A 55,797-nucleotide genomic window follows, 5' to 3' on the forward strand; every position below is an offset into this window, starting at 1 on the left:
CTGGAAGCCCTGCGCGCAAGCCGCGCGGCGCGCCGGGAGGTGCAAGGCAGCGTCAACATGGACGTGGCGTCGGGCCAGAGCAGCGGCAAGATCGTGGCCGAGCTCGCCGAGGCGACCAAATCCTTCGGCGAAAAGACCGTGATCCGCAAGTTCACGGGCACCATCCTGCGCGGCGACAAGGTCGGCCTGCTGGGCCCGAACGGGGCGGGCAAGACCACGCTGCTCAAGCTGATCCTGGGCGAGCTCGAGCCGGACAGCGGCAAGATCCGCCGCGGCACCAACCTGCAGGTGGCGTATTTCGACCAGATGCGCGACAAGCTCGACCTCGATGCGACGCTGGAGGACTTCATCAGCCCGGGCAGCGAATGGATCGAGATTGGCAGCCAGCGCAAGCACGTGAAGAGCTACCTTTCGGACTTTCTCTTCTCCCCCGCGCGCGCCAATTCGCCGGTTCGCTCCCTGAGCGGCGGCGAGCGCAACCGGCTGCTGCTGGCGCGCCTGTTCGCGCGCCCCGCCAATGTGCTGGTGCTCGACGAACCGACCAACGACCTGGACATCGACACGCTCGAACTGCTCGAAGGCCTGCTGCAGGACTACGACGGCACCGTGTTCCTGGTCAGCCACGACCGCACCTTCCTGGACAACGTGGTGACCAGCACGATCGCCTTCGAGGGCGACGGCCACTGGCGCGAGTACGAGGGCAGCGTGCAGGACTGGCTGATCCAGTCGAAGCGCGCGCGCGAGATCGCGGAGCAAAGGCAGGCCGCCGGCGCCGCGCCTGCCTCCTCGCCGCCCGCACCGGCACCCGTCGCCACCGAGCCGGCGCCCGCGCGTCCGGCCGGCGCCGCGCGCAAGAAGCTCAGCTACAAGGAGCAGCGCGAGCTCGAGGCGCTCCCGGCGCAGCTCGAGGCGCTCGAGGCCGAGCAGAAGCGCATCGGCGAAATGCTCGAGCTCGACGGCGGCACCATCTACGCCACCGACGCTTCGCGCGCGGCCGAGCTGAGCCAGCGCCATGCCCAGATCGACGACGAGTTGCTGGCCGCGCTGGAACGCCAGGAAGAGCTGTCCGTCGGGCGCTAGTCCATTGGTTCTACGCCGGACTGTCCCGCCGTCCCACGCCGGGGCGGCGCCGACTGGGATATATATGCGGCTTCCAAGCTCCGGGAACGCCGCATGTCTTCTTTCTACGCGCTCTTTGGCCGATCCATTGCGCTTCTTGTCCTCGTCCTGCAGGGCGCCTGCGCACAACTGCCCGAGCACGTCGACCGGCCGGTTTCGACCGCGCTCTCCTCGCCCAACGGCACCGCGCTGGAGGCCTTGGTGCAGCAGCGGCGCAAAGCCGACGGAGCGCGCTTCGAATCCGGCTTCCTGCTGCTCGCGGGACCTCCGGCCGCCTACGGCAGCCGGCTCGCTCTGATCGAAGGCGCGCAGAAAACGCTCGACCTGCAGTACTACGCCATCCATGCCGACGCCAGCACCGGCCGGCTGGTGCGGGGAGTCCGGGCGGCGGCCGAGCGCGGCGTGCGGGTGCGGATTCTGCTCGACGATCTGCACAGCACCGGGCGCGATGCGCTGGTGCTGGGCCTGGCTTTCGTGCCCAACATCGAGATGCGCCTGTTCAACCCGCTGGCCGGCGCGCGCGGGTCTTCGTTCGCTCGCGCGCTCAACTCGATCGGCGATGCCTCGCGGATCCAGCAGCGGATGCACAACAAGCTCTTTCTCGCCGACAACGTGCTCGGCGTCACCGGCGGGCGCAACCTGGGCGATGCCTATTTCGGCAATGCGCTGAAGGGCAACTACATCGACGTCGACATCCTGGCGGCGGGGCCGATCGTGCGGGACCTGTCGCGCAGCTTCGACAGCTACTGGAACAACGAACGCGCCTATCCCGTCCAGTCGCTGGTCAAGCGCAGCGAACTGGAAGCCATCCGCGAGCGCGCGCAGCAGGCCGACCGGGAACTGGCCGACGAATCGGCCCGTGCGCAGAACTCACCGCCGCCGGCAACACCCGAGGCAGAACCGAAACCAGGCGCCGCCCCCACGCCGGCACAGCTCGCCCGCGCCTGGGACGAAAAACCGATGGACCTGCAAACCGCCCGCTTCGTCTGGGCGCCCGCGGTGATGCTCGCCGACCAGCCCGGAAAGATCCCGGCCGACAAGGGCGCCGGGACGACGAGGGCGCCGGGCCTGGTCGTGAGCCAGCCCGGGGACGCCGCCAGTTCGTCGCGGCGCGCGGCGGCGCTCGAAACCAGCTCCGACCTTGCCGCGGGCAGCGACACGGTGGTCGAAGGCCTGCTGCAGCTGATCGGCCAGGCGCGCACCGACCTGCTCATCATCTCGCCCTACTTTGTGCCCGGCCCGGACATGAAGCAGGCCTTCGCGGCGGCTCGCAGCCGGGGCGTGCGCATCCGCGTGCTGACCAACTCGCTGTCGTCGAACGACGCGCCGGTGGCGCACGTCGGCTACTCGCGCCATCGCGAGGACCTGCTCAGGATGGGCGTGGAACTCTACGAGCTGCGCAGCGAGCAGGCCAGCGTCGGCAACGCCTTCGGCTCGTCGGGCAGCGGCGGCAGCCTCGGCGAATCGCGCTCGATGCTGCATTCGAAGGTGCTGGTGATGGACGGCCGGCTGCTGGTGGTCGGCTCGATGAACCTGGACCTGCGCTCGCAGCTGCAGAACACCGAGATCGCGCTGCTCGTGCGCAGCGCCGAGCTCTCGCGCGCGGCGTCCGCCCAGATCGAGCGCGGCATGCGCGAGGGCTCATGGCGGGTCGAGCTGAACGATGGCTCGCTAGTCTGGCGGGCGCCCGAAGGCAGCGGGCTGAAGGACACCTCCACCGAGCCCGACGCCAGCCTGACCCTGCGCCTGCTGCTGCGGCTGTTCGGGCCGCTGGCGCCGGACCAGCTGCTGTAGGGCGCAGCCGTCAGTGCTTGTGCTGATGGGCCGGCGCGGCGGCGTCGGCCCCTTCGGGCGCGCCCACCGGCAGGTTCAGCTCGAGCGAGCTCTTCTGGCCCTTGGCATCCTCGAAACGCAGCGTCATCGGGACGGTCGAACCCTTGGCCAGCGCCTGCTTCAGGTCCATCATCATCACGTGGTAGCCGCCCGGCTTGAGCTCGACGGTCTGGCCGGCGGGCAGGTCGAGGCCGCCCGGCAGCTCGCGCATCTTCATGGTGTCGCCTTCCATCTTCATCTCGTGCACCTCGGCCACGCCGGCGGCCGGCGTCGTGATGCCGACTAGCCTGGCGCCGGTGGGCGCGGTGAGCTTCATGAAGGCCCCGGTGCCGCTCTGGCCCGGCACCGACTGGCGCACCCAGCCATCGCGCACGTCGACCGTGGCCACGCCCTGCGCCACCACATCGAGCCTGGCGGCAGGGCTCTTGAGCCCCGCGGTCGAACTGCCCGAGGCCGGCACTTCCGCCCAGTCGATGCTGCCCACGTCGCAGGTCTGCAGCACCTTGAACCACAGCGGGCCGGGGGTGCCGGGCACCTTGCCGCGCAGCACGAACTCGGCGCGCTCGCTGGCGGGCAGCGCGGCCTGGGGGCTTTCGGCGGTCCAGCGCACTTCGCCGTCGCCGGCGTTCTTCTGCACGTCGAGCTTCCAGCCCTTGCGCGCCTGCGCGTCGCTCAGCAGGAAACCCTTGGGCAGGCGCACGGCCAGGCCGGTGGTGGCCTTGGCGCCTTCGCAGGCGTGGCCGACACGGAAGGCCGCGCTGTAGTCGCTGCCGACGGTAACGCCGCCGCGAGGCAGGGTGACATGGGCGAACGCGGCGGCCGTGCCTGCCAGCAGTGCGCATGCGGCAGCGGTCTTCAGGATGAGGCGTGGGTGGTTCATTGCGGGAACTCCTTGAAAAAATCGGTGAAGAGAATCAGAGGTCGAACTTGAGTTCGGCCACATAGGTGCGTTGCGGATAGGGGTGGAAGGCCCAGTACTTGTTGTTGTTGAGGTTGTCGATGCCGAAGGCGGCGCTCCATTGCCGGTCGATCCGGTAGCGGATGCGCGCATCGACCACGAAGAATTTCGAGAAGCCCATGTAGGCCGCGCCGTTGCCGTCGATGTTGTCGAGCGTGCCGTACTGCTTGCCGCTGTAGCGTGCGCCGACGGTGTAGCTCCATCTCGCATCGGGCCGGTAGGTGGCGAGCAGCGTGGCCCGCAGCTTCGGCACGCGCGGCTGTTCGCGGCCGACGCTGGCGGGAAAACCGCTGTTGGCCGCGATCTTCGAGCGCGTCAGCGTGAGGCTGCCGCTCAGGTCCAGCCCCTTCACGCCCACGTCGACCGCGTTGAGCGCCACCTCCAGCCCGCGGGTGCGGATGGCATCGACGTTCTGCACCGTGCTCACGAGATTGGTGAGGGCCTGGCTGTAGAGCGCATCCTTGGTGTTCTCGAAAAAGAGCGTGGTGCGCAGCACGCCGTCGAGCCCCCAGCCTTTCAGATCGCGCTCTGCGCTGAGCTCCGTGGTCCACGAGCGCTCCGGACGCAGGTTGGGATCGGTGTTGACGATGCGGCTGCCGTCGATCGAGCCCTGGTAGAGCTCGCTCACGGTCGGCATGCGCACGGCCCGGCCGGTCGATGCCTTGAGCAGCCAGTCCGGCGTGGCCTGCCAGGCAAGCGCGGCCTTGGGCGAGTCGTAGCTGTTCCTGCGCGGTGCAAAGTCGAGCAGCCTCGTGGCGTTGCCGAGCTGGCCTCCATAGGCTTCCCAGCGTTCGTGGCGCAGGCCGAGCGTGGTCTTCCAGTCCTTGGCGAAGCGCCAGGTGTCCTGCACGTAGAGCGACTGCAATCGGGTGTTGCCGTTGAAGGCGGAGAACGGCGACACGGCCGGCCCCGCGATCCAGTCGAAGGTGTTGCCGACGCCGGTGCGCAGGCGGGCCGTGTCCTGCTGGAAGCCGAAGTCGACCACGTGCGCGCCCACGCCCTCGGTCGAGCCGGTGGGCCGCCATGTGCCGGCGGCCTTGAAGGTGTGCCAGCCGGAGCCGCCCATGTCGGTGGTGCGGCCCGGTCCGCCGTTGAAGGCACCGGGCAGCGGCGTGGTGGGCGTGCGCGAGGTGTCGCGCGCATAGTCGAACAGGCTCGCGGCCACTTCCCAGTCGAACACGCCCCCGGTGTGGCTCTTCGCCGAAAGGCCATGCATGTAATGGGTGAGCGCGGTCTCGGTCGGCGCCAGCGCGGCGCTCGGCGCATCGAGGTTGTAGCTTCGCCCGGCGATGTTCACGCGCCCCGAATACACCGGCCGGCCGAAGGCATCGCGCAGGTAGGTGTCGACGCCGCCGTGCGTGGTGTTGTTCCAGGCGCCGAGCGTGTAGGTGGCGCGCACCGTGGGAGAGAAGTCGTAGGCCAGCTTGAGCTTGGCCTGCTCCTGCGTGGTGTCGTAGATCGTCGAGCCGCCCACCAGCCACCAGGGCTGGTTCGACGGGTTCAGCCCCGGCACCGCGCCCGTGACCGGCGTGCCGGCGTTGCCCAGGGCGCCGGCGCTCGCGAGGCGGTTGCCGAACACCAGCGCCTGCCCTTTGCTGTGGGTGCGCGAGGCGCTGAGCCACCACGACCAGTCGCCGCTGCGGCTGCCCAGCGAGAGCTCGAGTTGCTGGCCGGCGGGTGAGGAATGGCTGCCGTACAGGTCGAAGTTCGAGGCGAAGCTGCTGAGCTTGGCGTGCGCTTCGAGTTTCGTGGGCATGCGCGTCACATAGTCGACCACGGCGCCGACCGAGTTGCCCGGGTAGGCCGCCGAGAACGGCCCGTACAGCACGTCGACCCGCTCGATCTCTTCGGGCGACACCATGCCCCAGCGCGGCGCGTAGGTCGCGCCGTTGCCCAGCGGGTTCGACAGCATGATGCCGTCGGCGTACACCATCGAGCGCGCGCTGTTGCCGGTGCCCGAGGCGCGTGTGGCAAGCACCGCATGGTTGAAATCGCCGATGTAGCGCTTGCGCACCACCAGGCTGGGCAGGTACTTGAGCGCGTCTTCGCCGTCGGTGGCGTTGACGGTTTCGGCGATCTGCTCGTGCGTCACGCCCTCGATGGTGGTCGGAATCTGGGTCGGCAGCGAGGTCGGGCGGCCGTCGCTGACCGTGACGGTGCTCAGGGTGCGCGCAGCGCTGCCGCCGGATGGATCAGGCGCGTCCTGCGCCCACGCGGGCGCGCCAAGGGGAAATGCCATGGCGATCGCCACGGCGCGGGAATGCTTTTTCACTGGAAACCTGCTCCACGAACTTCAAGCCGGACAGGCCGCATGCCCCCCTCGAATCGGGCGCAGTCGGCGACGGTTTTGACAGCTTCAGGAGAAGGCGGGAGGTCCGCGCGCCGGCAGCGGCGCGGCGGTGGCCGCGGCCAGGCGCGCGGCGGGAATGGACTGGACCACGCGGCCCAGCGGCAGGGGAAGGTCGAAAGCGGCGGCGGCCGGCGACGGCGGCGGTGCGCCGGTCAGCACGCACAGCGGGCAGTCCATGTGCGATGCGCCCATCTCCTGCACGCCGTCTTCGGTGTGGACCACCGCCTTGATCGAGCCGGCGCTCGAGCACACCAGTTCGACGGCCTGCGGATGCACGATCGGCGAGGCCACCGCCGCGCCGATCGAGAGCGCGAACCACAGCAGCACCCAACGGCCGACGAGGCCGAGGAAGCGGGGATGGTTTCGCAGCAGGTGCATGGCGCTGGCGATTATCGGCGTTGTTTGCTCTTTGGTGCCGGTGCGCGCTGGGCGGACCTGGCATTGCCCGTGCTCCGGGTTCCCGAGGCCTTGGCGCCGGAAGCTTTGGCGCCGCGATTGCTCCTGGCCCCTTGCGCGCCGCGGGCGCTCGCCTTTGGCGCGGGCGCCGTCGGCACCGCGACGGGCGGCTGCGCCACCAGCGGAACCGCCGCCACCTGGAATCCGCGCGCCGCCAGCAGCGCCGGCAGCCCCTGCGGGCCGACCATGTGCAGCGCGCCCACCGCAGCGAACACGCGCTGGCCGCCCGCGTGCATGCGCTCGATGCCGTCGGCCAGGCCGGGATTGCGCTCGTCCAGCAGGCGCTTCATGAGCCGCTGCTCGGCCGGCGTGTTGAGGCAGTTGCACCACTCGGGGTAGCGGCCGAGCCTGTCCGCGTCGCCGCGCGCCCAGATGTCGGCCAGCTCCTTCATCTGCGCGCGCAGCTGGCCCGATTCCAGTTCGGTCAGGGCCGCGTCGATCTGCTCGGCCTCTTCGGCCTCGGAACCGCCGGTCAGCGCCTTCAATTGCGCGGCGGCGTTTTCGAGGGCGAACACCGGCTTGCTGTTGTTGCGCGCGGAAACCGCCAGGGCCTCGTCGGCGCCGAATTCGGGGTACAGACCATCCGCGCGCGCCACCAGGCCCGCCAGCGACATGACCTGCAGGATGGGCTGCAGCCCCGCGGTCTGGCCGGGCGGCACGCAGGCCGCCTCGTTCTGGCGCGCCAGCCGCTGTGCGCGCTCGCCGCTGAGCAGCCGCGCGACCACGGCCGGGTCGGCCTGCTGCGTCAGGGGCTGCATCGCGACCGGGTCGCGCACGTCGAGTTCCAGCGCGAGCGCATCGCTCTGCTCCAGCGCCTTCTGCACCGTGGGCCCGGGCCGCACCCACTCGGCGCGCCCGAGATGAATGGTTCCATAGAGCCAGGATGTGCGCCCGTCGCGCTCGGCGCGCCACAGCAGGCCGCGGTCGGCCGCATTCCACTGGCCGACGGCGGCACCGGGCTTTCCGAGGCTGGCAATGGCGGACGGCGGGCAGGCGCCCTGCGCCGCCAGTGCGAAAACGCAGCAGGCGCCGGCCAGCGCGAGGCGCGGCAGGCGCAAGAGTACAGACGCCTGCATGCGCGCCTTCAAAAGGGTGTCGCGCCTCGGCGCAACCAGGATCCGGAGTATCCGCAAGGCTTGCTCCACGATGAAAGAAAGTCCGGCATTCTCACAGCACCGCTGCCCATAATCCGGAACATGCAGAGCATCTTCCATCTTGCCTTCCACGTCCGCGATCTCGATGCGGCCCGCCGCTTCTATGGCCAGGTTCTCGGCTGTGCCGAAGGCCGCAGCACCGACACGTGGGTCGATTTCGACTTCTTCGGCCACCAGATCTCGCTGCACCTGGGCGAACCCTTCGCCACCTCGCGCACCGGCCGCGTCGGCGACGCGATGGTGCCGATGCCGCACTTCGGCATCGTGCTTGCCCTGCCCGACTGGCAGGCACTTGCGCAGCGGCTGAAAGACGCAGGCACCGACTTCGTGCTCGAACCGCAGGTGCGTTTCGAGGGCCAGCCGGGCGAGCAGTGGACCATGTTCTTCTGCGACCCGTTCGGCAATCCGATCGAGGTCAAGGGCTTTCGCTCCCTGGCAGCGCTCTACGACAAATGAACCCTCCGCCCCGAGCCGCTCCCAGCCGGCTCGCAGCCACTGCGGGCAGCGGTACAAGCGCATTCCGGATCGCGGCCGCCGCACTCTGGCTCTTGGCGGCGGGCCCCGCCCACGCGGTCCTCGATTGCGAGCTCAACGACCGCAAGGTCAATCCCTCCGACGGCAGCAGCACCTCGGGCAAGACGGGGCTGATGCGCTGCAAGGAGCGCGAAACCGGCGAGCTCCAGCGCGAGCAGCAGATCCAGAACGGCGTCTTCATGGGCCTGGCGCGCTTCTATGAAAAGGGCAAGCTGGCCAGGGAGCACACCCTCAACGCCAAGGGCCACATCCACGGCCTCGCACGCGAGTTCGCGCCCAACGGGCAGGTCGTGCGCGAGGCGGTCTACGACGACGGGCAGGAGCAGGGCCTCGTGCGCAGCTTCTACCCGGGCGGCCAGCTGCGCCGGGTCACTTTCTATCCGGCCGTTGGAACCGACCGCGCCTTCGTCGAGTTCACCGAACGCGGCCAGATGTCGGCCCTGCGCTGCGGCGAAACGCCCATGCTGGCGCCGGCCGTCGACGACGCCCGGCTGTGCGGATTCATCGGCGGGCCGTCGCAGGTCGATCTGTTCGATGCGGGCGGCATCCTGCGCTCGCGGCTGTCGTACCTGTCGGGCAAGCGGGTGCGCTCGCAGAACTTCTACGACAACGGCAAGCCTTCGGTGCAGGACGAGATCGTCGGCAGCCAGCGCACCGAGCGCCAGTTTTCATCCGAAGGCGTGAAGCGCCGCGAAACCGTGTGGCTGCTGGTCGAGCGCAGCGCGGTGCGGCAACGCGAGCAGGAGTTTTCCGAAAAGGGAACGCTGATCCGTGACCAGCGATGGAACCCGGCGGGCGAACCGATCGGCGACGACAGCTACCACCTCAATGGCCGGCCGCGCAGCAAGTCGGTCTACCGCGGAAGCGGCAATGCGCGCACGGTCGAGATCACCGATTTCTACGAGAGCGGCCAGCGCGCCGCCCATGGCCACTACCTGGTGGCGGGCCGCGGGCACCAAGTGCCGGTGGGCACGCACCGGCGCTTCAGCGAAAAGGGCATCCTGCTGGCGGAATCGAGCTTCGATGCCAAGGGCCGCGTGACGCGCGAGCGCAGCTGGGACGAGAACGGCGAACTGCAGCATGACGAGCACGTCCTGGAAGACGGCTCGCGCAAGGCCTACACGCAGTAGCGCTTCAGTCCAGCTTGATGCCGGCCTGCTTGATGATCGGGCCCCAGCGCCTGGACTCGGCGCGCGACAGCGCCGCGAACTGCGCCGGCGTGCCCGGCATGGCTTCCATGCCGAAATCGTCGAAGCGCTTCTGCACGGCCGGCGTGCCGAACGCGCGGTTCAGCTCGCTGTTGAGCCTGGCGACCACCGCGGGCGGCAGCCCCGCCGGGCCGAGGATGCCCTGGAACGCGAACACCTCGGTGTTGGGCACGCCCACTTCGGCCAGCGTCGGCACGTTGGGCAGCGCCTTGCTGCGCGCGCCCGAGCCGATAGCCAGCACGCGCACCTTGTTGCCCTGCATGATCGGCAGGCCCGAGGCCAGGTCGAGGAACATGCACGGCACCTGGCCGCCCATGACGTCGGCCATGGCGGGCGCGGCGCCCCGATAGGGAATGTGGGTGATGAAGGTGCCGGTGCGGGCCTTGAACATTTCCATGGCCAGGTGGTGCGGCGAGCCATTGCCCGGCGAGGCGTAGTTGACCTTGCCCGGATTGGCTTTCACATAGGCCAGGAACTCCTTGAAATTCTTGGCCGGAAAGTCGGGATGCACCACCAGCGCGAGCGGGAACTTGCCGATCGCGCCGATGTAGGTGAAGTCCTTTTCCGGATTGAACGGCAGCTTGCCGAACAGGTGCTCGTTGAAGGCCAGCACGGCGTTGTCCGCCGAGAGGATGGTGTAGCCGTCGGGCTTGCTCTTGGCGACGAGGTCGGCGCCGATGTTGGTCGAGGCGCCGGGGCGGTTGTCGACCACGATCTGCTGGCCCAGCGTCTGGCGCATGGCTTCGGCCAGCACGCGTGCGATCACGTCGGTGCCGCCGCCGGCCGGATAGGGCACCACCCACTTGATGAGTTGCGCGGGATAGTCCTGTGCGCGGGCAAAGGGCGCGGCGGCCACGGCGGCGCCGGAGGCGAGCGTGGCGAGAAGGGTGCGGCGATCCATGGATCAGTCTCCTTTTTGTTGGGGTTCGGTTGCGGACAGCGATGGTACGGGCAGCGCGTGCAGTGCGTCGGCCAGCGCGGCGCGGCAGCGCGCCTCGTCGCCGACCTGCTCGAACAGCAGCAGCGCGAGGCGGGCGAGAAACAGCGATTCGCGCTCGGCGCCCGCCTCGGTGATGGCGCGCGCGCACTCTGCGTAGAGCCGGTCGCGCGCATCGGATGGAAGCGCTGTGGTCATGCGGAGATCTCCGTGGAAGCGGCGGCCGCGGCGCGGGCCAATGCGGCCCGCAGTGCGCCGCGGGGCATGCGCCGCCAGCGCGCGGCCACATGGCCGTCGGGGCGCAGCAGGTAGACGGCACCGTCGCGCCCGCCCAGCGCCTCGAACACGGCGGGCCCGGCCTGCGCGTCGGCACCTTCGATGCCCGGGCCCGCAATGGTGCGCACCGCGAACGGCAGGAGGCCGCCAAGCGCCTGTGCCACTTCGTCGTCCGGCAGCGGCACGGCATCGGTGCCCGGCTGCAGCACCAGCAGCGTGAACACCGGGCCGATCCAGTCGGTCAGGTGGCCTTGCTCGAGTGGCTGCTCGGCCATGACCTCTCCGGGCAGCGGGCCCGCAGGCAGCGCATCGCCTTCGCTCGACAACGCCGAATCCGCGTAGCGCACGGCCTGGGTCTGGCGCGGATTGATCAGCTGCGCAATGCCGCGGTGCACCTGCGACAGCGAGAGCGCGGCCTCGCGCAACAGATCGAAGCCGCGCGACGGCGGCGACATGAACTCGGTGCTGCGCATGGCGTTCTCCGCATTGACGTGGAAGGCCGCGATGCGCTCCTGCGAGTACGAGTCGAGCAGCGACGCATCCGACAGGCCGCGCGCCACGAAGGCCAGCTTCCAGGCCAGGTTGTCCGCATCGTCGAAGCCTGAATTGAGGCCGCGCACGCCGAAGATCGGCATCGCATGCGCCGCATTGCCCGCGAACAGCACCCGGCCATGCCGGTAGCTGTCGAGCGTCATCGCCCCTGCGCGGTAGACCGAAGTCCAGACCGTCTTCCACGGCAGGTGGCCTTCGCCGATGGCGTCCAGGTGGCGCTGCACGAATTCGGCCACGGCCGCCGGCTGCAGCGCTTTCTCGGTGCTCTGGCCCGCGCGCAACTGGTAATCGATGCGCCAGATGTCGTCGGGCTGGCGGTGCATCAGCACGGTCGAGCCCGGGTTCCACGGCGGGTCGAACCAGGCGCGGCGCTCGGTCGGGTGCTTGCTGTGCAGCTCGATGTCGATGATCACGTAGCGGCCTTCGTAGCCCGTGCCCTCGAGCGCGAGCCCCAGCGCCTTGCGCACGAAGCTCTGGCCGCCGTCGCAGGCGGCGAGCCATTGGCTGCGCAGCCGGTAGGCGCCCTCGGGGTTGCGCACGTCCAGCGTCACGCCCTCTTCGTCCTGTGCGAGGCCGGTGAGCTCGGTGCCCCAGCGGATGTCGACGAGCCCCGGCGCCGCCTCGTTGCGTCGGAGAATTTCCTCGAGCAGGTACTGCTCGATGTAGTACTGCTCGAGGTTGATCATCGGCGGCAGCTTCTGCCTTTCGTCGTGCGGCATCTCGAAGCGAAAGACCTCGGCCGTCTTGTAGAAGCTGCGCCCGCCGGTCCACGGCAGGCCCTTGGCCATGAAGGCCGGCTGCACGCCCAGGCGTTCCATGATCTCCAGGCTGCGGCGCGAGATGCAGGCCGCCCGGCTGCCCACGCACACCGTGTCGTCGGCTTCGAGGATCACGCAGCGCACGCCCTGGCTTGCGAGCCCCAGCGCAAGCGCCATGCCGACGGGCCCGCCGCCCGCAATCACCACCGGATGGCGGCCCGGCTCCATGCCGCCCGGCGCGAGCGCAGGCGTCCGTGCCGGGTAGCGCGTGTAGTGAAAGGCGCCGACGGAGGGCGGCAGTCCGGTGGCGCTGGCCGGTGGCGGCACGGGGCCGCTGGCGGCATCGGCGGCCCGTGTGCCGGGCGGCGGCGCGGCGGCCGCAACGGTGAGGTTCGTCATGCAGCGGGATTGTCCCGATGTGTGGTGCCGGCCATCGTCATAACTTCGTACGAAGTAATTACCCTGACCTACCTGCTTCATGAGACGCTGGCGCATTCAGCCCGCTGCAGACAACGCGTTGTCCACAGCCATCGTCGGCGACGTGCTCGCGGGCATCGGCACGCCGCACCTGGCGGCCAGCTGCCTCGCGGCCATGCACCGCGTGATGCCTGTGACCTTCTGCACCGTGTTCGCGGTCGATGCCACCGGCCGCATCGAGACGGTGTCGGCCGCCAGCAGCTACGGCACCACGGCCGAACGCACGGCCGAGCGCTACGTGGCGCAGCGCTTCGACCTGCTCGATCCCAACATGACCTGGCTGGCGGCACGCAAGCTGCCCCGGCGCGCGCAGCTCTGGCTGGGCCACCAGCGCGCCGACGAGGTGGCCGACCCGGCCTACCGCGCGGCCTGCTACGGCGACGTGGGCATCCGCGAGCGCGCGTCGGTGCTGCGCCTGACGCCCGCCGGCCAGCGCGTGGCCGTGAGCTTCTACCGGAGCCTTGCGCAGCCCGAATTCGGCGCCGCCGACTTCGCGGCCATCGAGCGCCATGCCACGCTCCTGGCCGACGCCACCCTGGCCCACGGCCGCAGCGCCATGGCCGCCCGGGAGGCGGTGGCGCCCACCCTCGCCTCGCGCCTTCTGACCTTGAGCCTGCGCGAGCGCGAAGTCATCGGCCACCTGATGGCCGGCCGCACGGCCAAGGAAACGGCACGTGAAGTCGGCATCGAACTGACGACGGTGCGCACCCACCAGTACCGGGCGTTCCGGCGGCTGGGCATACGCAGCCAGAAGGAGCTGCTGCGCGCCGCGCCGCACTAGTCTTCGGCGCCGTCGTCGTCCTGCGGGTCCGCCAGCGACACCGGCGCCACCTTCGGCCGCCCCGCCGCCGACACGATCTCCTGGTCGATTGCGCCGAACAGCGAGCGGCCGTCCAGGCCCTTCATCTCGATGCGGATGGTGTCGCCGAACTTCATGAAGTCGGTGACGGGCTCGCCGCCCTGGATGGTTTCGATGCAGCGCTTCTCGGCAATGCACGAATAGCCCTTGGGCCAGTCCATCTGGCCGTTCCTTTCCACGCCCTTGTTGCTCACGGTGCCGCTGCCGACGATGCTGCCGGCGCGCACGTTGCGCGTCTTGGCGATGTGGGCGATGAGCTGGCCGAAGTGGAAGGTCATCTCGGGCCCGGCGTCGCACATGCCGACCTTGCGGCCGTTCCAGCTGCTTTGCAGCGTGAGGTGCACGCGGCCGTGCTGCCAGGCTTCGCCAAGCTCGTCGAGCGTCACGGCCACAGGGCTGAAGGCGGTGGCCGGCTTGCTCTGGAAGAAGCCGAAGCCCTTGGCCAGCTCGGCCGGGATCAGGTTGCGCAGGCTCACGTCGTTGGCCAGCATCACCAGGCGGATGCCGTCGAGCGCCTGGTCGGGCGTGGCGCCCATCCTCACGTCACCGGTGACCACCGCGATCTCGGCCTCGAAGTCGATGCCCATGGCTTCGCTGGGCACGACCACGTCATCGGTGGGGCCGAGGAAGTCGTCGCTGCCGCCCTGGTACATGAGCGGGTCGGTATAGAAGCTCTCGGGTACTTCGGCATTGCGCGCCTTGCGCACCAGCTCGACGTGGTTCAGGTAGGCCGAGCCGTCGGCCCACTGGTAGGCGCGCGGCAGCGGCGCCATGCACTGGGCGGGGTCGAACGGGAAGGAATGGCGCGCGCGGCCGGTGTTGACCGCGTCGTACAGGTCCTGCAGCTGCGGGCTCATGAAGCCCCAGTCGTCCAGCACCTGCTGCAGCCGGCTGGCGATGCCGGTGGCGTAGTGGGCGAGCGTGAGGTCGCGCGAGACGACGACGAGCTGGCCGTCGCGCGAGCCGTCCTTCAGGGTGGCGAGTTTCATGATGGCAAATGCGTGATGAAGGACACGGCGCGAACACGAGAGCCGGCGCCGCGCCCACTAAACTGGTTGAACGGGCGGCAGTGTACCGAGGTGCTCCCGGTGAACCTCGGCGCCGGCGCTCACTCCACCACATCATGCCGACGCTCGTCGCCTCCCCGTTGCCTTCCTCCGCCGCCCCGCCCGCGCGCCCGTCGTGGCGCGCGCTGGCCGGGCTGACGCTGGCGGTGGCGCTGGCCCACGTGCTGCTGCTGGACCTCGCGCCCACTGTGATCGGGCCCGATCCCTCGCCGCTCGCGAACAAGTTCATCACCCGGACCATCGTGATCGCACCGCCGGCCGCGGAACAGCCGGCTGCGCCCGCCGCCGCGCCACCCGCTGCCGCGGCCAAGCCGCCGCCGCCTGCAAAGCCGCGGCGGCCGCGCGAGCCATCCAGGCCCAGGCCCGCTGCGGCCCCGGAGCCGGCGCCGCAACCCCAGGTTTCGGAACCCGCCCCGGCGCCCACGCCTGACCTGACAGCGCAGACCGCTATCGACTCAGGAGCAGCCGCTCCCGAGCCGCCGGTGAGCGCCCCCGCAGGCGCCGCCCTGGGCGGGGCGGGCAGCACGGCCAACACCGGCGTCGGAAACGGCGCGCCGGGCGAGGCTGCGGGCGCCGCCAGCGCCGCGGCGGGCAATGTCGTCGGGCCCGAGGCGCTGCGCATCCCGGGTTCGGTCAAGCTTGCCTTCGCGGTCACGGGCCAGCAGGGCGCCTCGCCGATGCAGGGGGTTTTCGGCGACCTGGTCTGGCTGCAGGACGGCAGCAGCTACGACGCCCGGCTCTCGCTCAAATTCCTGTTCCGCACCATCCGCAGCCAGCACAGCACCGGCCGGATCGGCCCCACCGGCATCGAGCCGGCGCGTTTTTCCGAAAGCCGCAAGGGCGAGCTCGCCTCGCACTTCCTGCGCGACCAGGGCCAGATCATGTTCAGCAACAACGCGCCCAGCGTGCCCCTGCTGCCGGGCGCGCAGGACCGGCTCAGCGTGGTGATGCAGCTCGGCGGCATGCTGGCGGGCGACCCGGGCCGCTACCCGGCCGGCAGCCGCATTTCCATCCAGACGGCAGGGCCGCGCGACGCGGGCGTCTGGGTGTTCAACATCGAAGGCGAGGAGCAGATGAGCGTGCCGGCTGGCGACTACGCGGTGCGCAAGCTCACGCGCAGCCCGCGGCGCGAATTCGACGACAAGATCGAAATCTGGCTCGCGCCCGCGCTGGGGTACCTACCGGTACGGATGAAACAGACACAGCCCAACGGCGACTTCGCCGACATGCAGTTGCGTGAATCCCTTCCCGCGGGGCCGTCCAGCTGATAGTACAAAACAAGTAAAGAAACACCGTTGTGACCGCAATGCGACAACCCTTCTTGAAACTGGCGCGTTGATTGCTATCTAACCCCCATGAATGCCATCGACATCCTCACAGGCCCCGCAATGAACATGCTCTATGACTCGGAGTCCTTCGTCGTCGTGCACGTGCAGCCGAACGAAGGCGACACCCCGGACCAGCCCAACGTCCCGGTGCTGGAACGCCACGGCTTCGAGATCGTCGACAAGCGCTCGGGCAAGGAGGTCTACCTCGACGGTTCCTGGGCCGAGCTGTTCCAGCAGCAGATTGCCGCCTGGCAGCTCAACACGCCCACGCAGGAAGAGGTCGAGGACACGCTCGAGGGCTATGCCGAACTGGCCCACACCCCGGTGCTGGTGCACTGAAAACCCGGGCTCTCCACCCCGCCCGATCAAAAAAAAGCGCCCGAGCGGCGCTTTTTTTGCGCCCTTTGAGCGCCTGCCGCTCATTTCCGTTGGTAAATCCATCGGTACATCGGCCCCACGAGCAGCAGCACCGCCACCAGCCGGCAGACCTGGAACGCCGTCACCACCGGCACGCCCAGCTGCAGCACCTTGGCGGTGATCGACATCTCGGCAATGCCGCCCGGCGAGGTGCCCAGGATCATGGTGGCGGGATGCAGCCCCGTCGCCCGGGCCAGCAGCCAGGCGGCACCCGCGCACAGCACCAGCATGCCGACGGTGCCCAGCGCCACCGAACCGAGCCAGCGCGGCGCCGTGTGCAGGAATTCGCGGCTGAAGCGCACGCCCAGGCTCACCGCAATCACGAGCTGCGCCGTGTTCGACATCCAGCCGGGCACGGCCGACAGCGGCTGGCCCGCGATGGTGAAACCCATGGCCACCAGCAGCGGCCCCATGAACCACGGGTTGGTGCGGCCCAGCGCCCGCATCGCAAGCCCGCCGACACCGGTGGCCAGCGCGAGCAGCAGGAGCCCGCCCGCATTCACTTCGCGCACCGTGGACGGATTGACTTCCAGCCCGTGCAGCCCGCTCCACTGCATCGCAAACGGAATGGCGATGGTCACCACCACCAGCCGCAGGCTGTGCGCCGCGGCCACCAGGTCGGTGCGCGCGCCGGCCGATTCGGCCAGCAGCGTCATTTCGGAGGCGCCGCCGATGGCGCCAGAGAAGTAAGTCGTGGCTCTCATGGATCTGGCCGGCACATGCGGCATCCGCCGGGCATGCACGCCGTGCAGCCAGCGCCCGAATCCCCAGCCAAGCAGCAGGGCCCAGGCAATGGCCAGCGCAATCGCCCACCAGACGCCGGCCACCAGCGCCACCACCTGCGGCGTGAAATAAAGGCCCAGCACCGTGCCGATGGTCCACTGCCCGGCATTGCGCAGCGGCGTAAGGCTGGCCGTGGGCGCGCCGGCAATCGATGCCAGCGAGACCGCCAGCAGCGGGCCGATCATCCACGGCAGGGGTGTGTGCAGGGCGAGGCAGATTTCGGCCGCGGCGAGCGCAAGCAACAGCGTGGCCAGCACGCGAACCAGAAAGCGGAGAGACACGGGCAGGAAGAAGCGGAATTGGATGGCGCTGCGGGCGAGCGCCAGCGCATAGTATGGCGCGATGCGATGCCAACCCTTTCCCGCACGGGCTTCCCGCTTCCTGCTGCCCCTGTTCGCTGCCATGGCCCTGGCGGGTTGCACCGCGTTGCTCGACGGCCCCGATGCACCGGTGGCGCGCCGCGCGGCAGCGCTGCTGCCGGTGGACGCGCTGATCCTCGGCGAGCAGCACGACGCTCCCGAGCACCACGCGATCGAGCGCGAAACCGTCGAGGCACTGGCCGGCCGGGGCCAGCTGGCCGCGCTGCTGCTCGAAATGGCCGAGGAAGGCCACAGCACCCTCCGCCTCGACGCCGCGGCCACCGATGCGCAGGTGCGCGACGCACTGGCCTGGAACGACAAAGCCTGGCCCTGGCAAAGCTACGGCCCGGTGGTGATGGCCGCCGTGCGCGCCGGCGTGCCCGTCATCGGCGCCAACCTGCCGCGTTCGCGCATGAAGAACGCCATGGCCGACGTCTCGCTCGACGTGCAGCTCAACGGCGAGGCCTACGCCGCGCAGCAGGACGCCGTGCGGGAAGGCCACTGCAAGCTGCTGCCCGAGCCCCAGATCGTTCCAATGGCGCGCATCCAGGTGGGGCGCGACCGCGCCATGGCGCAGGCCATCGTCAAGGCCCGCCAGCCGGGCAAGACGGTGCTGCTGGTCAGCGGCGCGGGCCACGCCACCAAGGTGCTGGGCGTGCCGCAGCACCTGCCGACCGATGTGTCGGTCAAGTCCGTGCGGCTGCAGGCCGGGGAATCGCCGGACGAGGACGAAGACAAGGGCGCTTACGACGCCGTCTGGCGCACGGCCCCGCTGCCGCCGAAGGACTACTGCGCGGACATGCGCGCTCGATCGCCGCGGCCTTCGTCCTGAAGGCCGCGCGCCGGCTCAGGCGAACTTCTTGATCGAATCCGCCAGCGTGTTGACCAGCGTGTCGATGTGCTGCTTCTCCACGATGTACGGCGGCGCGATCACCAGCACGTCGCCCGCGGGCCGCACCAGCGCGCCCTTGTGGAAGCAGTCCAGGAAGATGTCGTAGGCGCGTTTGCCCGGCGCGCCCGCGATGGGCGCGAGCTCCACCGCGGCGGCCAGGCCGAGGCTGCGGATGCTGACCACGTTCGGCAGGCCCTTGAAGGTACTGTGGAAGGCATCGCCCAGCACCTTGCCCATTTCGCCGGCGCGCGCGAACAGGTTCTCCTGCTTGAACAGGTCAAGCGTGGCGATGGCGGCGGCGCAGGCCACCGGATGGCCCGAGTAGGTGTAGCCATGGAAGAACTCGACCACGTGCTCGGGCGCGTCGGTCTTCATCATCGCGTCGTAGAGCTTGTCGCGGCAGATCACGCCGCCCAGCGGAATCACGCCGTTGGTCACGCACTTGGCGAAGTTCAGCATGTCGGGCACCACGCCGAAGTAGTCGGACGCGAAGTTGGTGCCCATGCGGCCGAAGCCGGTGATGACCTCGTCGAAGATCAGGAGGATGCCGTGCTTGTCGCAGATCTCGCGCAGACGCTTCAGGTAGCCCTTGGGCGGCAGGTACCAGCCGGCCGAACCGGCCACCGGCTCGACGATGATCGCGGCGATGTTGCTCGGGTCGTGCAGCGGCAGGATGCGCGTTTCGAGCTCCACCAGCGGGTCTTCGGCCCACACCGGCTCCTCGTTGTGGATGTAGGCATGATTCACCGGATCGTGGATGAAGCGCATGTGGTCCACGCGCGGCAGGAAGGCCGAGCCGAACACCTTGCGGTTGCCCGGGATCCCGCCCACCGACATGCCGCCGAAGCCCACGCCGTGGTAGCCCTTCTCGCGGCCGATGAACACGTTGCGGTGGCCCTCGCCGCGCGCGCGGTGGTAGGCCAGTGCCACCTTCATCGAGGTGTCGGCCGCCTCGGAACCCGAATTGCAGAACAGCACCTTGTTGAGGTCGCCGGGCGCCAGCGAGGCGATCATCTCGGCCGCCTTGAAGGCCTTGTCGTTGCTGACCTGGAAGGCGGTGGCGTAGTCGAGCGTGTCGAGCTGCTTCTTGATTGCCTCGTTGATCGGCTTTCGGTTGTGGCCCGCACCCACGCACCACAGCGACGAGATGCCGTCGATCACCTTCTTGCCGTCGTGCGTGGTGAATTCCATGCCGTCGGCGGCCACGAAGACGCGAGGGTCTTTCTGGAAGTGGCGGTTGGGGGTGAAGGGCAGCCACTGGTTGCCCATGTTGAGGTCCTGATAAGCCATCGGTTGCTCCTGCTTAACGCGCACCAAAAAACGGCATTCTGGCACCCCTGCGACAATCGTGCCCCTCATGACGACCACTACGCCCGCTTACATCCTGACCCTCTCCTGCCCCGACCGGACGGGCATCGTGCATGCCGTCTCGGGCTTTCTGCTCGAACGCGGCGGCAACATCGAGGAAGCCGCCCAGTACAACGACCACGACACGGGCCTGTTCTTCATGCGCGTGCGCTTCGCCTGCAGCGACCACCCCGAGGCGGCGCTGCGCGAACAGCTCGCCACCTTCGGCGCCGGCTTCGGCATGAGCCTGCAGCTGCATGCCGCAGCCGAGCCGATGAAGACCGTGATCCTGGTCAGCAAGGAAGGCCACTGCCTGAACGACCTGCTGTTCCGCTGGAAGAGCGGGCTGCTGGCCATCGACGTGCGCGCCATCATCTCGAACCACCGCGACTTCTACCAGCTGGCCGCCAGCTACAACGTGCCCTTCCATCACATTCCCGTGACGGCCGCCACCAAGGCGCAGGGCGAAGCCCGGCAGCTGGAGATCATCGAGTCCGAAGGCGCCGAGCTCGTGGTGCTCGCGCGCTACATGCAGATCCTGAGCAACGGCCTGTGCCAGAGCCTGGCCGGCCGGGCCATCAACATCCATCACTCGTTCCTGCCGAGCTTCAAGGGTGCCAAGCCCTACTACCAGGCGCACGACCGCGGCGTGAAGCTCATCGGCGCGACCGCCCACTACGTGACGGCCGATCTGGACGAGGGCCCGATCATCGAGCAGGACGTGGCGCGCGCCGACCACACCGACACGGTCGAGGACCTCACGGCCCGCGGCCGCGACACCGAGAGCCAGGTGCTCGCGCGCGCCGTGAAATGGCACAGCGAGCACCGCGTGCTGCTGAACGGGCACCGCACGGTCGTGTTCCGGTAGGCGGAGCCCATTCAGGAATACCGCGGGTCAGTTGCGGTTCGGATTGTCCGGACGACGGTCGTAGCGGTTCGGCACGCCGTCGCGATCGCGGTCCCACTCGCCGCGGCGGTATTCCCAGCGGCCATCGCGTTCGCGCCATTCGGGCGGACGGTAGGCATAGCCCGGACGGGCGCGCACCCACATGCCCCGGACCCACACATGGCGCCCACCACGCCATTCATAGTGCCCCGGGGCCCACACGTAACCACGGCGCGGCGGCGGCGGACGCTCGAAGCGAGGCGGCGGCGGCGGCACCTCGACGAACACACCGGGCTGCGCCTGGGCGGCTGTCGGCACCATCAGTGCGCCTCCCACCGAGAGCAGCGAAGCGGCCGCGATGGAAAGGGTGATTGCGAGTTTTTTCATGGGTGTCCCCTCATGAGTGGTTGGAGCCTTCATGCTGACGAGGCCGTGTGAAGCGCCTGTAAGCACTCGACGGGACATTGTGTAAAGGTGTGTCGCCTCAAGCAGTGCCTTTGTTGGCACTTACTCCCGCAGCTACTCCTGCAGTTCGCGAAGGTCGACGGCCGCGGCCATGGCGCCATGGCCCGCCTTGTTGGGATGCAGGTGGTCGCCGTTGTCATAGAGCGGGTTCAACATCGTCGGATTGGCGGGGTCGCGCAGCACGGCGTCGAAATCGATCACGCCGTCCACGTCCTGGCGGCTGCGGACCCAGCGGTTGACCTCGCCGCGCATGGCCTCGGTCGCCTCCGTCCAGTAGGGCGTGTTCCCGAACGGCGGCACGGTGCCGATCAGCACCTTCACGCCCTTGGCGCGGGCTTGCTTGACCAATTGCTGCAGGCCGTCGGTGATGCGCTCTGCCGTCGCGACCTCGTGCTCCGGCGTCGGCCGCCCCGGCAGGACGAACACGCTGCGGCCGATGTCGTTGGTGCCCAGCAGGATCATCACGTGCGTCGCGCCGCTTTGTCCGAGCGCATCGCGCGCAAAACGCGACAAGCCGTTGGGGCCGATGCCGTCGACCAGCAAGCGGTTGCCGCCGATGCCCATGTTGAGCACCGAGACCGCCTGCGCCGCCGAAGGGCTGTTGCGCAGGCGCGTGGCGAGCAGTTCGGGGTATGAGCCGTCGCCCGCCTCGCCGCCGCCCGCAGTGATCGAGTCGCCAAAGGCCACCACCGTTCGCACGGGCTGCGTGGTCATCACGTCGAAGCCCGTCACGATGTGGTTCAGCGGCAAGGGCGCGGCGTCGTGCAGCCTGGGTGTTGCAATGGCATTGCCGCGAGCCACCCAGCTCGCGTCGGGCGAGCGCAGGTGGACGGTCGCGAAGGGCACGGCGCGATCGAAGAAGGCACTCACCGCCACCGCCTGCCCGGCCTCGACCTTCAGGTCGGCACCATCGCTCCAGACTTCGGCACCCGGCGCGACGACCGTGCTTACGCGCCCGCCGAAGCGCAGCTTGCGCAGTGTGGCCGGCGAGACCGCGCCGCCACCGGTGCCCTGCCCCACGCTGGCCTCGGCGATGCGCAGGGGCGCCTTGCCGAAACGGTTCGAAAAGCGGATGCGAACGCGCTCGCCGCGCAGCGCAGACTCGAACTGCTGCCGCAGCGTCTGTCCGTGGAACGCATCGCCGCCGGGCCGGGGTGCCGCAGCCGTGAGGAGCGGATTCGCACTGAGTTCGCGGAAGTCCACCGGCGCGGCCGCCCAGCCGGCCACCCAGTGTGCCTCGACCGGCTGCTTCGGCTGCGGCTGCCCACCCGCACCTGGCTGGACGGCCTGCACCGCCACTGCAACGGCGAACAGCAGGCAACCGACCGCGGCCATCCAATGCCGCAGCGCACCTTCGCGAAGAACAGAAAGCCGATGCGAACCCAGTTTCATGCGCAAAGCGACTCAGTTTACGGAGCCCCCTTGCCATTGCATGTGACGAGGTTTAGTGCATGGTTACCAAGTGTCCACGTAGGGCGAGGCCGCCTGCATGGAACGCCCCGCGGAAGCGAGTCCGCGCACCAGCCAGGTGCGGGTTTCGGCGGGATCGATCACCGCATCGATCTCGAGCGTCTGTGCCATGTGGATCGCTTCGCCGTTGGCGTACTGCTGCGCCACGAGCTTCCTGAACAATGCGTCGCGCTCCGTGCCTTCGGGCACCGCGGCGAGTTCCTTGCGGTAGCCCAGGCGCACCGCGCCCTCGAGCCCCATCGCGCCGAACTCGCCGGTCGGCCAGGCCACCGTGAACACCGGCGCATCGAAGCCGCCGGCCGTCATGGCCTGCGCGCCCAGGCCATAGCCCTTGCGCAGCACCACGGCAAAAAAGGGCACGCGCAGGTGCGAGGCCACCATGAACATGCGGCAGACATGGCGCACCTGCGCCTGCGCCTCGATCTCGGGGCCGACCATGAAGCCGGGCGTGTCGCACAGCGAGACGATCGGCAGCCCGTGCGCGTTGCAAAGCTGCATGAAGCGCGCCGACTTGTCGGCCGCCTCCACGTCGATCGCGCCGCCCAGGTGATGCGGGTTGTTGGCCATCAGCCCCACCGGCTTGCCCTCGATCCGTGCCAGCGCGGTGACGATGCCCGCGCCGAAGCCGGCGCGCAGTTCGAGCAACGATCCGGTGTCGGCCACGCCGCGCATTGCGGCGCGCACGTCGTACACGCGCAGCCGGTTCTCGGGCACCACATGGCGCAGCGCGCGCGAGTCGGCGCACTGCCAGTCGCTCACCGCCCCCTGGAAATACGAGAGGTATTGCTTCGCTGCAGCCACTGCCGCCGCTTCGTCTTCCACCAGGATGTCGATCACGCCGTTGCGCGACTGCACGCTGCTCGGCCCGATCTGCTCGGGCGCGAAGCTGCCGAGCCCGCCGCCCTCGATCATGGCCGGGCCGCTCATGCCGATGTTGCTGCCCCTGGTGGCGATGATCACGTCGGCGCAGCCCAGCAGCGCGGCATTGCCCGCGAAGCAGCGGCCATGCACGATGCCCACCACCGGCACCTTGCCCGAGAGCGCCGCGAACTGGCTGAAGGTGTGGTTGTTGAGGCCCGCGACGATCGGCATGTCGGTATCGCCCGGCCGCCCGCCGCCGCCTTCGGCGAACAGCACCACCGGCAGCTTCAGCTGGTGCGCGATCGACAGCATGCGGTCGGTCTTGTGGTGGTTGCGCATGCCCTGCGTGCCGGCCAGCACCGTGTAGTCGTAGGCCAGCACGGCGCAGCGCGAGGCCTCGGGGCCGAACTGCTTCGCGTTGATGCTGCCCAGGCCCGTGACCATGCCGTCGGCCGGCGTGTTGGCGATCAGGTCTTCGAGCGTGCGGCGGCGCGTTTGCGCGGCGATGGCGAGTGCGCCGTATTCGATGAAGCTGCCGGGGTCGGAGGCCGTGTCGCACAGGTCGGCGATGTTCTCGCGCGCGGTGCGCCCGCCCTGTGCATGCCGCCTGGCCACGGCCGCGCCGCGGTTGGCATCGAGCGTGAAGGCATGGCGGTCGACCACCTTCTGCAGGTCGGGGCGGATCGCATCGAGGTCTTGCGCGGTGCGCGCCTCGGCTTCCACGGCCTGCGCATCGACCGCTTCCAGCCGCAGCAGCGACTGGCCTTCGACGAGGTAGTCGCCCGGCTCGGCCAGCAGCGCAACCACGCGGCCCGCGACCGGCGCGTGCAGCAGGTGCTCCATCTTCATGGCTTCGAGCACACCGAGCTGCGCGCCGGCAGGCAGCACATCGCCCACCGTCACTTCGAACTGCACCAGCTTCGCGGGGATCGGGGCCTTGATCGTCAGATCGTCCGATTCATCGGCTGCAGACCCCGTCGCCTGCGTGGCGGCAGGTGCGATCTTCTTCGCATGCTTTTCAAGCGATGCCGCGGCTGCCAGCAGGTCGCCCAGATGCGCCTCGACGAAGCGCGTGTGCACCGCCTGCGTCGCGAACTCGGGCCGTGCCGCAATGGCACGCAGCAACGCGAGATTGGTCGCGATGCCATCGATATGGCATTCGTCGAGTGCGCGCAACGAGCGCCGCAGCGCATCGGAAAAACGCGGCGACGGCGAATGCACGATCAGCTTGGCAAGCAGCGTGTCGTAATGCGGCGAAGGCGCAAGGCCCGCGTAGCCGTGCGTGTCGACACGCACGCCAGGCCCGCTCGGCAGATCGAAACGTGCAAGTGTCCCGCCCGAGGGCCGCGCGTTGCCATGGGCATCGAGCGTCTCCGCACTGATGCGCCATTGCACCGCGAACCCGCGCTGCGCCGCCGTCCGGTCGGCTTCCACGCCGAGCGCCTTCAAGGGCTGTCCGGCTGCCACCGCCATCTGCAGCTGCACAAGATCGAGACCGGTCACCGCCTCGGTCACCGTGTGCTCGACCTGCAGCCGCGGGTTCGCCTCGATGAAGACGAAGGGGAGCGTGGCCGATGCGGCATCGACGAGAAATTCGAAGGTGCCCAGGCTGCGATAGCCCGCGGCCCTGGCCATGCGCAGCGCGGCCTGCGTGATGGCGGCCCGCAGCGCATCGGGCAGCGAAGGACTGGGCGCGATCTCCACCAGCTTCTGGAAGCGCCGCTGCAGGGTACATTCGCGCTCGCCGAGGCTGGCCACGGCCTGGCCGTCGCCGAGCACCTGCACTTCGATGTGCCGCGCGTGGTGCATCAGCCGCTCGACGTACACGCCCTCGACGCCGAAGGCCGCCTTGGCCTCGGACACGCAGCGCGCATGCGCTTCGGGCAACTCGTCCGCGTTCATGACGGCGCGCATGCCGCGCCCGCCACCGCCGCCAATGGCCTTGATCATCACGCCCGCGGCACCTTGCGCCTGCTGCTCGGCAAAGAAGGCCTGCGCCTGCGCGAGCGTCACGGCGCCGGCGCTGCCAGGCATCACGGGTACGTCGCACTGCGTGGCGAGTGCGCGCGCGCGCGCCTTGTCGCCGAACAGCGCCAGCTGCTCGGGCGCGGGCCCGATGAAGACCAACCCCGCATCCGCGCAGGCCTGCGCGAAGTCCGCGCGTTCGCTCAGGAAGCCGTAGCCGGGATGCACCGCGTCGCAGCCTTGCGCCTTCGCCACGCCGATCAGCGCGGCAACGTCGAGGTAGGCCGAAGGCCCGGTCGCATCGAGCGCGACGGCCTCGTCGGCCAGCTGCACATGCAATGCCGCTGCATCGTCGCGCGCATGCACCGCCACGCTGGCAATGCCCAGGTCGCGCAGCGCGCGCACCAGGCGCACCGCGATCTCGCCGCGGTTGGCAATCAGGACTTTGGAGAACAAGGGAGAACCTTTCAGGCTTTGTCTTTCAGCAGGCGCCGCAGCACCTTGCCGGCGCCGGTCGTCGGCAGCGCATCGATGAAGCTCACGGCACGCGGCGCCTTGTAGCTGGCCATGTTGTCGCGCGCCCAGGCCATGAGCGCGTCAGCCTCGAGCGCCGCGCCGGGCTTGCGCACGATGAAGGCCTTGACCACCTCGCCCTTCTCGGCATCGGGCTGCGCGATGACCGCGGCCTGGGCCACCGCGGGGTGCTTGATGAGGATGGTCTCGACCTCTTCCGGGAACACGCTGTAGCCGGAGACCTTGATCATCTCCTTGAAGCGGCCGATGAAGGTGAGATAGCCATCGGCATCGAGCTTGCCCATGTCGCCGGTGTGCACACATCCATTGCGCAGCGTGGCGGCCGTGGCCTCGGGCTTGTTCCAGTAGCCCTTGAAGGAGCCGGGGCTGGCGAGCACGATCTCGCCCACCTCGCCCGCGGGCAGGTCGGCCTGCGTCTCGGGGTCGACGATGCGAATGCGCACGCCCGGCACCGCGACGCCCTGCGTGCCCCAGCGCGGCGCATGGTGCGGCGTGTAGGTGTCGCAGGTGTGGGTTTCGCTGAGCCCGTAGGCGGCCTCGAACGACGTGCAGTTGGGCGCATGCGCGCGCCACTGCGCGGCCAGCGGCTCGGTGAAGGCGATGCCGAAGCTCGTGACCGGATTGCGCCGCAGGCTCGAGAGGTCGAAGCCCGCGATGTCGGGCACCTGCATGCAGGCCACGTTCATCGGCGCGATGCTGTACCACCAGCTCACCTTGTAGCGCGCGATGGCCTGCAGCACCGCGCGCGGATCGAAGCGGTGCAGCAGCACCGACGCCGCGCCACTGAGCACCGGCACGTTCACCCCCATCAGCATGCCGGCGATGTGATAGAGCGGCGCGATGGAAAGCAGCACATCGTCGCCGGCCACGCCGTTGCAATCGGCGGCGGCGCGGGTCTTGAACAGCGCGTTGCCGTAGCTCAGCATCGCGCCCTTGGGCAGCCCGGTGGTGCCGGAGGTGTAGGTCATGAGCGCCACGTCGTCGAGGCCGATGGCCACGGGCTGCGGCGCGCCATCGCCCTGCATCACGGCCAGGAAGTCCTCGCACCCCTCGGGCATGCTGCGCAGGGCGCTGCGCTCCGCGAGCAGTTCTGCGGGAAGGTCGGGCACGGGGTCTTCGGGCAGCAGGTCGGCGTAGTGCACCACGAACACATGCACGAGCGCACTCTGCGGCTGCACCTTGCGCACCACCGGCAGCAGCGGCGCGGCGGCGACGATCACGCGCGCCTGCAGGTCGTTGACCTGGTAGGCCAGCTCGTGCTCCTTGTTGAGCGGGCTGCCCGGGCAGACGATGGCGCCGATCTTCTGGATGCCGAAATGCGCGACCAGGTACTGCGGGCAGTTGTTGAGGAACAGCACCACCGGCTCGCCCTTCTTCACGCCGATGGCCTGCAGCCGCGCCGCGAAGGCGTCGCTCGCGCGGTCGAGCTGCACCCAGCTCATGGCATGGCCGTACCAGATGCAGGCCGGGCGCTCGCCGCGCTCGCGCGCGTGGGCACGCAGGTACTCGTGCAGGGGCTGTTGCGGACGGTCGGGCAATGTCTCCATGGCGTCACTTTCTCAGGGTTATCGATAGCCGGCTGCAGGAGCCAGGCGCTTGCCAATGGGTGCATGGTGCACCAACAATCCTACCCATGGGTATAACTTCCGCGACACGGCACAAACCCTCTGGCAAGGCCGCAACCTCGGCCACCACCACGGCACAGCCGCACCTTCCGCAGGGCACCGGGCGCCAGCGCGCGGCCACGCAGGGCACCGACCTGCAGCGCGAGCGCATCCTGCAGGCGGCGGCGCAGCTCTTTGCGGCGCAGGGCTACGCCAACACCACCATGGCGCAGATCGTGCGTGCGCTGGGCGTGACCAAGCCCTTCGTGTACTACTACTTCCGCGACAAGCAGGAGATCTTCGAAACGCTGTCCTGGCGTCCCGCGGTCGACTGCTTCACCGCGCTCGACTTTGCGGCCGGCGATCCGCGCCGCGCGAGCGAGAAGGTGCTCGAAGGCATCGAGCGCCTGATCCGCGCCACCATTGCGCACCACCCCTGCGCCTTCTTTCCGTACCGCGAGCCGCAGGTGTACCGGCCCGAATACATCGCGGCGCAGAAGAAGCTCGCACATCACTTCTACGACCTGCTGTGCCCGCTGCTCGAGGAGGCGCGCCGCGACGGCGACCTGGACTTCGCCGAGACCAAGATCACCGCATTGGCGGCTTGCAGCCTGCCCGGTTTCCTCTACAGCTGGTACCGGCCGAACGGGCGCCTCTCGCCCGACGAGGTGGCGGCCGAGCTCACGAAGCTCGCGAGCCGGGTGATCGGCCTGCGCACCCAACACTGACCACAAGAAACTAGAGACAAACCATGAAGTACAAGCATGCGCCTCTGGCGCCGATCGCCCTCGCCTGCCTGCTGGCCGTTGCCGGAAGCGCCCAGGCCCAGCAGCCCACCTACAAGATCGCCTACATCGACCCGCTCTCGGGGCCGTTCGCGAACGTGGGCGAACTGATGCTGACGCACACGCAGTACGCCATCGAGGAGATCAACGCCAAGGGCGGCGTGCTCGGCGGCACGAAGCTGCAGCTGCTGCAGTTCGACAGCAAGCTCTCGGCGCAGGAAAGCCAGAGCGCGCTGCAGGCGGCCATCGACCAGGGCGCCAGGGCCATCGTCACGGGGGGATCGGGCTCCTCGGTAGTGACCGCGCTCGTTCAATCGGTGGCGCGCTGGAACCAGCGCAACCCGGGCAAGGAGCTGCTCGTGCTGAACCATTCCTCGATCGACCCCGAGATGACGGGCAAGGGCTGCAGCTTCTGGCACTTCCAGACCGAGGCCAACACGGCGATGAAGATGAAGGCACTGGCCAACTACATCAAGAAGACGCCCGACGTGAAGAAGGTCTACCTGCTGAACCAGGACTATGCCCACGGCAAGCAGTGGGCGAGCTACGGCAGGCAGCTGGTGGGGCTGGCGCGGCCCGACGTGCAGTTCGTCGGCGAAACGCTGCATCCGATCGGCCGGGTGAAGGACTTCTCGCCCTACATCGCGAACATCAAGCAAAGCGGTGCCGACTCGGTCATCACCGGCAACTGGGGCCAGGACATGACGCTGCTGCTCAAGGCCGCGGGCGATGCCGGCTACAACCTGCGCTACTTCAACCACAGCGCGGGCTCGGTGCCGGGCACGGTGCTGGCGGTGTCGCAGGCCAAACTCGGGCAGCTGACCTGGGTCGCCGAGTGGCATCCGGGGCAGGCCGACACGCCGCGCGCCGACGCGCTGGCCAAGGCCTACAAGGCCAAGACGGGCAAGGACTTCCTCGCGCCGCGCATCGACTTCACGCCGCGCCTGCTGGCCGCCGCGATCAACAAGGCCGGCTCGACCGACACGGTGAAGGTGGCGCGTGCGCTCGAGGACATGAGCTACGACTCGGTGGTGGGGCCGATCCGCATGCGCGCCGAGGACCACCAGCTGCTGCTGCCGCAGGTGGTCAACACCATTGCGCCGGTCGATGGCAAGAGCGTGAAGGTGGGCTGGGAAGGCACGAACTACGGCTTCCGGACGGACGCTGTCTACACGGGCAACGAGCTGGCACAGGGCTCCGAATGCAAGATGGTTCGGCCTTGAGGGCTTTTGCTTGCTGTTGCGGCTGAAGTCCTTCGGGGCGCGTGCACAGATCACCGGGTACTCCCCTCCGCGAATGTCCCCCCGTCGGCGGGAGCGCGCCCTGAATCAGCGGCGCCCCGAACAAAGGCACTGAACCAGCCTAAGGGAAACCCCGTCCTGCCCCCCACCGGTGCCCTCGGGATACTCCGGGTCACACGCCGGAATCTCCGAAGCGGGTCCACTCCAAAGGCACAGCACCCCATGGCAGGCAAAAACTCGCTCTACCCGATCCCGCACCCCGCGAAGAAGCCGTTCGTCGGCAACCTGCTGTCGATCGGCTCCGACTCCCCCGTGCTCGACATGTGGAAGATCGCGCAGGACCTCGGCGGCATCTACTGGCTCGACATGCCGGGCATGCCGGTGATCGTGGTGTCATCGCCCGCGCTGGTCGACGAGCTCTGCGAAGAGGCGCGCTTCGACAAGAGCACGCGCGGCGCGCTGCGCCGGCTGCGCGCGGCATCGCACGGGCTCTTCACCTCCGACACGCACGAGGAGACCTGGTCGAAGCCGCACAACATCCTGCTGGCCAACTTCAGCCAGCGCGCCATGCAGGCCTACCACCCGATGATGCTGGACATCGCGGGCCAGCTGGTCACCAAGTGGGAGCGCCTGAACTTCGACGAAGAGGTGGACGTGGTACGCGACATGACCGCGCTCACGCTCGACACCATCGGCCTGTGCGGCTTCGGCTACCGCTTCAATTCCTTCTACCGCGAGGGCTTCCATCCCTTCGTCGATGCGATGGTGCGCACGCTGGAAACGGTGCAGAACCGCCGCGGCCTCCCGCTGGAAGAGTTCATGCTCAAGAAGGAACTCGCCCAGCAGCGCAAGGACATCCGCTTCATGCACAAGATGGTGGAAGACATCATCCAGGAGCGCCGCGCGAGCGGGGCCGACATCGCCACCAAGCCCGACCTGCTGAGCTACATGATCGCGGGCGTCGACAAGAAAAGCGGCGAGAAGCTCACCGACAAGATGATCCGCGACGAGTGCATCGAATTCCTCATCGCGGGGCACGAGACCACCAGCGGCCTGCTCTCGTTCGCGATCTACTTCCTGCTGAAGAACCCCGAGGCGCTGGCCAAGGCGCAGGCCGAGGTCGACAGCGTGTTCGGCGGCGACACCACGCAAAAGCCCACCTACGCGCAGGTCAACCGGCTGCAGTACGTGATGCAGGTGCTGAAGGAATCGCTGCGCCTGTACCCGACCGCGCCCGCGATCTCGATGCGCGCCAAGGAAGACACCAAGATCGGCGGCCAGTACACGATCAAGAAGAACAACATGGTCATCATGCATGCGCTGGCGCTGCATCGCGACAAGGGCATCTGGGGCGAGGATGCCGACCAGTTCAACCCCGACCACTTCAGCCGCGAGGCCGAGCGCGAGCGGCCGGTGAATGCCTTCAAGCCCTTCGGCAACGGGCAGCGCGCCTGCATCGGCCGCCAGTTCGCATTGCAGGAAGCGGTGCTCACGCTGGGCATGATCCTGCAGCGCTTCAACCTGGTCGATCACACGGGCTACAAGCTCAGGATCAAGGAAGCGCTCACGATCAAGCCGGAGAATTTCAGGATCAAGGCGCTGCTGCGCGACCCGGCCTCGCGTCCACGCGGCAACGGGGAAGCAGCAGCAACAGCCACGCCAGCGACCTCGGCAAAACCCGCCGCGCGCAAGCCGCAGGCGGCGCGCCACGGCACCTCGCTGCTGGTGCTGCAGGGCTCCAACCTCGGCACGGCCGAAGACCTGGCGCGCCAGCTGGCCGAGGCCGGCGAGCTGCGCGGCTTCTCCACGCAGGTGGCTTCGCTCGACGACTACGCCGAGCGGCTGCCCGCCAACGGCGCCGTCGCCATCGTCTGCGCCTCGTACAACGGCATGGCGCCCGACAACGCCGCCGAGTTCCATCGCTGGCTCGACAAGGCCGACGACTCGCTCAACGGTGTGCGCTTCAGCGTCTTCGGCTGCGGCAACACCGACTGGGCCGCCACCTACCAGGCCGTGCCGCGGCGCATCGACGAGCGGCTGGAGGCGCTCGGCGCCGCGCGCGTGCATCCGCGCGGCGAAGGCGACGCACGCGAGGACATGGACGGCGCCTTCCAGGACTGGAGCGATGCGCTCTGGCCCGAACTGGTGAAGGCCTTCGGCATCCAGTCCGGCGCCGACACGCCCGCCGAGGCCGAGCCGCTCTACACGCTCGAGGAACTGCCGCCGCCGCAGAAGAACGCGCTCGTCGATGCGCTGGGCGCGGTGGCCCTGCGCGTGATCGAGAACCGCGAGCTGCAGAGCCCCGGCAACACCGGCGAAGCGGGGCGCTCCACGCGCCACGTCGAGCTGATGCTGCCCGAAGGCGTGAACTACCGCGCCGGCGACCACCTGAGCGTGGTGCCGCGCAACAGCCCGGCGCAGGTGGAGCGCGCGATGGCGCGCTTCGGATTCGACCGCTCCGCGCATGTGCGGCTGCATGCCGAGCCGGGCCGCAAGACGGCCCTGCCGGTCGACCAGGTGATCGCGGTCGACCGCCTGCTCGGCGACTATGTCGAGCTGCAGGACGTGGCCACGCGCAAGCAGATCGCCACGCTCGCGGCGTACACCGAGTGCCCGGTCACCAAGCCGAAGCTCGCCGCGCTCTCGGGCAGCGACGAAGCCTCGCAGGCGGCCTACAGGGCCGAGGTGCTGCACAAGCGAAAGTCGCTGCTCGACCTGCTCGAGGCACACCGCGCCTGCCAGCTGCCGTTCGCGGTGTTCCTCGAAATGCTGTCGCCGCTCTCGCCGCGCTACTACTCGATCTCGTCCTCGCCGGCGATGACGCCGGGGCGCTGCAGCGTCACCGTGGGCGTGGTGAGCGCGCCGGCGCTCTCGGGCAACGGCACCTTCGAGGGCGTTTGCTCCAACTACCTGGCGCGCGCCGAAGCGGGCGATACGGTGCATGGCGTGATCCGCGAGACCACGGCCGAGGGCTTCCGCCTGCCCGAGGATGCGCAGCGCCCGCTCGTCATGATTGGACCCGGCACCGGCCTCGCGCCGTTCCGCGGCTTTTTGCAGGAGCGCGCGGCGCAGGCCGAGCGCGGCCAGGCGCTGGGCGATGCGATGCTGTTCTTCGGCTGTCGCCATCCCGAGCAGGATTTCATCTATGCCGAAGAGCTCGAGGCCTGGTCGCACCGCGGCCTGATGAAGCTGCACACGGCGTTCTCGCGCGCGGGCGAACGCAAGGTCTATGTGCAGGACCTGATCCGCGAGCAGGGCGCGGCCGTGTGGAAGCTGCTCGAAGCCGGCGCGGTGATCTATGTGTGCGGCGACGGGTCGCGCATGGAGCCCGACGTGCGGCGCACGCTGGCCGACCTGGCGCGCGAGCATGGCCATGACGGCGCGGCGTGGATGGACCGGATGATTGCCGACCAGCGCTACGTGCTCGACGTCTGGGCGGGGGCCTGACCCCGCCGGAACTCAGGCCTTGCGGCTCGGATCGGGATAGACCAGCGGCCCGAGCAGCCCGCGGTTGAACGGCTTCCACCCGCCCTGCGGCTGCGCAAGCCGGTCGGCCACCGCATAGAGCACCGCCGGATGCGCGCCCAGCCCCAGGTGGCTCGCGACCACCTCGATGTTTTCTGCCTGCGGACCCGGCTTCTCGAGGCTGCAGCGCCAGGCGACCACGCCATCGGTGCGGCTGAAGATCGAGGTCGTGGGCACCGGCGGCGTGGGCTGCACGAACTTCATGCGGCGCGGGTCATGCGAGCTCTGGCCGCTCACGCCCTCGTACACGCGCCATGCGTTGGTGGCGCGCGGGCTGCCGGAGAACGGACTGCCCAGGGTGATGACGTTGCGCACCAGTTCCGGCTGCGCCGACGCCAGCAGCCGCGCATAGACGCCGCCCAGGCTCCAGCCGATCAGGCTGACCTTCTGCCCGCTCTTTTCGGCGAGCGACTTCAGCAGCGCGAGCATGCCGTCCTCCACGCCTTCGCGCGGCCCGAAGTTGCGGCCCAGGCCCCAGCCGTGCGCGTCGTAGCCGCGGCTGCACAGGTAGCGGCGCAGCACCAGCGTCGAGCCGTCGCCCGCCACGAGGCCAGGCAGCACGAGCACCGGATGCCCGTCGCCGCGCGGCGCGAGCTGCAGCAGCGGCCACATCGCGATGCCGGCGCCCGTTTCCCAGAGTGCGCGCGCTTCGGCCAGCAGCAGCAGGCTCGACGGCGCCGCGATGGGGTCTCGGGTGGCGGTGGTCATGAGGACGGCTTTCCTTTCTGTTCTTTGTTCTGTAGGACGAGCATGGCGAACCAAAGTTTCACCGCCCCGCCGGACAACAGCGATCTTTATCCGAGGTATTTGCCCCGCAGGTAATCAAGGTAAGCCCTCGATTCGCTCGAAACATACGGCGAAATCAAGGTCAGCGTGTAGAAAGCCGCCAATCCCGGGTCGGCCTGCGCGAGCGCGTCGCGCCCCGGCACCAGGCGTTCGAACGAGAGCCAGCAGGTGGTGGTGAAAACCATCTGCAAGGCGAGGATGCGCGCCTGCTCGGCGCTGGTCTCGATCACGCCCGAGGCCACCAGCCCTTCGCAGAGCGCCTGGGCGGCCAGCAGGTTCTGCGCGGTGAGCGCCTGCGCGCGCTGCCCGAGCGCGGGGTATTCGCTGGCCAGGAAAGCCATGTCGCGGTAGATGAACCGGTACTGGTCGATGGCCTCGAAGCGCAGGTGCAGCGCGAGCCAGAGGTCGTCGATGGCGGTGATCGAACCCGCGGAGCCGTCGAGCACTTCGAGCCGCTGCTCGAAGCGCCGGAACAGCCACTCGACGATCAGCTGCTTGGCCTTGAAGTGATAGTGCAGGTTGCCCGGACTGATGCCGAGCTCGGCCGCGATCTTGTGCGTGGACACGGCCGCCAGGCCTTGCGCATTGAACAGCGCGAGGCTGGCCTGCAGGATGCGGTCGCGCGTGGTGTTGGAACTGGCCACAACCGGCTGGTGCTGCTGCGTGCTTCGCTGGGCTGCTGGCGCTCAGCGCTTGCCGCTGCCGCGCGGGCCGGCGTTCTTGGGCTCAAGTTGCGCGAGGCGCTCGCGCAGCCGGATCACTTCTTCACGCAGTGCCTGCACCTCTTCTGCGCTGGGCATGCCCAGCCGCTGCAGGGCGGTGGCCACGCGCTGGTCGAACACGTCCTCGAACTTGCGCAGGCCGAAGCTGTCGAGGCTCGGAAAGCCACGGGGAACCGCGGCCTTGGCACCCGCCGGATCGAACTTGCCCTGGCCGATGCCCAGCAGCCCCTCGATCACGTTGGCCTGGCGCTTGGCGACGTCGTCGCGCACGTTGCCGAGCACCTTGAGGCCGGCGCGCAGCAGGCCTTCGGCGCCGATGGCCTGCTTGCCCGGCGCAGCGTCCGGTGCGGCGGCCGCCGTTTTCTTCTTCGGTGCCGCGGCCTTCTTCCCGGCTGCGGGCACCTTCCTGGCAGGCTTCGCAGGCGCCGCCGCCCTCTTCTTCCTGGAATCGTCCGTCGGATCGGGGCGGGTCGCCATGCGTTGTTGCTCCAGGGTCAGGCCGCCTTGCGGGCGGCGGTGCGGCGAACCGGCTTCTTGGCGGCAGCGGCCTTGGCCTTCACGCTGCGCACGGGCCTGGCTTCTTCGGTGCCGCTCACGCGCACTTCGATCTGCCTTGCACCTTCAGCGACCTTGTCGGCGATCTGCACCGACACGTTGGCGATCGGCTGGTTCAGGGCATTCAGCGTCTTGACCACAGAGGTGACGACCGGCGATTCGACGCGCGCCACGCGGCCGGCCACGGTTTCGATGCCGCTCGCGGTGCCCGCCGCGACGCGGTCCATCACCGAGACGATGCGGCCGGTGTCGATGTCCAGGCGGTTGGCCAGGAAGCCGTTGATCTTTTCCTGCGCGCCGATCAGGTTGGCCTTGACCTGCTCGCTCACCAGCGGAATCTGGCGGCTGCCCAGGAACTCGCTGTAGCGCGAGGCAGCGCCGCCGAGCAGGCGATGGACGCCGGCGCGGTAGGCACCCACCAGGGTCTTGCCGGCGTCGTTGTACTGGCCGATGACGTGGATGGCGGCGGAAGAGAAGGAAGCTTGCGTGGTCATGTGGATGTCCTGGAAGTTGATCGAATAACGGGATTCACGGGAATCGCGATGAAGTGATCTTCTTCCAGAGTGCCTAGGCCTGGAAAGCTAGAACGGTCGGAAAACTAGTCCAACTGCCCCAATTTTCCGGCCCTCGCGCCTGCCGATCATGCCGCAGCGGCCGCCCTGGCGCGCTTGGGGGGCGCCGCGGGCTTGCGCGGTGCCGCCTTGGGAGCGGCGGCCTTGGCCGGCGTTTTCCTGGCGGCGGTCTTGGCGGCCGGTGCCTTGGCGGCGGGGGCTTTTGCTGCCGGCGGCTTCTTCGCGGCGGCCTTTTTTGCAACCGGCCTGGGCGCCGCCTTCACGGCGGGGGCGGGCTCGGGAGCCGCCGCTGCCTTCGCGGGCGCCGCGCCCGCCGCCGCCGGGTGCGTCTGCGTCAGGCCCAGCAGCAGCTGGTGCTCGGCCAGCATGTAGTCCCCGATCTCGGTGATGTCGGGCACGGCCCGGCGACAGGCGATGAGGCCGTAGTCCATGCGCCCGTTGTAGCTCTGCACCGTGACGTTGAGGGCGGTGCCGTGGCTGGCGATCGACACCGGGTAGTAGCTGGTGACCAGCGCGCCCGCAAAGTACATCGGGAACGGCGCGCCCGCCACGTTGGAAATGGCCACGTTGGCGGCCGGCGGCAGCAGGTTCACCAGGCCCGAGCGGCCCACCATCGAGGCGATGCCCGACACCAGCCAGGGCGCGGCAAAGGTCGGAAAGTCGTCGAGGATCACCGCCTTGAAGCGGTTCATGGTCGACTTCGAGCTGTTCGACGATGCGTTGATGGCCTTCAGCCGCTGCACCGGGTCGGTGATGTCGGTGGCCAGGCTCACGAGGATCATGCTGGCCTGGTTGTTGGCCGTGTCGTCGCCCGCTTCGCGCAGGCTCACGGGCACGCCGGCCACCAGCGGCTTGGCCGGCAGCTCGTTGTTGTCGGCCAGGTAGTGGCGCAGCGCGCCGGCCACCGTGGCCATCACCACGTCGTTGAGCGACACGCCGAAATGCTTCGCGATGTGCTTGGTCTCGGCCAGCGAGATGGTGCGGCCCGCGAAGGTGCGCTGGTTGGTGATCGACACGTTCAGCGAGGTGCGCGGCGCAAACAGGTTGAACTTCTTCGGCGCGGTGGCGGCGTCCTTCTCGGCCGCTTTTTCGTCGGGCCTGGCGAGGCCGCCGAGCGCGCGCGCAATGGCCGGCGCCATCTTGAAGAGCTTCACGTACTGCTGCGCCGTGTTGCGCAGCGCCGCGGTCGCGAGCTCGGCCATGCCGAGCTGGTAGCCGCTGCTGCGCGGACGCGCGCGCGGCGGCTTGACCACGCGGCCGGTGGGCTCGAGGTCGAAGATGGCCTTGCCGAGCGCCACGCCGGCCTGCCCGTCGATGCCCGCGTGGTGCACCTTGGTGTAGAGCGCCACCTGGCCGCTCTTCAGGCCGTCGATGATGAAGAACTCCCACATCGGCCGGCTGCGGTCGAGCAAGGTGGAATGCAGGCGCGCCACGTATTGCTGCAGCTGCCGGTTGGTGCCGGGCCTGGGCAGCGTGATGTGGCGCACGTGGTAGTCGAGGTCGATGTCGTCGTCGGCCACCCACACCGGGTTGGTCATGTCGAAGGGCATCAGCGCGAGCTTGCGCGTGAACACGTCGGCCAGGTGGATGCGGCTGGCCATGAACTGCTTGGCGTCTTCGTAGAAGTCGCCCTTGTAGCCCTTGGGCAGGTCGAGCACGTTGAGCGAGCCGACGTGCATCGGCATCTCCGGGGTTTCCAGGTGCAGGAAGGTGGCATCAAGACCGCTCAGGTGCTTCATGTGTCGTGTCTCCTTGTGTTCGCCAGGCGCCGTCCGGCAGGATACCCGTGGGAGCCCCGCGCATCGAGGCCAAACAGCCGAACGCGGGTTTTTCACTAGGGCCGGTTGACGCTATGAATTCAATAGCTTTGGCCGACCCTGCCGGCAGGCATGCCTTTCTTCACGGCGGATTCGTACACTGCGCCCATGACATCCACCGCTTCCACGCAGACCGACGAGCACCAGTGGCTCGAAGACATCGACGGCGCCGAGCAGCTAGCATGGGCCCGCCAGCACAACGCGAAGACCGTGCAGCGCTACGCGCAATCGCCCGCCTTCGAGCGCATGGAGCAGGGCATCCTCGAAGTGCTCGATTCCGAGGCCCGCATTCCGATGGTGCGCAAGATCGGCCCGCTGTTCTACAACTTCTGGCGCGACAAGAAGAATCCCAAGGGCCTGTGGCGGCGCACCACGCTGGCCGAATACCGCAAGCCCCAGCCCGACTGGGAAACCGTGCTCGACCTCGACGCGCTCGCCGAGGCCGACAAGGAAAACTGGGTCTGGCACGGCGCCGACTGCCTGCAGCCCGGCTACAAGCGCTGCCTGGTCTCGCTCTCGCGCGGCGGCGCCGACGCGAACGTGGTGCGCGAGTTCGACCTCGAACTCAAGCAGTTCGTCGCCAGCGGCTTCACGCTGCCCGAGGCCAAGAGCAACGTGGCGTGGAAAGACATCGACCATCTCTACGTGGCCACCGATTTCGGCCCCGGCTCGATGACCAGTTCGAGCTACCCGCGCATCGTGAAGGAATGGAAGCGCGGCACGCCGCTGGAAAGCGCGGCGACGGTCTACGAGGGCGGCGCGGACGACATGACGGCCAGCGCCTGGCGCGACAACACGCCGGGCTTCGAACGCGACTTCGTCTCGCGCCAGATGGACTTCTACGACAGCGAGACCTGGCTGCGCACGAGCGACGGCCGGCTGGCGAAGATCGACGTGCCCGACGACGCCAGCACCGAGGTCACGCGCGAGTGGATGCTGGTCGAGCCGCGCAGCCCCTGGACCGTGGGCGGCGCCACCTACAGGCCGGGCTCGCTGCTGGCGGCGCGCTTCGACGACTACATGGCCGGCCAGCGCGAGATCACCGTGCTGTTCGAGCCCGACGACACCACCGCGCTCGACGACCATTCGTGGACCCGCCACCACCTGATCCTCAACGTGATGCACGACGTGGTGAACCGGCTCGAGGTGCTCACGCCGGAGGCCGGCTCGAAGGAATGGAAGCGCGAGAGCCTGGGCGGCGCGCCCGAGCTCTCGACCATCGCGGCCGGCGGTGTCGACGAAGACGAGAGCGACGACTACTTCCTGACCGTGAGCGGCTTCCTGCAGCCGACCACGCTCTACGTCGGCACCATCGGCCGCGGCGAGCCCGAGCCGCTGAAGGACAGCCCCGCCTTCTTCGACGCCTCGCGCTATCGCGTGAGCCAGCATTTCGCCACCTCGAAGGACGGCACGCGCGTGCCCTACTTCGAAATCGCCCCGAAGAACCTGCAGGCCAACGGCAGGAACCCCACGCTGCAATACGCCTACGGGGGTTTCGAGATCTCGCTGCAGCCGAGCTACAGCGGCGCCATCGGCCGCGCATGGCTCGAACGGGGCGGCGTCTACGTGGTCGCCAACATCCGCGGCGGCGGTGAGTACGGGCCGCGCTGGCACCAGGCCGCGCTGCAGCACGACCGCCTGCGCACCTGCGAGGACTTCGCCGCGGTGTCGGAGCACCTCATCGCGCGCAACATCACCTCGCCGCGGCACCTGGGCGCCATGGGCGGCAGCAACGGCGGGCTGCTGATGGGCAACATGCTCACGCTCTACCCCCGGCTCTATGGCGCCATCGTGAGCGAGGTGGCGCTGCTCGACATGAAGCGCTACACCCACCTGTCGGCCGGCGCCTCGTGGATCGCCGAATACGGCGACCCCGACCAGCCGGAAGAATGGGCCTGGATCCAGGCCTTCTCGCCCTACGAGAACGCGAAGCCCGGCCAGCCCTATCCGCCGGCGCTCTTCACCACGTCGACGCGCGACGACCGCGTGGGCCCGGTGCATGCGCGCAAGATGCATGCGAAGCTGGCCGCCATGGGCTACGACAGCAGCTTCTACGAGAACATGGAAGGCGGCCACAGCGCAGCCACCGACAACAAGGAGGCGGCCTTCATGGACGCCCTGGGCTACGCCTACCTGTGGGAGCACATCGGACGGACATCGACATGAGCAACGACCATGGCACCACCCTCGAACTGATCGGCGCGCCCACCGACGTCGGCGCCAGCGTGCGCGGCGCCGGCATGGGCCCCGATGCGCTGCGCGTGGCCGGGCTGCCGGAGGCGCTCGCGCGGCAGGGCTTCGCCGTGATCGACCGCGGCAACCTCGCGGGCCCCGCCACCCCATGGACCGCGCCGGCCAACGGCCTGCGCCACCTCGACGAGGTGATTGCCTGGAACCGCTCCGTCTATGCCGCCGTCGACACCGCCCTGGGCACCGGCCACGTGCCGCTCATGATGGGCGGCGACCATTGCCTGGCGATCGGCTCGATCAGCGCCGTGGCCTGGCATGCGCGCAAGAGGGGCAAGAAACTGCGCGTGCTGTGGCTCGACGCGCACTCCGACGTCAACACCGAAAGCACCAGCCCGAGCGGCAACCTGCACGGCATGCCCGTGTCCTGCCTGCTGGGCCACGGGCCGGCGGCGCTCACCGGCTGGAGCGGCGAACGCGCGGCGCTGGAGCACGACGCCATCCGCTTCATCGGCATCCGCAGCGTCGACGAGGACGAGAAGGACGCCATCCGCACGCTTGGCCTGCACGTGTTCGACATGCGCCACATCGACGAGCACGGCATGCGCACCACCATGACCGAGGCGCTGCAGGACGTGGACGAGGACACCCACCTGCACGTGAGCTTCGACCTCGACTGCCTCGACCCCGGCATCGCGCCCGGCGTGGGCACCGGCGTGCGCGGCGGCCCGACCTACCGGGAGATGCAGCTGTGCATGGAAATGGTCGCCGACACACGCCGCCTCGGCTCGGTCGACGTGGTGGAGCTCAACCCCGCGCTCGACGTGCGCAACCAGACTGCCGAAGTGGCGGTGGAACTGATCGAGAGCCTGTTCGGAAAGTCGACGCTGGTGCGCTGAGCGGCTTCAGGCCGCGGCCGCCACGCAGCGCTGCATGCGCTGCAGGTCTTCGAGCAGCAGGCACGCCGGCGCCGCCAGCAGCAAGGCAGGCGAGGTGCCCGGCGCCTCATGCCGCCGTGCGACCTGCGCAAGCTTGGCAAGTTCGGGCGTGCCCTGGCCTTCGAGCGCATCGGCCATGGCGGCGAGTGCGGCGGCCGCGGCCCGGGCGGTGTCCTGCCATGCGGGATCGCCGGACGGCGCGCGGCGCAGCATGCGTTCGAGCATGGCGGCATCCTGGAAGATCCGCGCCGCGAGCCGCGCCTTGCTGCGGCAGGACTGCGCCGCCGGCACGGCAGCACCGCGGCGCCACCAGCGGGCTTCCAGGTCGGCACTGCCCGCGAGCACCGCCAGCCGCGCGAGCGCCGCGCGCGCCGCAGCGTTGGCGCGCTCGGCCTCGGACTCGGCAGGCAGCCCGGCAGCGCCGCCGCTGTCCAGCGCGGCCAGGCGCCTGGCCATGCCGCGCAGCAATGCGGCACAACCCGCATCGAAGCGCGGACCCGCGCGGTATTCCGACGCAATGACGGAAACCGCGAGCGCCACGCCCACGCCCACGCCGATCTGCACCATGCGCAGCAGCGCCACCTGGAGCGGCGAGTGGCCGGGAATGGCGCTGGCCGAGAGGATGATCAGCGCGGCCACGGGCGCACTGCGCAAGCCCGGCAATGCGGCGCCGGCAAAAGCCAGCAGCATGACGGTGGCCAGCGTGGTCGCGAGCACCGGCGCGCCCAGGTGCTGCAGGTAGACCCCCGCGAGTCCGCAGAGCGCGCCAGCGGCCGTGCCGCGCACGCGCTCCCATCCGGCATCGAGCGTGGCGCCGGCGCTCGGCCGCATGACGATCAGCACGCTCATCACGGCCCAGAAGCTTTCGGGCAGCCGCATCGCCACGGCCACCCCCCAGGCCAGCGCCACCGCGGCCGCGAGCTGCGCGCCCGCGCGCCAGCGGCCCTCGCGCCAGAAGCCGCCGATGCGCTGCAGGGCCGGCGCCATCGGCATCATCGCGGCCGAGCCTCGCCCGGCGAAGGCTCGCCGATGGCGCGGGCCAAGGCGGCCTCGCGCGAGGCACACTGCGCCGCGTCGGGGGAATCGATTTTGGAAGCCATGCCAGATCATAAGACACGTCTTACGATTTGGCGATCCGCCAGCGCGGCGGCTCAACCCGGGTTCGGCACCGGCTTCACGGGAAAGGTGAGGGCTGGCGCCGCGGGCGCCGGTGGCGCAGAGGGTCGTGGCATTTCAGGCGCCACGCTCGGCACATCGGGCTCTTCGCCGCCCTGGCCTTCGAGGAAGCGGTCGAGCAGCGCGAAGAAGCGGTCGTAGAACAGCTCGTCGGTGAGCGTTTCGCTGGCCACCTTGACCATCGCGTCGTCGCTGCCGGCAAAGGGCAGCGAGAGCGAACCGAAGGCGCCCACACCCACGCTGGCCGAGCTGTTGACCTTCTTGATGCCGTAGCGGTCCTGCAGCGCGGTCGCGAAGGCCACGGTGCTGCGCTTGCCGGCCTTGCCGCCCTCGCGCGCGCACACCACGCGGAACTCGACCTCCACATGCACCTCGGACGCCGGCTGGAAGCTCTTGCGCCCCGTCACCAGGTCGGCGTTGGCCGCGCTGATCATGTAGCCCTGGCTCAGCAGCGCGCGGCGCGCGGCCTCGCAGGTCTGGGCTTCGGTGGCGGCGTAGGTGCGCGTGTGGGTGGTGGTGGAGTCGAACTCCTCGGTCTCGTACGACACGCGGCGCGCGCCATTGCTGCCACAGCCGGCAAGCACCAGCAGGGACGCGAGGCCGAGGACCAGGAGAGGCGTACGGAGGACGGAAAAGGCGGGAGAAAAGGCGAAGGAGGCAGGGCGGGGCATGGTCATGGAGCGGCGAATCCTAACCGGCGTGTGCGCCGGCGAAGCTTCGAGCATGCCCGGGCGCCGGTGTTCCCCGCCGCCGCGAATTTTCAGGACCAGCGCAGCAGGTGGTGCGCCCGCCCGCGGGTGGCGGCAATCACGCGTGCGTTGGGCGCATCGGTGGCGTCCACCCAGGCGCGCGCGGCCTCGGCGCTGCGGCCGAATTGCTGGTGGCGCTTCAGCAGGCGCTCTTCGCGCACGGCATCGTCGATGTCGACGTACCAGGCTTCGTCGAGCATGGCCGCCGCGCCGGCCCACGGGCCGTCGTCGTGCAGCAGGTAGTTGCCTTCGGTGATGACCAATTGGGTCTGCGGCAGCACCGCGATCGCGCCGGCGATGGGCTCCTCGATCTCGCGGCGGAATTCGGGCGCGTAGACGATCGGGTCGTCCGGCCCCTGCGTGCGCAGCCGCTGCAGCAGCGCCACATAGCCGGCGCTGTCGAAGGTGTCCGGGGCGCCCTTGCGGCCCGCGCGTCCGAGCCGTTGCAGCTCGACGTTGGCCAGGTGGAAGCCGTCCATCGGCACGACCTGCGCGCGCCCGGCACCCACGGCCCGCAGCAGCGCCAGCGCGAGCGTGGACTTGCCCGCCCCAGGTGCGCCGACCAGCCCCAGCAGCTTGCGCCGCCCGTCGGCCATCAGCGCCTGCAGGCGGGCAAGGGCGTCGGTGGGAAGAGCAGGAAGGTCACTTGGCGAAAGAGCAGCTGTCATGCCGCCAAGGGTATCAAAGGCCCGTTCCAGGAACACCGCGGAACCGGCTTTGCCGGACCGCAGGTGTTGCCCCCTTGAGGGGGAGGCGGCTACACGAAGTGAGCCGCTTCGGGGGAGGGTCAGGGATACAAACCGCGTTCCTGGCGGGCCATCAGGATGCGCTCGCAGGCCACCGCATACGTCGCGGTGCGCAGCGTGATCTTGTGCCTGTCGGCCGTGTCCCAGATCTGGTTGAGCGCCTTCATCATGATGCGGTCGAGGCGCACGTTGATTTCGTCCTCGTCCCAGAAGAAGGACGAGAAGTCCTGCACCCATTCGAAGTACGAGACCGTCACGCCGCCGGCGTTGCAGATCACGTCGGGCACCACCAGCACGCCGCGCTCGGCCAGGATGTCGTCGGCCGTGGGCACCGTGGGGCCGTTGGCGCCTTCGAGCACCAGCTTGGCACTGGTCTTCTGCGCGCGCTCGGCGGTGATCTGGCCTTCGAGCGCGGCGGGGATCAGGATGTCGCAGGCCACCTCCCAGAAGGCTTCGTTGGGCACCACCTCGCCGCCCTTGAAGGCGACGACGCCTTCCTTGTTGGCCACCGGGATCAGCGTCGCGAGGTCGAGGCCGTTGGTGTTGACGATGGTGCCGGTGTGGTCCTGCACCGCGACGATCTTGGCGCCCGCTTCGGCAAAGAGCTCGGCCGCGACCGAACCCACGTTGCCGAAGCCCTGCACCGCGATGCGCGCGCCGCGCAGGTCCATGCCGAGGCGGCGCGCCGCTTCGCGGCCGGTGACGAACACGCCGCGGCCCGTGGCCTTGACGCGGCCCAGCGAGCCGCCCAGGTGCAGCGGCTTGCCCGTGACCACGCCGGTGGCGGTGCCGCCGACGTTCATCGAGTAGGTGTCCATCATCCACGCCATGATCTGCGCGTTGGTGTTGACGTCGGGCGCGGGAATGTCGGTGTGCGGGCCGATGATGATGCCGATCTCGCTGGTGTAGCGGCGCGTGACCTTCTCGAGCTCCTGCAGCGAGAGCTTCTTCGGATCGACGCGGATGCCGCCCTTGGCGCCACCGTACGGCAGGTTGACGGCGGCCGTCTTGATGGTCATCCAGGCCGACAGCGCCATCACTTCTTCGAGCGTGACGTCGGGGTGGAAGCGCACGCCGCCCTTGCCCGGGCCGCGGCTCATGTTGTGCTGCACGCGGTAGCCCTCGAAGTGGGCGATGGTGCCGTCGTCCATTTCGATCGGCACGTCCACGATCAGCGCGCGCTTGGGGCGCTTGAGCGTCTCGACCCAGCGGGCCAGCGGGCCGAGGTACGGCACCACGCGGTCGACCTGCGAGAGGTAGGTGCCCCAGGGGCTGTTGGCGGTCGGATTGACGAAGGAGAGCTTTTCACTCATGGGAGATCCCTTGGTTGGAATGGATGGCCGCAACGATAGACCTCTCGCGCCCGCCGCGCCATGTCTTATGCGCGCCGCGATGACGGTTATGCAAGAGAGGTTGGGCCGAACATGACAAAACGGTCATCGCCGGGTCATCGGCACTCGAACTGCGGTTTCTAGAGTGGGGGCCACCAACCACCGATCGAAAGGACCCATTCCATGACCCGCTCCTGCACCCGCCTCCTGGCCACCGCCGCCGTCTCGTCGCTGCTGGGCCTGGCCTCCGCGCCGAGCCTGGCCGGCAACTATGCGGAGGGCGATCCGCGGCCCGTGCCGTTCAGCTCGTCCACCACGCGCGCCGCCGTCTCGGCCGACGCCCGGCAGTGGCTCGCGGGCGCGCCTACGCAAGGCTATGCCGAAGGCTCGCCGCAGCCCGAGCCGCGCGTGTCGGCAAACAGCCGCGCGGCCGTGGCCGCGGACACGCAGCTCTGGATCCGCTCCGGCCTGGCCGCGCGGCAGTACGGCGAAGCGGGCGCCGATCCGTCGAGCCCCGCCTACCGGCAAGCCGCCGCCGAATATGCGCGGCTGCGCACCAGCCCGGCCTACGGCGCGCTGATCGACCAGTTCAAGAGCCGGTCATCGTCCGCACGCGCCGAAGAAGACGGCAATCCCCTGCGCTGAGGACGAACGGCGGCCTCAGGCCACCGCGCTTAGCAGCGCCGCGTTGCCGCCGGCCGCCGTGGTATTGACCGTGACCGTCTGCTCGGCACAGAAGCGGTACAGGTAGTGCGGCCCGCCGGCCTTGGGCCCGGTGCCGCTCAGACCTTCGCCGCCGAAGGGCTGCACGCCGACCACCGCGCCGATGATGTTGCGGTTCACGTAGATGTTGCCCACGTGCGCACGCGCCGCGAGCGCCTGCGCACGCGAGTCGATGCGGGTCTGGAGGCCGAGAGTGAGGCCGTAGCCGAGCGCGTTGATGCGATCGATCACCTCGGCGGGATCGCTCAGGTCGCCCGTGCCCCAGCGCGCGATCTGCAGCACCGGGCCGAAGATTTCGCTGGTCACGCTGTCGATGGAGGGCACCTCGTAGGCTTGCGGCGCGATCAGTTGGCCCTCGGCTGAAGAAGAAACCGGCGCAAGCAGCCGCCTGGCTTCCGAATCCAGCCGCTTCAGGTGGCGCCGGATGTTGTCGGCCGCCTCGCCGTCGATCACCGGCCCCACGTCGGTCGACAGCAGGGCCGGGTCGCCGGCGGCCAGTTCCCCGGCCGCGCCGCGGATCATCTCGATCACCGCGTCGGCGATGCCCTCGTGCAGCACCAGGAGGCGCAGCGCAGAGCAGCGCTGGCCGGCCGAACGGAACGCGCTCTGCACCACGGCATCGACCACCTGCTCGGGCAGCGCGCTCGAATCGACCAGCATCGCGTTGATGCCGCCGGTCTCTGCGATCAGCGGCACGATCGGGCCGTCCTTGGCGGCGAGCGCGCGGTGGATGATGCGCGCCACCTGGGTCGAGCCGGTGAACACCACGCCCGCCACGCCCGGCGCCGCCACCAGCGCGGCGCCCACCGTTTCGCCGGGGCCGTGCAGCAGCTGCAGCGCATCGGCCGGCACGCCGGCTGCGTGCAGCAGCTTCACGGCTTCGAGCGCGATGGCCGGCGTCTGCTCGGCCGGCTTGGCCAGCACCGTGTTGCCGGTGGCCAGCGCGGCCGCCACCTGCCCCGCGAAGATCGCGAGCGGAAAATTCCATGGGCTGATGCACACCCAGGGACCGCGCGCCGTGAGCCGCAGCTCGTTGCTCTCGCCCGTGGGGCCGGGCAGCGCCACCGGCTGCATGATGCGTTCGGCCTCGTCGGCGTAGTAGCGCAGGAAGTCGACGGCTTCGCGCACTTCAGCCACCGCGTCGCCCCAGGTCTTGAAGGCTTCCTTGACCAGCAGCGCGCAGAAGCGCGGCAGCTCGCGCTGCAGCGCGTCGGCGGCCTGGCGCAGCATGGCGGCGCGCGTCTCGACCGGCGTCTTGCGCCAGCTGCGGAAAGCGGCGGCGCTGGCGGCAACGGCCTTGGGCGCGCTCGCAACATCGAACAGTTCGACAGCAGGCACCGCGGTGGTCTCCAGGGCCGCGAGCAGCGGCGCACGCATCGGCTCGACGGCAAGGTCCACGCCTTCGCTGTTGCGCCGCGCCGGCGCCGGACCGTAGAGCGCCGGCGGCAGCGGCAAGGCGGGGTTCGATGGCTCCAGCCAGAGCGGCGACATCAGCAGTTCGGCGATGTCCACCTGCTCGTCGCCGAGCTGGTTCACGAAGGACGAGTTGGCGCCGTTTTCCAGGAGGCGCCGCACGAGGTAGGCGAGCAGGTCCTTGTGCTGGCCCACCGGCGCATATACGCGTACCGGGGCTGTGGTGCTCTTCATCACCTCGCGGTAGACGCCCTCGCCCATGCCATGCAGGCGCTGCAGCTCGAAGGGCGCCCCGGCGGCCTCGGCCATCTGCAGGATGGCGGCGATGGTGCCCGCGTTGTGGGTGGCGAACTGCGGATAGACCGCATCGGGCGCCGACAGCAGCGCGCGCGCGCAGGCCAGGTAGCTCACGTCGCTGTGGTGCTTGTGCGTGAAGACCGGGTAGTGCGGCAGGCCGAGCTCCTGGGCCCGCTTGATCTCGGCGTCCCAGTAGGCGCCCTTCACGAGCCGGCACATCAGCCGCAGCTTGTGGCGGCGCGCCACCGCCGTGACGTGCGCGATGAGCTCCAGCGCGCGCGTCTGGTAGGCCTGCAGCGCCAGGCCGAAGCCGCGCCACTGCGGCCGTTCGGCAGCCACGCGCGCGGCCAGCGCCTCGAACACGTCGAGCGAAAGCTCGAGCCTGTCAACCTCTTCGGCATCGATGGTGAGGTTGAGATTGGCATCGGCTGCGAGCTCGCACAGCCGCCACACGCGCGGCACCAGCTCGCGCAGCACGCGCTCGCGCTGCGCGTCTTCATAGCGCGGATGCAGCGCGCTGAGCTTGATGGAGATGCCGTCGTTGTGCTCGGGCCCGCGCGCCGCATCCGCACCGGCCGCAATGGCGCCGATGGCCTGCGTGTAGCTGTCGAGGTAGCGCAGCGCATCGGCGTCGGTGCGCGCGCCCTCGCCGAGCATGTCGTAGCTGAAGCGCAGCGCGCCCTGCCGGCGGTGCGCCGAGCGGGCCTCGTCCATGGCTTCGGCGATGGTCTGGCCCAGCACGAACTGGCGCCCCAGCAATTGCACCGCGCGCAGCGTGGCGGCCACCACCGTGCGCGCGCCGAGCTTGGCCATGAGGCCGGGCGGGTGGTCGCCTTCGGGCAGGAATTTCTTCGACATCGCGATCGCGGCGGACGAAAGCCGCGACAGCGTGGAATCGGCCGTGCCCTCGAAATCGGCCCGGCCCAGCTGGTCGGCCGTGAGCGCGACGGCCGTGGCGGCGTCGGGCACGCGAAGCAGCGCCTCGGCCAGGCGCATCAGCGCGAGGCCCTCGGCGCTGGAAATCGGGTACTCGCGCAGCAGGCTTTCCATGGCCCAGAACGGCGGCGGATGGCGGCGCACCGCCTCCACCCAGGGCGTGGCGGCGGCGGCGGCGGCGCTCCAGTCGAGCGCGCCTTCGAGCGAGGCGAGCCGGTGCGAGACGACATCGGCTTCAGGGCGGTAAGGGATGGGCAGGTGCATGGCAGTTCCTTGGTTCTATCCCCTATGGTCTTTGGATATAGACCGAATCTTTTGCCAAAAAATATGGACTCGACCGGATAATTCACCAATGCTCGACCTGGACCTGGATCGCATCGATCTCCGGCTGCTGAAGATTCTTCAGGAAGACGGCCGCATCACCAACCTCAAGCTGGCCGAGATGGTGGCGCTATCACCCACCGCCGTGCTGGCGCGGGTGCAGCGGCTCACGCGCGACGGTTTCATCCAGGGCTACGAGGCGCGGCTCGATCCGCACAAGCTCGGGCGCGGGCTCACGGTGTTCGTCGAGATCCTGCTCGACCGCACCACGCCCAACGTGTTCGACCAGTTCAAGGCGGCCGTACAGGTGCGCGACGAGATCATGGAATGCCACATGGTCGCGGGCGGCTTCGACTACCTGCTCAAGACCCGCATGGCCGACATGGCGGCCTACCGCGAGTTCGCCGGCACGGTGCTGTGGCAACTGCCGGGCGTGCGGGAGACGCGGACCTACGCGGTGATGGAAGAAATCAAGAGCAGCGCGCGGCTGCCGCTGGGCATCTAGCGGCGGCCGAAGATCGCGGTGCCGATGCGCACCATCGTGCTGCCGGCGCTGACGGCCGCCTCGAGGTCGGCGCTCATGCCCAGCGAGAGGGTGTCGAGTTCGATGCCGGCGGCGCGGATGGCGTCATACACGGTGCGGGCACGCAGGCAGAGTTCGCGCTGCGCCGCGAAATCCGGCGCCGGTTCGGGAATGGCCATGAGCCCGCGCAGCCGCAAATGTGGCAACGCCGCCACAGCGCGCGCGAGCGGCAGCGCCTCTTCGGGCGGCACGCCGGACTTGTTGGCGCCGCCGTCCACGTTGACCTGCAGGCACACCTGGAGCGGCGGCAGATGCGCCGGCCGCTGCGCCGAAAGGCGCTCGGCGATCTTGATCCGGTCGATGCCGTGCACCCAGTCGAAATGCTCGGCCACGGGCCGCGTCTTGTTGCTCTGCAGAGGGCCGATGCAGTGCCATTCGAGTTCCGCGCGCAGCTCCGACAGCGCGGCGATCTTGTCCAGCCCCTCCTGCACATAGTTCTCGCCGAAGGCCCGCTGCCCCGCCGCATGGGCCTCGCGCACGGCCTCGGGCCCGAAGGTCTTGGACACCGCCAGCAGCCGGACTTCGGCCGGGTTGCGCCCATGTTCGGCGCAGGCCTTTGCGATCCGGTTCTTTACTTGCTGGAGGTCGTCGCCAATCATCGTCATAATCTTCCAAAATCGTATCAAAACGTCACCGAACTCGAGCCGAGGACCCCCGTGGACATTACCCAGTTGCTGGCATTCAGCGTCAAGAACAAAGCCTCCGACCTGCATCTGTCGGCCGGCCTGCCGCCGATGATCCGCGTCCACGGCGACGTGCGGCGCATCAACGTCGATGCGCTCGACCACAAGTCGGTGCACGCCATGGTGTACGACATCATGAGCGACACGCACCGCAAGCACTATGAAGAGTTCCTGGAGGTCGACTTCTCGTTCGAGATCGACGGCCTGGCGCGCTTCCGCGTGAATGCGTTCAACCAGGCGCGCGGCGCGGCCGCGGTGTTCCGGACCATTCCCTCGAAGATCCTCACGCTGGAGCAGCTCAACGCGCCCAAGATTTTCGCGGAACTGGCGCTCAAGCCGCGCGGGCTGGTGCTGGTGACCGGGCCCACCGGCTCGGGCAAGTCCACCACCCTGGCCGCGATGGTCAATTACCTCAACGAAAACGAGTACGGCCACATCCTCACGGTGGAAGACCCGATCGAATTCGTGCACGAATCCAAGAAGTGCCTGATCAACCAGCGCGAGGTCGGGCCGATGACGCTGTCGTTCTCCAACGCGCTGCGCTCGGCGCTGCGCGAAGACCCGGACGCCATCCTGGTGGGCGAGCTGCGCGACCTCGAAACCATCCGCCTGGCCATGACCGCGGCCGAGACGGGCCACCTTGTGTTCGGCACGCTGCACACCTCGTCGGCCGCCAAGACCATCGACCGGATCATCGACGTGTTCCCGGGCGAGGAAAAGGAAATGATCCGCGCCATGCTGTCGGAGTCGCTGCAGGCCGTGATCTCACAGACGCTGTGCAAGACCAAGGACGGCCAGGGCCGCGTGGCGGCGCACGAGATCATGCTGGGCACGCCGGCCATCCGCAACCTGATCCGCGAGGCCAAGGTGGCGCAGATGTATTCGGCCATCCAGACCGGCCAGGGCGCGGGCATGCAGACGCTGGACCAGAACCTGACCGACCTCGTTCGCCGCAATGCCATTTCGGCCGCCGAAGCGCGCGGAAAAGCCAAGATCCCCGAGAATTTCCCAGGCTGATCCCAGCCCTTCGGAGTACCGACACATGGAACGCGATCAAGCCAGCCAGTTCATCAACGACCTGCTCAAGCTCATGGTGAGCCGCAACGGCAGCGACTTGTTCATCACCGCCGACTTCCCGCCCGCGATCAAGGTCGATGGCAAGGTCACCAAGGTGTCGCAGCAGGCGCTGGGGGCGCAGCACACGCTGGCGCTCACGCGCTCGATCATGAACGACCGCCAGACGGCCGAGTTCGAGCGCACCAAGGAATGCAACTTCGCGATCTCGCCCACCGGCATCGGCCGCTTCCGCGTGAACGCGTTCGTGCAGCAGGGCAAGGTCGGCATGGTGCTGCGGACCATCCCGGCCAAGCTGCCGACCATCGACGGCCTGGGCATGCCGCAGGTGCTGAAGGACGTGTCCATGACCAAGCGCGGCCTCACCATCCTGGTGGGCGCCACGGGCTCGGGCAAGTCGACCACGCTGGCGGCCATGATCGACTGGCGCAACGAAAATTCCTACGGCCACATCGTGACGGTGGAAGACCCGGTCGAGTTCGTGCACCCGCACAAGAACTGCGTGGTCACGCAGCGCGAAGTGGGCATCGACACCGACAGCTGGGAAGCCGCGCTCAAGAACACGCTGCGCCAGGCGCCGGACGTGATCCTGATGGGCGAAATCCGCGACCGCGAGACCATGGAGCATGCCGTGGCCTTTGCCGAAACCGGCCACCTCTGCATGGCCACGCTGCACGCCAACAGCGCCAACCAGGCCCTGGACCGGATCATCAACTTCTTCCCCGAGGAACGCCGCGCCCAGCTCCTGATGGACCTGTCGCTGAACCTGCGCTCGCTGATCTCGCAGCGCCTGGTGCCCACCGAGGACGGCCAGGGCCGCGTGGCGGCGGTGGAAGTGCTGCTGAACACGCCCCTCATTTCGGACCTGATCTTCAAGGGCGAAGTGGGCGAGATCAAGGAGATCATGCGCAAGAGCCGCAACCTTGGCATGCAGACCTTCGACCAGGCGCTGTTCGACCTGTTCGAGAGCCACTCGATCACCTTCGAGGACGCCATCCGCAACGCCGACTCGGCCAACGACCTGCGCCTGCAGATCAAGCTCAACAGCCAGCGCGCGCGCAGCACCGACCTGTCGGCCGGCACGGAGCATTTCGCGATCGTATAGACGCCCCCCGAAGCGCCTTCGGCGCCCCGTGTCCGCGCCTGAGGCACGGGCTCTTCGGCCCGTCCAAGCCCGCGCAGGCGGGCTTGGAGCCGCGGGCGCTCAGCCCCCACTGGGGGGCGCACCCGGCGGCCCGGCAAAGCCGGTTCCGCGGGTGCACTGGAACGAGATGCTTGCGGTTCATGCGTCGCCATGTGCACGTGACGCGGGCGCCGCAATGGCTTTAAGCTCTCGCCCATGAGCAGCATCAACCCCCGAACCTACGAATCCACACCCGCCCAGACGGTGGCCTTCCTGGGCCTTGGCGTCATGGGCGGCCCGATGGCCGGGCACCTGGCCAAGGCCGGCCACAAGGTCACGGTCTACAACCGCACACCGGCCAAGGCCGAGGCCTGGGTCGCCGAATTCGGCGCGCCCGGCCGCCATGCCGCCACCCCGCGCGAAGCGGCCGCGGGCGCCGACATTGTCTTCAGCTGCGTGGGCAACGACGACGACCTGCGCGCCGTGGTGCTGGGCCCGAACGGCGCCTTCGCAGGCATGAAGAAGGGCAGCGTGCTCGTCGACCACACCACCGCTTCGGCCGACGTGGCGCGCGAGCTGTCGAATGCGGCGGCGGCCGCCGGACTGCAGTTCATCGACGCGCCGGTGTCCGGCGGCCAGGCCGGCGCGCAGAACGGCGCGCTCACCGTGATGTGCGGCGGCGACAAGGCGAGCTTCGAACGTGTCAAGCCGGTGATGGGCGCCTTTGCGCGCGCCGTCACGCTGCTGGGCGCGAGCGGCGCCGGCCAGCTGGCAAAAATGGTGAACCAGATCGCCATCGCGGGCCTGGTGCAGGGCCTCTCCGAAGCCATTGCCTTCGGCCAGCGCGCCGGCCTCGACATGAAGCTGGTGCTCGAGGTGATCGGCAAGGGCGCCGCCCAGAGCTGGCAGATGGACAACCGCGGCAAGACCATGATCGACGGCAAGTTCGACTACGGCTTTGCCGTCGACTGGATGCGCAAGGACCTGGGCCTGGTGCTCGACGAGGCCAAGCGCAACGGCGCGCGCCTGCCCGTGACGGCGCTGGTCGACCAGTTCTATGCCGATGTGCAGCAGGCCGGCGGACGGCGCTGGGACACGTCGAGCCTGATCATCCGGCTCAAGTAAAAAAAGAAAAAGCCCGCGCAAGCGGGCTTTGTTTTTTTGCCGTAGCGGATCAGCGCACCGGCGTGGTCGTCGCGCCGCCGGGCTGGGCCGGCGGCAGCGGCTCCATCGGCGGCAGCGGCACGCGCGACGATGAAGAAGATCCGGGCGCCGAAGACGGTGCCGGCGGCGGCGATCCGGTACCGCCGCGCTGCGCCTGCTGCGCCTGGCTGGCCAGCTCGGCCTCGCTCACCACCTCGACCACGCGCACCACCTTCTGCACGCCCGAGATGCCGCGTGCGATTTCGGTCGCGCGGTCGGTCTCGCGGCGCGTCGCGATGCCCATCAGGTAGACCACGCCGCGCTCGGTCACCACCTTGAACGAATTGGCGAAGATGTCCTTGGCATCGAGCAGCGAGGCCTTGACCTTGCCGCTGATGAACAGGTCGTTGGAGCGTTCCTGGAAAGTGCTGGACTGGCCGACGGTGAGCTCGTTGACCACCGAGCGCACGTTGTCCACGCGCTGCACCACGTCCTCGACGCGGCGGCGGTCGGCATCGCTGCCCACGGCGCCGGTCAGCAGCACCTGGCGGTTGTAGCTGGTGACGCTCACGTACATGTTGTCGTTGGCGATCTCGCGCACGCGGGCGGCCGCGCGCAGCTCGATGCCCTGGTCGTCGAGCTGGGCGCCGGAGCTGCGGCGGTCGGTCGCCACCATGCCCACGCCCACCGCCGCGGCCCCTCCGACCACGAGCGGCACGCAGGCCGAAAGCCCGGCAACCAGAACGGTTCCCGAGGCAAGTGCAATGGCGAAGCGCTGGAACGGTGTCGTTGTCGTCATGTGGAAGCTTCCTGTTCTCCGAGTAGCTGGGCATCCACGCCGTCGCACAGGCAATGCAGTGCGAGCAGGTGGACTTCGTGGATACGCGCCGCACGTTCGTGCGACACGCCGATCTGAACATCCGTTTCGCGCAGCGCGCGGCCGATGGCGCCGCCGGTGCCGCTGCTGCCCGCGCCGGGCGATGCCGGCTGGCCGGCACTGGCGTTGCCCAGCAGCGCGACCACCGTCATGTCGCGCTCGTGCGCGGCCAGCACCGCGGCCAGCACGGCCGCCGACTGCCCGCTGGCGCTAAGCGCCAGCAGCACGTCGCCGGCCTGGCCGAGCGCGCGCACCTGGCGGGCGAAGCGGTCGGCATCGACGGCGGCGGCGCTGTCGGCCGCCGGGTCGTTGGGGTCGCCGGGCAGCGCGATGGCGCCCAGCTCGGGGCGCTCGCGCTCGAAGCGGCCGACGAAGTGCGCCGCGAACTGCGCCGCCAGCAGGCCCGAGACGCCCGCACCGCAGGCCAGCACCTTGCCGCCGCTGGTCACGCACGCAAGGATCGCCTGCATGGCCTGCGAAATGGGTTTGCTGAGGATGGGGCCGGCCTGGTACTTGAGGTCGGCGCTGTCGATGAAGTGTTGCTGAATCCGTTGCTCGAGCATGGGGCGCGATGATACCGGGGGGCGTTGAAACAAGACGTTTGCGTTCGATGTGGGAGTGGAGCGCGCGGCGCGGCTTCAGTTCCCGCCCGCGTCGAACGCGCCCTGCAGCCAGGTGATGCGCTCCTCGACCAGCACCACGTCGAAACGGCACGGCGGCAGCGTGCGCAGGCCGTTCAGGTAGTGGCGCGCCGCGAACACGATGCGCCGCTGCTTGAGACCCGTGATGCTGCCGCCGGCGCCGCCGTGCGTGCCCGTGCTGCGCTGGCGCACTTCCACGAACACCAGCGTGGCGTCGCGCGGATCGCGCATGATCAGGTCGATCTCGCCGCCGCCGCGCCCGGGCGTTCGATAATTGCGCGCTACCAGCGCCAGGCCGGCGCATTGGAGGTGGTCGAGCGCGGCGTCTTCCGCCGCATCGCCGCGATGCTTGGTCGTGATGGTCTTCATGCTGGCTCCCTGCCGGCTTCTTTTTGTTCCTACGGAGAAACCCCTTGGCTTCACTAGTACCCGCTGCCTTCGGCGCCGCCCTCGCAGCCGCGCGCGACGCCGCGGGTGGGCAGCATTATCCGCAGGGTACGCTGTATGTGGTGGCCACACCCATCGGCAACCTGGCCGACATCACGCTGCGCGCGCTGCACGTGCTGCAGCTGGTCGACGCCGTCGCCTGCGAGGACACGCGCCACACGCAGAGCCTGCTGCGCGCCTACGGCATCGACCGGCCGAATGCCCAGCTGCTGGCCGTGCACCAGCACAACGAGGCCGAGGCCGCGCAGGCCGTGGCCGCGCGGCTCGCGCAGGGCGAGCGCATCGCCTACGTGAGCGACGCCGGCACGCCGGGCGTGAGCGACCCGGGCGCGCGGCTGGTCGCGGCCGTGCGCGCCGCCGGCCTGCGCGTGCTGCCGCTGCCGGGGGCGAGCAGCGTCACCACGCTGGTCGGCGCCGCCGGCCTCGTCGCGGCGGGCGACGAGAGCAGCGCCTTCGTGTTCGCGGGCTTCCTGCCGACCAAGGCCGGCGAGCGCGACGCGGCCGTGCAGGCGCTCGCGCAGGAGCGACGCGCGGTGGTGCTGCTGGAAGCGCCGCACCGCATCGAGGCCGTGGCGCGCGCACTTGCGACGCTGGGCGAGCGCCGCCTCACCGTCGGCCGCGAGCTCACCAAGCAGTTCGAGGAGATCGCGACCGTCGCCGCCGCCGGGCTGCCGGCCTGGTTCGCGGCCGGCCGCGACCGCACGCGCGGCGAATTCGCGCTGGTGCTGCACCCGCTGGCCGCGGCCGCCGACGACGGCAGCGCCGAAGGCGAACGCGTGCTGCGCCTGCTGCTGGCCGAGCTGCCCGTGAAGACCGCGGTGCGGCTTGCGGCCGAGATCAGCGGCGCACCGCGCAATGCGCTGTATGACGCGGCGCTGCGCATTCGCAACGGCAACGACGCAGCGGACGAGTAGCAGCTCCTACCTCGATTCGGACAGGAACTCCGGCGGTACGGTT

Annotated in this window: 49 protein-coding genes (2 of these 49 cut by a window edge); 20 read left to right on the forward strand and 29 right to left on the reverse strand. The window is 69.2% G+C overall.

Going from position 1 to position 55,797, the window contains the following annotated elements; genetic code table 11:
* A protein-coding gene (locus ACAM54_RS22860; protein ID WP_369649015.1) for an ATP-binding cassette domain-containing protein crosses the window boundary here: on the forward strand, positions 1 to 1,080 show its 3' portion. Its footprint begins 831 nt before the window's first position; 1,080 of the gene's 1,911 nt are visible here — the last part of the coding sequence; the start codon falls outside the window, past its left edge; the stop codon is at positions 1,078 to 1,080.
* Positions 1,081 to 1,173: 93 nt separating this feature from the next.
* A complete protein-coding gene (locus ACAM54_RS22865) occupies positions 1,174 to 2,913 on the forward strand; it encodes a phospholipase D family protein (protein ID WP_369649016.1) in 1,740 nt (579 codons plus the stop codon).
* Positions 2,914 to 2,923: 10 nt separating this feature from the next.
* On the opposite strand, the gene ACAM54_RS22870 is transcribed toward ACAM54_RS22865, so the two are convergent.
* The 4 genes from ACAM54_RS22870 to ACAM54_RS22885 all read right to left on the reverse strand — a co-directional run bounded on the left by ACAM54_RS22870 (position 2,924) and on the right by ACAM54_RS22885 (position 7,792).
* Positions 2,924 to 3,832: a copper chaperone PCu(A)C gene (locus tag ACAM54_RS22870; RefSeq protein ID WP_145739857.1), complete on the reverse strand. Its 909-nt coding sequence runs from the start codon at positions 3,830 to 3,832 to the stop codon at positions 2,924 to 2,926.
* A 34-nt stretch (positions 3,833 to 3,866) separates the two neighbouring features.
* On the reverse strand, positions 3,867 to 6,149 hold the full coding sequence (locus ACAM54_RS22875) for a TonB-dependent receptor (protein WP_369649017.1): 2,283 nt from the start codon (positions 6,147 to 6,149) through the stop codon (positions 3,867 to 3,869).
* Positions 6,150 to 6,266: 117 nt separating this feature from the next.
* Complete coding sequence (locus ACAM54_RS22880; protein ID WP_025569475.1) at positions 6,267 to 6,638, reverse strand: DUF2946 family protein; 372 nt, start codon at positions 6,636 to 6,638, stop codon at positions 6,267 to 6,269.
* Positions 6,639 to 6,649: 11 nt separating this feature from the next.
* Positions 6,650 to 7,792 (reverse strand): TraB/GumN family protein, encoded by a 1,143-nt coding sequence (locus ACAM54_RS22885; RefSeq protein WP_369649018.1) that lies wholly within the window; start codon positions 7,790 to 7,792, stop codon positions 6,650 to 6,652.
* Positions 7,793 to 7,912: 120 nt separating this feature from the next.
* On the opposite strand from ACAM54_RS22885, the gene ACAM54_RS22890 reads away from it, so the two are divergent.
* Positions 7,913 to 8,326 carry a VOC family protein gene (locus ACAM54_RS22890; RefSeq protein ID WP_025569473.1) on the forward strand — a complete coding sequence of 138 codons (414 nt, stop codon included), beginning with the start codon at positions 7,913 to 7,915 and terminating at the stop codon, positions 8,324 to 8,326.
* Positions 8,323 to 9,534, forward strand: a complete 1,212-nt coding sequence (locus tag ACAM54_RS22895; RefSeq protein ID WP_369649019.1) for a toxin-antitoxin system YwqK family antitoxin — start codon at positions 8,323 to 8,325, stop codon at positions 9,532 to 9,534. Before ACAM54_RS22890 ends, ACAM54_RS22895 begins: the two co-directional genes overlap by 4 nt.
* Before the next feature lie 4 nt (positions 9,535 to 9,538).
* Here the strand turns inward: ACAM54_RS22895 and ACAM54_RS22900 are convergent, their stop codons facing one another.
* From ACAM54_RS22900 to ACAM54_RS22910, 3 genes are read right to left on the reverse strand one after another with little or no spacing between them, the layout of a single operon-like run.
* Positions 9,539 to 10,513, reverse strand: a complete 975-nt coding sequence (locus tag ACAM54_RS22900) for a tripartite tricarboxylate transporter substrate binding protein (protein ID WP_025569699.1) — start codon at positions 10,511 to 10,513, stop codon at positions 9,539 to 9,541.
* 3 nt (positions 10,514 to 10,516) lie between these two features.
* Positions 10,517 to 10,747 (reverse strand): hypothetical protein, encoded by a 231-nt coding sequence (locus ACAM54_RS22905; RefSeq protein ID WP_369649020.1) that lies wholly within the window; start codon positions 10,745 to 10,747, stop codon positions 10,517 to 10,519.
* Positions 10,744 to 12,534 carry an FAD-dependent monooxygenase gene (locus ACAM54_RS22910; protein ID WP_369649021.1) on the reverse strand — a complete coding sequence of 597 codons (1,791 nt, stop codon included), beginning with the start codon at positions 12,532 to 12,534 and terminating at the stop codon, positions 10,744 to 10,746. The genes ACAM54_RS22905 and ACAM54_RS22910 overlap by 4 nt, the downstream gene beginning before the upstream one ends.
* A gap of 118 nt (positions 12,535 to 12,652) precedes the next feature.
* Between ACAM54_RS22910 and ACAM54_RS22915 the strand changes: the two genes are divergently transcribed.
* Complete coding sequence (locus tag ACAM54_RS22915; RefSeq protein ID WP_369649022.1) at positions 12,653 to 13,393, forward strand: LuxR C-terminal-related transcriptional regulator; 741 nt, start codon at positions 12,653 to 12,655, stop codon at positions 13,391 to 13,393.
* Here the strand turns inward: ACAM54_RS22915 and ACAM54_RS22920 are convergent.
* Entirely contained in the window at positions 13,390 to 14,460 is a 1,071-nt protein-coding gene (locus ACAM54_RS22920; RefSeq protein ID WP_025569706.1) for a fumarylacetoacetate hydrolase family protein, read from the reverse strand. The two genes, ACAM54_RS22915 and ACAM54_RS22920, sit on opposite strands and share 4 nt — an antisense overlap.
* A gap of 134 nt (positions 14,461 to 14,594) precedes the next feature.
* On the opposite strand from ACAM54_RS22920, the gene ACAM54_RS22925 reads away from it, so the two are divergent.
* Together ACAM54_RS22925 and ACAM54_RS22930 are read left to right on the forward strand one after the other, a co-directional pair.
* Positions 14,595 to 15,806 (forward strand): DUF3108 domain-containing protein, encoded by a 1,212-nt coding sequence (locus ACAM54_RS22925; protein ID WP_369649023.1) that lies wholly within the window; start codon positions 14,595 to 14,597, stop codon positions 15,804 to 15,806.
* Between the two features lie 87 nt (positions 15,807 to 15,893).
* Entirely contained in the window at positions 15,894 to 16,205 is a 312-nt protein-coding gene (locus tag ACAM54_RS22930) for a DUF3567 domain-containing protein (RefSeq protein ID WP_145739838.1), read from the forward strand.
* Between the two features lie 80 nt (positions 16,206 to 16,285).
* Here ACAM54_RS22930 and ACAM54_RS22935 read toward each other — a convergent pair whose 3' ends face one another.
* A complete protein-coding gene (locus ACAM54_RS22935; RefSeq protein ID WP_029689508.1) occupies positions 16,286 to 17,347 on the reverse strand; it encodes an AbrB family transcriptional regulator in 1,062 nt (353 codons plus the stop codon).
* A gap of 121 nt (positions 17,348 to 17,468) precedes the next feature.
* Between ACAM54_RS22935 and ACAM54_RS22940 the strand changes: the two genes are divergently transcribed.
* The gene (locus ACAM54_RS22940; RefSeq protein ID WP_025569779.1) at positions 17,469 to 18,257 is read left to right on the forward strand and encodes a ChaN family lipoprotein; all 789 of its coding nucleotides are present in this window, start codon (positions 17,469 to 17,471) and stop codon (positions 18,255 to 18,257) included.
* A gap of 15 nt (positions 18,258 to 18,272) precedes the next feature.
* On the opposite strand, the gene ACAM54_RS22945 is transcribed toward ACAM54_RS22940, so the two are convergent.
* A complete protein-coding gene (locus ACAM54_RS22945; RefSeq protein ID WP_369649024.1) occupies positions 18,273 to 19,607 on the reverse strand; it encodes an aminotransferase class III-fold pyridoxal phosphate-dependent enzyme in 1,335 nt (444 codons plus the stop codon).
* Positions 19,608 to 19,674: 67 nt separating this feature from the next.
* On the opposite strand from ACAM54_RS22945, the gene purU reads away from it, so the two are divergent.
* Positions 19,675 to 20,532: a formyltetrahydrofolate deformylase gene (gene purU / locus ACAM54_RS22950; RefSeq protein ID WP_145739832.1), complete on the forward strand. Its 858-nt coding sequence runs from the start codon at positions 19,675 to 19,677 to the stop codon at positions 20,530 to 20,532.
* A gap of 27 nt (positions 20,533 to 20,559) precedes the next feature.
* On the opposite strand, the gene ACAM54_RS22955 is transcribed toward purU, so the two are convergent.
* The 4 genes from ACAM54_RS22955 to ACAM54_RS22970 form a co-directional block, all read right to left on the reverse strand.
* Positions 20,560 to 20,937 carry a hypothetical protein gene (locus ACAM54_RS22955; protein WP_369649025.1) on the reverse strand — a complete coding sequence of 126 codons (378 nt, stop codon included), beginning with the start codon at positions 20,935 to 20,937 and terminating at the stop codon, positions 20,560 to 20,562.
* A 132-nt stretch (positions 20,938 to 21,069) separates the two neighbouring features.
* A complete protein-coding gene (locus ACAM54_RS22960; protein WP_369649026.1) occupies positions 21,070 to 22,407 on the reverse strand; it encodes an SGNH/GDSL hydrolase family protein in 1,338 nt (445 codons plus the stop codon).
* A gap of 63 nt (positions 22,408 to 22,470) precedes the next feature.
* The gene (locus tag ACAM54_RS22965) at positions 22,471 to 25,767 is read right to left on the reverse strand and encodes a carboxyl transferase domain-containing protein (RefSeq protein WP_369649027.1); all 3,297 of its coding nucleotides are present in this window, start codon (positions 25,765 to 25,767) and stop codon (positions 22,471 to 22,473) included.
* A gap of 11 nt (positions 25,768 to 25,778) precedes the next feature.
* Complete coding sequence (locus tag ACAM54_RS22970; protein ID WP_369649028.1) at positions 25,779 to 27,392, reverse strand: AMP-binding protein; 1,614 nt, start codon at positions 27,390 to 27,392, stop codon at positions 25,779 to 25,781.
* Between the two features lie 86 nt (positions 27,393 to 27,478).
* Between ACAM54_RS22970 and ACAM54_RS22975 the strand changes: the two genes are divergently transcribed.
* The 3 genes from ACAM54_RS22975 to ACAM54_RS22985 all read left to right on the forward strand — a co-directional run bounded on the left by ACAM54_RS22975 (position 27,479) and on the right by ACAM54_RS22985 (position 32,922).
* Positions 27,479 to 28,177, forward strand: coding sequence for a TetR/AcrR family transcriptional regulator (locus tag ACAM54_RS22975; protein ID WP_145739826.1), 699 nt, complete (start codon positions 27,479 to 27,481; stop codon positions 28,175 to 28,177).
* A gap of 23 nt (positions 28,178 to 28,200) precedes the next feature.
* Positions 28,201 to 29,457 carry a branched-chain amino acid ABC transporter substrate-binding protein gene (locus ACAM54_RS22980; protein WP_369649029.1) on the forward strand — a complete coding sequence of 419 codons (1,257 nt, stop codon included), beginning with the start codon at positions 28,201 to 28,203 and terminating at the stop codon, positions 29,455 to 29,457.
* Between the two features lie 240 nt (positions 29,458 to 29,697).
* The gene (locus tag ACAM54_RS22985) at positions 29,698 to 32,922 is read left to right on the forward strand and encodes a bifunctional cytochrome P450/NADPH--P450 reductase (RefSeq protein WP_369649030.1); all 3,225 of its coding nucleotides are present in this window, start codon (positions 29,698 to 29,700) and stop codon (positions 32,920 to 32,922) included.
* 12 nt (positions 32,923 to 32,934) lie between these two features.
* On the opposite strand, the gene ACAM54_RS22990 is transcribed toward ACAM54_RS22985, so the two are convergent.
* From ACAM54_RS22990 to ACAM54_RS23010, 5 genes are all read right to left on the reverse strand, one after another.
* Complete coding sequence (locus ACAM54_RS22990; protein ID WP_369649031.1) at positions 32,935 to 33,708, reverse strand: esterase/lipase family protein; 774 nt, start codon at positions 33,706 to 33,708, stop codon at positions 32,935 to 32,937.
* A gap of 86 nt (positions 33,709 to 33,794) precedes the next feature.
* Complete coding sequence (locus ACAM54_RS22995) at positions 33,795 to 34,430, reverse strand: TetR/AcrR family transcriptional regulator (protein WP_369649032.1); 636 nt, start codon at positions 34,428 to 34,430, stop codon at positions 33,795 to 33,797.
* A 42-nt stretch (positions 34,431 to 34,472) separates the two neighbouring features.
* On the reverse strand, positions 34,473 to 34,985 hold the full coding sequence (locus ACAM54_RS23000) for a phasin family protein (RefSeq protein WP_369649033.1): 513 nt from the start codon (positions 34,983 to 34,985) through the stop codon (positions 34,473 to 34,475).
* A gap of 17 nt (positions 34,986 to 35,002) precedes the next feature.
* On the reverse strand, positions 35,003 to 35,557 hold the full coding sequence (locus tag ACAM54_RS23005) for a hypothetical protein (RefSeq protein ID WP_369649034.1): 555 nt from the start codon (positions 35,555 to 35,557) through the stop codon (positions 35,003 to 35,005).
* 146 nt (positions 35,558 to 35,703) lie between these two features.
* Entirely contained in the window at positions 35,704 to 37,374 is a 1,671-nt protein-coding gene (locus ACAM54_RS23010; RefSeq protein WP_369649035.1) for a wax ester/triacylglycerol synthase family O-acyltransferase, read from the reverse strand.
* Positions 37,375 to 37,524: 150 nt separating this feature from the next.
* On the opposite strand from ACAM54_RS23010, the gene ACAM54_RS23015 reads away from it, so the two are divergent.
* On the forward strand, positions 37,525 to 39,618 hold the full coding sequence (locus tag ACAM54_RS23015; RefSeq protein WP_369649036.1) for a prolyl oligopeptidase family protein: 2,094 nt from the start codon (positions 37,525 to 37,527) through the stop codon (positions 39,616 to 39,618).
* A complete protein-coding gene (gene rocF, locus ACAM54_RS23020) occupies positions 39,615 to 40,538 on the forward strand; it encodes an arginase (RefSeq protein WP_145739810.1) in 924 nt (307 codons plus the stop codon). The genes ACAM54_RS23015 and rocF overlap by 4 nt, the downstream gene beginning before the upstream one ends.
* 6 nt (positions 40,539 to 40,544) lie before the next feature.
* Here the strand turns inward: rocF and ACAM54_RS23025 are convergent, their stop codons facing one another.
* The 4 genes from ACAM54_RS23025 to ACAM54_RS23040 form a co-directional block, all read right to left on the reverse strand.
* Entirely contained in the window at positions 40,545 to 41,573 is a 1,029-nt protein-coding gene (locus ACAM54_RS23025; RefSeq protein WP_369649037.1) for an FUSC family protein, read from the reverse strand.
* A 155-nt stretch (positions 41,574 to 41,728) separates the two neighbouring features.
* Positions 41,729 to 42,430: a DUF2242 domain-containing protein gene (locus ACAM54_RS23030; RefSeq protein ID WP_369649038.1), complete on the reverse strand. Its 702-nt coding sequence runs from the start codon at positions 42,428 to 42,430 to the stop codon at positions 41,729 to 41,731.
* Between the two features lie 83 nt (positions 42,431 to 42,513).
* A complete protein-coding gene (locus ACAM54_RS23035) occupies positions 42,514 to 43,170 on the reverse strand; it encodes a nucleoside/nucleotide kinase family protein (RefSeq protein ID WP_369649039.1) in 657 nt (218 codons plus the stop codon).
* A gap of 119 nt (positions 43,171 to 43,289) precedes the next feature.
* Entirely contained in the window at positions 43,290 to 44,561 is a 1,272-nt protein-coding gene (locus ACAM54_RS23040; protein WP_125965255.1) for a Glu/Leu/Phe/Val dehydrogenase, read from the reverse strand.
* 201 nt (positions 44,562 to 44,762) lie between these two features.
* Here ACAM54_RS23040 and ACAM54_RS23045 point away from each other — a divergent pair, with 201 nt between their 5' ends.
* On the forward strand, positions 44,763 to 45,224 hold the full coding sequence (locus ACAM54_RS23045) for a hypothetical protein (protein ID WP_369649040.1): 462 nt from the start codon (positions 44,763 to 44,765) through the stop codon (positions 45,222 to 45,224).
* Positions 45,225 to 45,239: 15 nt separating this feature from the next.
* Here the strand turns inward: ACAM54_RS23045 and ACAM54_RS23050 are convergent, their stop codons facing one another.
* On the reverse strand, positions 45,240 to 48,212 hold the full coding sequence (locus ACAM54_RS23050; RefSeq protein ID WP_369649041.1) for an L-glutamate gamma-semialdehyde dehydrogenase: 2,973 nt from the start codon (positions 48,210 to 48,212) through the stop codon (positions 45,240 to 45,242).
* Positions 48,213 to 48,300: 88 nt separating this feature from the next.
* Here ACAM54_RS23050 and ACAM54_RS23055 point away from each other — a divergent pair, with 88 nt between their 5' ends.
* Complete coding sequence (locus ACAM54_RS23055; protein ID WP_369649042.1) at positions 48,301 to 48,774, forward strand: Lrp/AsnC ligand binding domain-containing protein; 474 nt, start codon at positions 48,301 to 48,303, stop codon at positions 48,772 to 48,774.
* On the opposite strand, the gene ACAM54_RS23060 is transcribed toward ACAM54_RS23055, so the two are convergent.
* Positions 48,771 to 49,457, reverse strand: coding sequence for a YggS family pyridoxal phosphate-dependent enzyme (locus tag ACAM54_RS23060; protein WP_369649043.1), 687 nt, complete (start codon positions 49,455 to 49,457; stop codon positions 48,771 to 48,773). The two genes, ACAM54_RS23055 and ACAM54_RS23060, sit on opposite strands and share 4 nt — an antisense overlap.
* 51 nt (positions 49,458 to 49,508) lie before the next feature.
* Here ACAM54_RS23060 and ACAM54_RS23065 point away from each other — a divergent pair, with 51 nt between their 5' ends.
* From ACAM54_RS23065 to ACAM54_RS23075, 3 genes are all read left to right on the forward strand, one after another.
* Positions 49,509 to 50,552: a type IV pilus twitching motility protein PilT gene (locus ACAM54_RS23065; RefSeq protein WP_015867574.1), complete on the forward strand. Its 1,044-nt coding sequence runs from the start codon at positions 49,509 to 49,511 to the stop codon at positions 50,550 to 50,552.
* 25 nt (positions 50,553 to 50,577) lie between these two features.
* The gene (locus ACAM54_RS23070) at positions 50,578 to 51,714 is read left to right on the forward strand and encodes a PilT/PilU family type 4a pilus ATPase (protein WP_369649044.1); all 1,137 of its coding nucleotides are present in this window, start codon (positions 50,578 to 50,580) and stop codon (positions 51,712 to 51,714) included.
* Between the two features lie 234 nt (positions 51,715 to 51,948).
* Positions 51,949 to 52,857 (forward strand): NAD(P)-dependent oxidoreductase, encoded by a 909-nt coding sequence (locus ACAM54_RS23075; protein WP_369649045.1) that lies wholly within the window; start codon positions 51,949 to 51,951, stop codon positions 52,855 to 52,857.
* 49 nt (positions 52,858 to 52,906) lie between these two features.
* On the opposite strand, the gene ACAM54_RS23080 is transcribed toward ACAM54_RS23075, so the two are convergent.
* From ACAM54_RS23080 to ACAM54_RS23090, 3 genes are all read right to left on the reverse strand, one after another.
* Positions 52,907 to 53,674, reverse strand: coding sequence for a BON domain-containing protein (locus ACAM54_RS23080; RefSeq protein WP_209500981.1), 768 nt, complete (start codon positions 53,672 to 53,674; stop codon positions 52,907 to 52,909).
* Entirely contained in the window at positions 53,671 to 54,315 is a 645-nt protein-coding gene (locus tag ACAM54_RS23085) for an SIS domain-containing protein (protein WP_145739786.1), read from the reverse strand. Before ACAM54_RS23085 ends, ACAM54_RS23080 begins: the two co-directional genes overlap by 4 nt.
* Before the next feature lie 75 nt (positions 54,316 to 54,390).
* Entirely contained in the window at positions 54,391 to 54,762 is a 372-nt protein-coding gene (locus ACAM54_RS23090; RefSeq protein ID WP_145739784.1) for a YraN family protein, read from the reverse strand.
* Between the two features lie 44 nt (positions 54,763 to 54,806).
* Between ACAM54_RS23090 and rsmI the strand changes: the two genes are divergently transcribed.
* Positions 54,807 to 55,754 carry a 16S rRNA (cytidine(1402)-2'-O)-methyltransferase gene (gene rsmI, locus ACAM54_RS23095; RefSeq protein WP_369649046.1) on the forward strand — a complete coding sequence of 316 codons (948 nt, stop codon included), beginning with the start codon at positions 54,807 to 54,809 and terminating at the stop codon, positions 55,752 to 55,754.
* A gap of 6 nt (positions 55,755 to 55,760) precedes the next feature.
* Here rsmI and ACAM54_RS23100 read toward each other — a convergent pair whose 3' ends face one another.
* A protein-coding gene (locus ACAM54_RS23100) for an RNA 2'-phosphotransferase (protein WP_369649047.1) crosses the window boundary here: on the reverse strand, positions 55,761 to 55,797 show its final stretch. 506 nt of this gene lie beyond the right edge of the window; 37 of the gene's 543 nt are visible here — the last part of the coding sequence; the start codon falls outside the window, past its right edge; the stop codon is at positions 55,761 to 55,763.

This window comes from Variovorax sp. V93, assembly GCF_041154485.1.
GTDB classification, from domain to species: Bacteria; Pseudomonadota; Gammaproteobacteria; order Burkholderiales; family Burkholderiaceae_C; genus Variovorax; species Variovorax beijingensis_A.

Excerpts from the sequence above, each read along its gene's own strand:
- ACAM54_RS23035 (WP_369649039.1), bottom strand. The coding sequence starts at position 43,170 with ATGACAGCTGCTCTTTCGCCAAGTGACCTTCCTGCTCTTCCCACCGAC.
- ACAM54_RS22975 (WP_145739826.1), top strand. The coding sequence starts at position 27,479 with ATGGGTATAACTTCCGCGACACGGCACAAACCCTCTGGCAAGGCCGCA.
- ACAM54_RS22990 (WP_369649031.1), bottom strand. The coding sequence starts at position 33,708 with ATGACCACCGCCACCCGAGACCCCATCGCGGCGCCGTCGAGCCTGCTG.
- ACAM54_RS23025 (WP_369649037.1), bottom strand. The coding sequence starts at position 41,573 with ATGATGCCGATGGCGCCGGCCCTGCAGCGCATCGGCGGCTTCTGGCGC.
- ACAM54_RS22940 (WP_025569779.1), top strand. The coding sequence starts at position 17,469 with ATGGCCCTGGCGGGTTGCACCGCGTTGCTCGACGGCCCCGATGCACCG.
- ACAM54_RS23045 (WP_369649040.1), top strand. The coding sequence starts at position 44,763 with ATGACCCGCTCCTGCACCCGCCTCCTGGCCACCGCCGCCGTCTCGTCG.
- ACAM54_RS22945 (WP_369649024.1), bottom strand. The coding sequence starts at position 19,607 with ATGGCTTATCAGGACCTCAACATGGGCAACCAGTGGCTGCCCTTCACC.
- ACAM54_RS22900 (WP_025569699.1), bottom strand. The coding sequence starts at position 10,513 with ATGGATCGCCGCACCCTTCTCGCCACGCTCGCCTCCGGCGCCGCCGTG.
- ACAM54_RS23030 (WP_369649038.1), bottom strand. The coding sequence starts at position 42,430 with ATGACCATGCCCCGCCCTGCCTCCTTCGCCTTTTCTCCCGCCTTTTCC.
- ACAM54_RS22910 (WP_369649021.1), bottom strand. The coding sequence starts at position 12,534 with ATGACGAACCTCACCGTTGCGGCCGCCGCGCCGCCGCCCGGCACACGG.
- ACAM54_RS22925 (WP_369649023.1), top strand. The coding sequence starts at position 14,595 with ATGCCGACGCTCGTCGCCTCCCCGTTGCCTTCCTCCGCCGCCCCGCCC.
- ACAM54_RS22980 (WP_369649029.1), top strand. The coding sequence starts at position 28,201 with ATGAAGTACAAGCATGCGCCTCTGGCGCCGATCGCCCTCGCCTGCCTG.
- ACAM54_RS23090 (WP_145739784.1), bottom strand. The coding sequence starts at position 54,762 with ATGAAGACCATCACGACCAAGCATCGCGGCGATGCGGCGGAAGACGCC.
- ACAM54_RS23055 (WP_369649042.1), top strand. The coding sequence starts at position 48,301 with ATGCTCGACCTGGACCTGGATCGCATCGATCTCCGGCTGCTGAAGATT.
- ACAM54_RS22985 (WP_369649030.1), top strand. The coding sequence starts at position 29,698 with ATGGCAGGCAAAAACTCGCTCTACCCGATCCCGCACCCCGCGAAGAAG.
- ACAM54_RS22930 (WP_145739838.1), top strand. The coding sequence starts at position 15,894 with ATGAATGCCATCGACATCCTCACAGGCCCCGCAATGAACATGCTCTAT.
- ACAM54_RS22955 (WP_369649025.1), bottom strand. The coding sequence starts at position 20,937 with ATGAAAAAACTCGCAATCACCCTTTCCATCGCGGCCGCTTCGCTGCTC.
- ACAM54_RS22865 (WP_369649016.1), top strand. The coding sequence starts at position 1,174 with ATGTCTTCTTTCTACGCGCTCTTTGGCCGATCCATTGCGCTTCTTGTC.
- purU (WP_145739832.1), top strand. The coding sequence starts at position 19,675 with ATGACGACCACTACGCCCGCTTACATCCTGACCCTCTCCTGCCCCGAC.
- ACAM54_RS23005 (WP_369649034.1), bottom strand. The coding sequence starts at position 35,557 with ATGACCACGCAAGCTTCCTTCTCTTCCGCCGCCATCCACGTCATCGGC.
- ACAM54_RS22895 (WP_369649019.1), top strand. The coding sequence starts at position 8,323 with ATGAACCCTCCGCCCCGAGCCGCTCCCAGCCGGCTCGCAGCCACTGCG.
- ACAM54_RS23070 (WP_369649044.1), top strand. The coding sequence starts at position 50,578 with ATGGAACGCGATCAAGCCAGCCAGTTCATCAACGACCTGCTCAAGCTC.
- ACAM54_RS23050 (WP_369649041.1), bottom strand. The coding sequence starts at position 48,212 with ATGCACCTGCCCATCCCTTACCGCCCTGAAGCCGATGTCGTCTCGCAC.
- ACAM54_RS22890 (WP_025569473.1), top strand. The coding sequence starts at position 7,913 with ATGCAGAGCATCTTCCATCTTGCCTTCCACGTCCGCGATCTCGATGCG.
- ACAM54_RS22960 (WP_369649026.1), bottom strand. The coding sequence starts at position 22,407 with ATGAAACTGGGTTCGCATCGGCTTTCTGTTCTTCGCGAAGGTGCGCTG.
- ACAM54_RS22875 (WP_369649017.1), bottom strand. The coding sequence starts at position 6,149 with ATGGCATTTCCCCTTGGCGCGCCCGCGTGGGCGCAGGACGCGCCTGAT.
- ACAM54_RS23075 (WP_369649045.1), top strand. The coding sequence starts at position 51,949 with ATGAGCAGCATCAACCCCCGAACCTACGAATCCACACCCGCCCAGACG.
- ACAM54_RS23060 (WP_369649043.1), bottom strand. The coding sequence starts at position 49,457 with ATGACGATGATTGGCGACGACCTCCAGCAAGTAAAGAACCGGATCGCA.
- ACAM54_RS22970 (WP_369649028.1), bottom strand. The coding sequence starts at position 27,392 with ATGGAGACATTGCCCGACCGTCCGCAACAGCCCCTGCACGAGTACCTG.
- ACAM54_RS22905 (WP_369649020.1), bottom strand. The coding sequence starts at position 10,747 with ATGACCACAGCGCTTCCATCCGATGCGCGCGACCGGCTCTACGCAGAG.
- rocF (WP_145739810.1), top strand. The coding sequence starts at position 39,615 with ATGAGCAACGACCATGGCACCACCCTCGAACTGATCGGCGCGCCCACC.
- ACAM54_RS22870 (WP_145739857.1), bottom strand. The coding sequence starts at position 3,832 with ATGAACCACCCACGCCTCATCCTGAAGACCGCTGCCGCATGCGCACTG.
- ACAM54_RS23040 (WP_125965255.1), bottom strand. The coding sequence starts at position 44,561 with ATGAGTGAAAAGCTCTCCTTCGTCAATCCGACCGCCAACAGCCCCTGG.
- ACAM54_RS23080 (WP_209500981.1), bottom strand. The coding sequence starts at position 53,674 with ATGACGACAACGACACCGTTCCAGCGCTTCGCCATTGCACTTGCCTCG.
- ACAM54_RS23010 (WP_369649035.1), bottom strand. The coding sequence starts at position 37,374 with ATGAAGCACCTGAGCGGTCTTGATGCCACCTTCCTGCACCTGGAAACC.
- ACAM54_RS22880 (WP_025569475.1), bottom strand. The coding sequence starts at position 6,638 with ATGCACCTGCTGCGAAACCATCCCCGCTTCCTCGGCCTCGTCGGCCGT.
- ACAM54_RS23015 (WP_369649036.1), top strand. The coding sequence starts at position 37,525 with ATGCCTTTCTTCACGGCGGATTCGTACACTGCGCCCATGACATCCACC.
- ACAM54_RS22885 (WP_369649018.1), bottom strand. The coding sequence starts at position 7,792 with ATGCAGGCGTCTGTACTCTTGCGCCTGCCGCGCCTCGCGCTGGCCGGC.
- ACAM54_RS23000 (WP_369649033.1), bottom strand. The coding sequence starts at position 34,985 with ATGGCGACCCGCCCCGATCCGACGGACGATTCCAGGAAGAAGAGGGCG.
- ACAM54_RS22920 (WP_025569706.1), bottom strand. The coding sequence starts at position 14,460 with ATGAAACTCGCCACCCTGAAGGACGGCTCGCGCGACGGCCAGCTCGTC.
- ACAM54_RS23085 (WP_145739786.1), bottom strand. The coding sequence starts at position 54,315 with ATGCTCGAGCAACGGATTCAGCAACACTTCATCGACAGCGCCGACCTC.